Genomic DNA, 53,194 nt, shown 5'->3' on the forward strand with positions numbered 1-53,194 from the left:
AGCCTAGCCGCCGCTGAGCTGGTGTTTCCCTCATGGATGTCGGTCATCTGCGATCGCAGGTGCGATCGTACGAAACCCCGCCACGCATCCATAGGTGCGTTAGGGTGGGGTCACCGACTTATGAGACCCATTAGTTGTCAACTAATGGGCCCCATAAGTTACCGCGGTACCAACCGCCCGGCTTTGTCAGGGCATTGAGCGGCCGGACCGCATGGTTACCTGTTAGGGGAGATGGTCAGAGACCACGATCCCCAGCTGGATCAGCAGGGCCCCGAGCCTCACTAGCTCGGGGCCTCGCCCATCTTTCCAGGCTTTGTTCTTCGCCCGGTGCCTGCGCCTCGGGCGTTCCTTCTTGTGTCGAGCCATTCGGCCTCCCTATGGGACTGTTCCCGGTGGGACCTGACCCGTTGGGGCACAGGCCCACTGGAAGGCCGTTCAGCTCACGGCAGGAGGATATACAACGACCCTCAGGAACCGTGCCAACTCCCGTTTTCCGTGCGGCAGATCGGATAGCCACCGGCTTTCACAGCTGTGGAGTCAGCCGCGGCCGCGAGGCGTGAGGCCAGGCGGGAGCGGCGGGCTGACGGGAGCCTCGGGCGGGCGGAGGCGGACCCAGCCGCGGGCGTGCATGATCTCTTCTTCCCATGCCTCGAACAGCTGCTGCACGGCTTCGGGGTCGCGGTCGGGGTCTTGGTGCCAGGCGAGGAACGCGGCTGCGGCCGACCGGTCGGCGTCGCAGGCCGGGCAGAGCTCCAGCGGCACGCCAGGCCCGAACAGGCTGCGCCAGTACAGGGTGAGATCACCCTCGCAGCGCGAGCAGGTCCAGCGTTCCGTGCTGGGCGGGGGACTGGAGCAGTAGCGTGCGAGTTCTTCCTGGGTGTATCCGTCGTACCGGCCGTCCCAGTTGCTGAGCCGGTGGAACGAGCCGTCGGGATGCACGTGGTATCGCCAGATGGACAGGCAGGGGCCCCTCTTCCGCCGGGTGGATCATCGGCGCGGACAGCCACGATCTGCCCGATTCCTGCTCACCGTCAAGAGCCGCGAGCGCGGTGTTGGCCGTTCCGGCGTAGCAGATCTCAGTACGCAGAGCGCGGGCGCTGTGTGTCTCGGCAGGCGTGCATCCGGCTCTCGTCGGAGAGGGTGGGCGGTGGCCGTTCAGCGGGACGCCCGGGCGCGGCGGCAGTCGGGGCGAAACGGTGGTCCGTGCCGTGCTGGCGGGAGTGCCTGTTCCGTGCGGCCGGCGGGAGGACCCTGGAGGTATGGCCCGTAGGAAGGTCCGGCAGTGCAGTCAGTGCGGCGCCCCGTTGCCCGAGGACAGCAGGCGGTCGCGCCGGTACTGCTCGGCGGCCTGCCGCTCGGAGGCGTGGCGGTGGCGGCGCGAGCGTGACGCCTGGTGGGAGGGCAACGCCGAGTTCGTCGCCGCGTTGCGCGAGGGACGTCCCTATAAGCGGCCCAAGGTCCGCTGCCCCATGTGCAAGGGGTGGTGGTACGTCGGCGAGGCGCCTTCCTGGCTGCGCAAGCGAGTGGACGCGGTGTACTGCTCGCCGCGCTGCCGCACGCGGGCCTACCGGCAGAGACGTTCCCGTTCAGAAGGCGTCACCGAGTGACGCCTTCACGTGACGCTAGAGGACCGCGCCGCCCTCGCTGACATGAGGCGGTATCTGCTGTCCTGCTCACAGGTAAGTCCGGGTAGCGCGAGTCGATGACCTGTTGGTGCCCGGAGATCAGTGAGACGGTTCAGTGTGTGTCCGTCTCGGCTGAGTCCGAGCAACCCAACTTGGACATATGCCTCAGTTGTCTGGGATACCCAACTCTTCCTTGACCTGCTTGCGGAACTCGCCGCAGAGCATCCTGTAGTGGTGGACTTCGGCGCGCTGCAGATCCATCGCGGTGGCACTGCCACCCGCGACGGCTTCCTGCTCAGCTCTCTTGGCGAAGAGTTCGGGACCCGCGATCAGGATGTGCGCCGACTTGATGATCCTGAGCGCCGCGGCGGTGACATCCGGCGGGCCCTCCAAGTCGATGCGATCGAACGCCATCGTCAAGGCATGCAGGCGCTTAGGTGCCTCCATGGGCCAGTCGGTGCTGTACTCGGCGGGAAAGGGGGACCAGAGTGTGTCCGCCCAGGTAGTCACCTCTTCCAGTGTCTCGTTCTCCAGGTCGTCGGCGCCATTGGCTTGATGGGCGACGTAGTCGCGTTCCTCGGCGCGGAACAGTTCCTCAGTCAGGGGAGTGAACGCCCGCGCGGCGTCGATGAAAGCCAGGTAGGCGTCCTTGCGGCGGTCGTATGTCCAGTTGTCGCGCTGTACCTGCTGCTGCTTGCGCTGGTTGCTGATGGTCGCCCAGAGCGCGCCGGAGAGACCGATGAGTGCCGCTAAGAGTGCGCCTGACGCCGTGATCACGGAGTTCTGCATCCCCGCATTGTGTGATGTTCGGATCGATGGCGGGCGGCGGTTTCATGGTTCGGTCATCTGTGCCGCGATGACGTGAGGTGCCCGGAGTTGGAGGAGGCGCACTGGCGAGGCGCCTACAGATGCCCCGGAGATCTCCGAGGCTGCCCGGACATCAGAGATAGGACATCTGCTGCCGTCGCTGCTGTCACGAGGCGATACAACACCCCGAAAGAGTTAATAGGATGGGTTAAATCCAGGGTTAAGCACTGCTAGTGTGAGGCCTGGAGGTGAGCCACCTTGGCGAGTCAGGAAGAGCTGTTCGCGTCGGTCGACGCCCTGCTGGCGGAGGAACCGCAGCTGCCGACCCCGGCGGAGCGGGCGCGGCTGCGGGAGGCGGCGGGGATCACTCAGGCCCGTCTGGCGCAGGCCTTGAAGACCACCCAGCAGACGGTGAAGAACTGGGAGAACGGGCGCAGCGAGCCGCGGCCGCCCCGGCTGGAGGCGTACCAGCGGCTGCTGGAGGCGTGGGCGGCGCGGCACCCGAAGGACCCGGCGCCGGCCCCGGTTGCGGCTGCTCCCTCCCCGGCCGTCCCGGCGCCGGCGGCCGCCAGTGAGGCGGAGGCGCGGGGTGCCGCTTCCTCTTTTCCGGCCCCGGATGAGGCGGCGGCCGTGTCCGAGCGCCATACTCCCGTCCGCACGTCACCGGCGGCGCGTCCGGCCCGCGCGGCCACCCCGGCCGTCGACGGGCGGTTCCCCAACGGGCCGCTGGTGGTGCTGGACGGCGAGGGCAACGCGTACGGCACGGGCGGGATCGTGCTGGACTGCCCGGCCCGCTCGATCGCGGAACTGGTGGAATGGACGCTGCGGGACGCGGGGCTGGGGGCGTCGCGGCTGCACCGCCACGGCAAGGACTCCGACCCGCTGGTCGCCCTGACCCGCGAGGCCGCCGTCAGGTTCGGCCTCCCGGAGCGCCTGGAGGACCGCCGCGGGCTGCGCTTGGAGGAGGGCCACCCTGTCCTCAAGCAGCTGGCTAAGGCCAAGTGGCAGCTGACCCGGCGCGGTTTCGGGCCGTGGGCGCGGATCTACCGGCCCGCGCAGGGCGGCCAGCGGCAGTGCGTGCAGTTGGCCGTGCTGCCGTGGGACGCGCTGGACATCCGGGCCTGGCCCGGCACCGACGCCATGGAGCCGGCCGACCTCGCCCGCGTCCTGGGCACGTATGCCCGGCGGGTCATCACCCCCCGGGGGTCGACGGCCGTGTCGGGGCTGGAGCTGATGACCGCGCTGCGGCCGCCGACCCGTGCCGTGCGCGACACGGCGACCGGCGCGTGGGTCTCCGGGCACAACCCCGGATCCCTGGGCACCACGCCGCTCGACCCGGCCCCGCCCGAGGCTAGGCCCGAACACCCCGTCGCGCAGGGCTGGACGGGCGGCTTCCTGGACGAAGAGGCCTACCAGTGGGTGCGCGACATCGACCTGCTCACCGGCGCCGAGGCCGCGCTGCCCTACGCGGTCGGCCTGGACATCAACACCGCGTTCCTCGCGGCCGCCGCCCGCCTGACCGTGGGCCTGTCCGCCCCCGAACACGTCACCGCCCCGACGTTCGACGCGAAGGTGCCGGGGTGCTGGCTGGTCGACCTCTCCCACATCGAGGTGGATCCGCGGCTTCCCTCGCCGTTCACCCCGTCCGGCGTACGGCCGGACGGTCCGGCCTGGTACGAGACGCGCACCGTCGCCTACGCGCAGGAACTCGGCTACAACGTTGCGCCCTTGGAAGCGTACCTGCGCTACGAGACCGGCGCGTTCCTGGACCCCTGGCACGACCGTTTGAAGAGCGCGTACGTCGACACGATGGCCGACCTCGGGGTCACCGCCGACCTGGACGCGCCCGCATTCCTCGCGGCGATGGAGCAACACAAGGACGCCGACCCGGCGCTGGCGGCCGTCCTCGCGGCCGTCAAGGCGACCGTGAAGGGCGGGGTGGGCAAGCTGCGCGAGGGCCCCCAGGGCAAGGGCTACCGCGACGGCGGGCGGTGGCCGGCACTGGAACGCCCGACCTGGAGGCCTGACATCCGCGCGGCCGTCATCAGCAAGGCCCGCGTGAACATGCACCGCAAGATGGCCAACATGGTCAAGGCGACCGGCATGTACCCGCTCGCCGTCCTGTCCGACTGCGTCGTCTACCCCTCGAAGGGGCCGTCGCCGCTGGACTTCCTGCCCTACAGCACCAGCGGCAAGCCCCTGCCCGGCGTCTTCCGTCTCGGCCCCACCCCCGGCGCCGCCAAACTCGAAGGCGTGCAGAACATGACGTGGGCCGTCGACCTCATGGAACGCGGCTACAACCCCGCCCGCCGCATCAAGGGCGGCGACGCCGTCCTCGACGACGGCGAATAACCCGCCCTGGGCCAGCGGATTTGACTTGAGTCCCTGAGCGAGCCAGGTTCAGGCAGCTTGGAACTTATGCCGCAAGGACCGCCCTCAACGGGCGGTCCTTGCGGCATGCTCGGGTGCCTGCTGCATGCCAGAGCATGAGAACCGGCCAACCCGCGCAACCGCAGGCTAGCGGTAACTAGCGGGAACTAGCTGTAACTCACCTGGACTCGACCGCAGGCATGCGTGCGCAGCTGTTGGCCTGCGGAAACGCTCAGTTGGCTAAGACCATAGACGGCTTTGCGCGATGGCAGATCTGGTCCCCTACCGTGTACGTCATTCCGGAGTCGGCGGTCGACGCGCACGAATGTGACGGGATGCACATACCGCTAAGGAGGGCGATGTTCCGCTGAGATTGAGTGCTATCGAGCGCTCTTGAGTGAGACCGAGTGGGATCAGACGAACGGCGCCCCGTGACGGTCGGTCACATAGCGTGCGTGCAGAGCGAAGTTGTGTTTCCGGGCCCCACTGACATCGGTCGTGCATCGTAGACTTCGGGACAGCAGAAGGAGCCCAACCCCGACGCGAAGTTTCTCAGGCCCAGTGTCGGGAGGGCTCCCTGCGCGACGCCCAATCACCTGGATGGAACTGAAAGGAACTGAAACGTCGTGGACGAGCGTAACAAGTACTCCCTCGATAGGGAACGTGGACTACTCCGAATGGCACGAAGCCTGCGGCAAAAGCTGCCGCGACAGGGGCGCATCGTCTATCGACAGGTGATGCGCGGTGCCGCATACAGCCTGGGCAGTGGCGCGGTGAGCCTGGTCATCGTGTGGTTTGAGGCCCGGCACTGACCTTGAGTCCAACGCAACAGGGATGGCCCCCACCAAGATGATCGGTGGGGGCCGTCCCCGTCAGTTCTTCGCAAGACGGAGCCGGTCAGCAGCAGGACCGCGACGGTCACGGCGAGGGCCTGGTCCCGGTCGTGACAGCCTGCTTGGGACCGAGCAGCCTGTAAATCCGGGTGCTGGCGCATGACGAACTGCCAGGCTGGCCCCATGGCGTCAATCCTCAGTGAGCTCGTCTGGTTCACCATGCGCAGCGTGCTTCCCTACCCGGATCCGGTCCGGCGGCATAGGGTACGGCGAGCTGCCAAGAATTTGATCACGTGCCAGTCATGGCCGGAGGACGACGAGACGACAGGATTCCATGTCGCACAGCTTGCGATGCTCCGGGCCCTCTGGCTACAACGGGAGACTCGGCGACTCACGCGTGGGCGCCACCGTGAAGCAGCCGTACTCATGTCACGCTCCGCCCTGGAGACATGCATTCTCGGCGTCTACTGCCTCTACTCCGAAGACCCTGTGAGCCACCTGCGGGCGGACAGCCTCCGAACCGGCCTTGCAGCAGCCACAGCGCTTTTCGACGGGATCGTTCCGCCCGATCTTCTGAAAGACGCCGTCACCAAGCTCGGTAACCCCGGCCGGCCGGTCGGCGTCCGGGACATGGCCAAGCACATCGATCGGACACTCGGGAATGACGGGGTATCCAAGCTGTACGACCTGGTCTACGCCCCGACCTCGAACTACTTCACGCACGCCAACGCCGGATCACTCATCCGTCATGTGCGGCCGGACGACAGGCTGAGCAGCAAGCCCAGCGCTCCCTGGATGCGCCGGTCTCCGGTCCGCCTGGCGGATGCGAGCGTGGGCGTCCTGGCCGCGCACCTCGCCCTTCACGAATCGGTCCCAGCCGACCTCTTCGCCCGCTATGCAGAGGCCCACAGCCGCCGGATTCTCCCGCCACTGGCGAGCCTCCTCGGCAAGCGCATGGGCAAGACGACAGGCCCGATGCCGCTCGTACGCACGTTCATCCGCGCGCAACGGCTGCGCCCAGTCCTGAGCAGCCCGGACCTGAGCGATCGAGACAGGGAGACGCTTGTGCGTGAGCTGTACCAGGACGTGTGGTCGCTGCCGGAAAACGCACCGGATGAAGCTGCCGCACCGGTAATCGAGCACTTCGTCCAACAGATCATCCGGGAATATGCGGGTGAGGCCCGGGCCTGAACTGTCGCGCATGAAGGGCCGCCCCTGCCGGGCGGCCCTTCGTCATGTTCGGGGTGTGCGAAGCCAGGCTCTCAGGGACGGGCGCTGACATACCGCACGGACCGCCCCCAGCGCTCCAGCACCGGTGCCATGCACCACTGGCACAGCGGGCTCCCGCCGCCGCCGTACCGGTGTGTCTTGCGCTGGCACCCGGCGCAGAGACCGACCCGGTCACCGGGGCAGACCAGCGCGGAAGGATCGGGCTCTGAGATCGGGGGCGGGGCAGCGGTCATTGCAGTTCCTGGCCAGGGGTGGCGCTTTCCGGCCACATCAACCACATGATATCGGCCCCGATGGCACGAAGGTTCGAGGAGTAGGAGCTACGGGCGCTTACAGCGTGCGTAGCAGCTGGCGGCCTGCACGGCGGACCGCGATGCGTTGGGCGAGTCCGGGTGCGGCGTAGGCGGTAACGACAAGGGCGGCCACGGTGGTGAACGTGGCGCCCGGGCCGATCCAGCAGGAGACGAGCAGGACGGAGCCGGTCAGCAGCAGGACGGCGACGGTCACGGCGAGCGCCTGGCCCCGGCCGTGGCAGACCGAGGCCTGCCCCTTCGGCACGGTCGCGGGTGAGCCGGCCGCCGCGCTCACGCCCGCTCCACAAAGCGCGCCGGCACCTGCCCGCCGGGGATCACCCGCCACAGACTCCCGCCGCCGCACTCGCCGTAGTGCGACCAGCCACCCCGGCCGACCGCGACCACGCACGACGTCACCCGCTCCCCCTTGCGCAAGTAGCGCACGACCGGCGAACGTGTCGTCGCCACCGGTCCCTCGTTCCATACGGGCCGGCGCACGGCGACCTTCCGGACCGTCTTCCACGTCGACGTGCACGCCGCGGACCCGGCGGCGGTGGTGGGCGGTGCAGCGGTCCAGGCAGTCGCGAGGACAGCGGCGACGGCGGCCGCCGTGGTGAGCAGGCGTCGGGAGTGCACACGCACTCAACTCCCACCCTGGGCAAGTCCGTCACGGCCGCACACTCAAGATCACCCACCGAGGCCTGCCGGGCAGCTTGTCGGCCCGGCCCGCGCGCGGCCCCGCCGCCGCGCGGAACCAAGGCACCGCCGCCCGGTCCCCCGCAGCGCACCTGCAGGCCCCGTCTCTTCCCGGCCCTTCCTTCTTTCTTCTGCCGTGGCGGTCGCGGGGTGCTCTGTGGGGGATGTCCGCTGCCGTCGGCGCGCGAACCACGGTGGTGACCTGCGCAATCACGACACGAGCGCTTCGGCGTGCGCAACCCCTAGCGCAACTCCTACCGCAACACCTTGCGCAACCTCACGCGCACCCCTCAGCGCAACACCGCCTCCCCGGCCGGCCAGGGGCCGCGCGGCATACGCCCCGCGGTTGCGGGGCTAGACGGGGCACGGTGTGGCAGTGATCACACCAAGTCGTGCATAACATTTGCGGCGCTGCGCCCCATAACCCAGGTGTGAGATCCAGTCACCGGCTCCCTTGCCGGTGATCGAGCAGACCGAGGCCCGGCCCCCGTCCGGGCCTTATTCATGCTTTGTCCAGCTTCCGGCCGCTGCTCGCCGGGCGCCTGGCCTGGAAACGCTTGCGCTCCAGTTCCTTTGGCACTGACCGCGCCGCACGTGCGGTCAGCAAGACCGGGCTTGCGTGGCTAACCCTCGCGCCGGTCACTGTGCCGCCAACATCTTCCGCCGCCCTTGTCACTGTCCCGCCGTCGCCCCGCGCACCAAGGGGTGAAAGAGCCGCGCCTACCTGATTTTGGAGTTGCCATGACTGTCCGGTCCGTCGCCGCATCCGTGTCCGCACTGCTGGGCATTGCCGGGACCGTCGCGGGCTTGCTGTCCCGCACATCGGGCATGGTCCTGCTCGCCGTCGCGGCCATCACGGCCATCCTCGGCTTCTTCGGCGTACTCGGTGTGGCCGTATGGCGGGCCCTTCCCAGCGGACTTGCCCCTGTCATTGACGCCCGGCGGCGAGCCCGCTCTGCCGAACGCCGCTGGAACGTGATCGACCGTGCCGACCCGGACATCGCCGTCGCCCATATGGCCGACTGGCCCGGACCTGGACTGGACGCAGGCCTCGCCACGGCCGCTCTGGACACACCACTGGACCCCCGGGCGGCCCCCTCGGCGTCAGCCCCCATACGCCGAGGCCCTGCGCCCGCAGTCATGGCCGGCGCCGCCTCCCGAGGAAACGCCCGGCCCCCTGGACATCGTCGGCAGCCGCGGCGGCCTCCGCTGCAGCGCGCCGACGATCGTTAAGGCAGGGGCGGCGGCCTGTCGGCCCGAACCCCAGGTAAAGAGCTGCAAAGCTCACGCGAGGAAGCAGGTGAGAGCGCTTAGGCTCCCGCTGCACTTGCTCAGCTTCAAAGGGGGATTCCTTTGCGTACTCGTCTTGCTGCCTGCACCGTTGCTGTCGCCGTAGCCGGCGTCTTCTTCAGCGCACCGGCCGCGTCCGCGGCGACACTGCCGTCCACGAACACCGCTCACCACTGCGTCCAGCACACCACTGGAGTGTGCGGCTGGACGCACCACAAGACGCCTGCGGACAAGTACGAGACCGCGAAATGCAAGGACGCTTCCCTGTCCTACTCCGGGCATTCGCAGGGCACTTGCTCCCACCACCACGGCGTCCGCTACTGGTTCAAGTAGCGCACTGAGCGGTAAACAGGTTGGCGTTTCGTCGCGCGACAGGCGTTCAACCAGCGCGTGCAGCAGCCCCGCAGAAATTAGGAGGCGCAGAGTTCCACTGCTGCTTCTGCGGGGCCGATGCATCACCCACGTACCCTCTGATGCGCCCGGTACGCCCGATCTATCCGCTCCGCCTGAGCGGGTATGCACTTATTGCAGACGTGGGCCCGGCCTTCCCAGCCGGGCCCACGTCATATTCCGCTACAGGCAGTGCTCCTCACGCTGAGGATCTGGGTCTACCAGCGGTACCAGCGACCCTTGCGGCCTGCACCGTCCGCGGACCGGACGACGAAGCCCAGCGCCCACACGATCAGCACGATCACCGCGATCCACCACAGCGCCTTCAACGCGAAGCCCGCACCGAAGAGGATCAGAGCGAGCAGAAGAACCAGAAGCAGGGGAACCATCGTTATCAACCTCCTGGCCACCGAATGCCCTTACTCCGCCCCTACAAGCACACAAATCGTGAGTTTCTTCAGTGGGATGAAGGGAATATGCGCACGCCATGCCCGATTCCCCCTCTCCGGCAGCTGATGCACCGCGGTGCCAGCCCGAGGTCGACCGGCCGCCTCGTCCGGCCGCGACGGTGCACGACGGCGCCAACTTGTTTGCCGTGCGGGTGAACCTGGGACCGATCGCCCCACGCGGCGCCGTCGATGGGACTACGAAGATCACGACCTGCTCGTGATCTTCTGAAACGGAGACCCGGCCGTGCGCCTCACTCGTACCCGACGCACCCTGCTCGCCGTCCTGTTCGCGCCGCTCGCCCTGCTCACCCCCACCACTGCCCACGCCACTCCCGCGCCCGCCGGACATCTGCCCGTACGGCACGCACCCGGCGAGACGATCACCCTGCCGGTCCGCGACGCGCTCGCCGCGCTCACCGTGGCCAACGAGAGCCGCGCTGGCTACTCCCGGGACAAGTTCAAGCACTGGACCGACGCAGACAAGGACGGCTGCAACACCCGCGCAGAGGTCCTACTGGAGGAAGCCGTCACCGCGCCCGAGGTCGGACCGCGTTGCGCGCTGACCGGGGGCAGCTGGTACTCACCGTACGACGACCGGTACCTCGACAGCGCGAGCAAGCTGGACGTCGACCATTTGGTCCCGCTTGCCGAAAGCTGGGACTCCGGCGCCTCTGCCTGGACGGCAAAGGAGCGCGAGGCCTACGCCAACGACCTCGACGACCCGCGCGCGCTGATCGCTGTCTCGTCGGCCTCGAACCGGTCCAAGGCCGACAAGGACCCGACCGAGTGGCTGCCCCCGTACACCCCGTACTGGTGCGAGTACGTCACCAACTGGATCGCCGACAAGACCCGCTACCAGCTGAGCGTCGACCCCGCTGAGCACAACGCGCTCGCCGAGCGCCTCGCCGCATGCCCCGACCGCCCTATCACCGTCACCTTCGCCCGTTGAGCAGCCGTCCGGCCCGTCACCACGGCGGAAGTGGGTGACGGGCCGGACAGAGAGACGGTACGCGGCGGCGACCGGCGGTACACCCCGGACGAGTGCACCGCCGGCAGCTGGGTGCCGATGACCGGGCCGGAGCTCTGTTCGCGACCTTGCGGAGTCGCTCGTCGGCGGCGTGCTTTGCGGACTACCCCAGCGCCGCCTTCAGGCTGGCCAACTGCGCCAGCAGCTCGGCCGGGTCGAGTGAGCGGGCGTCGGCGAATGCATGGTCCGGGAGCATGGTTCGCGGGCCCGGGTCGTCCAGGTAGCGCGGCAGCACGTGGGTGTGCACGTGCGCCACGGAGTTGTTCATGCACTGGTAGTTGATCTGCGCGGGCGCGTAAACGCGATGAATCGCGGCGCCGACGGTCCGGACCGCCGACCAGTAGCCGGTGACCTCCGCGTCGGTGAAAAGAGCGGGATCGGGCACGTGCCGACCCCGGAAGACCACCACGCTGTACCCCGGGCTCGCTGGCCGTTTCAGCAAGTACGCGTCGGCGAACTCACCGGCGTACCAGCGGACGCCCCACTCGTCCTCGTCCGGGCGGCCCTGCGCGCACTTGGCGCACCCGTCGCCCGCCCATTCCGCTTCCCACGAATCCGCCCAGGTCCTGGCCACGGACAGAGGCTACGACACCGCGGCAGTTAGGACCGGGCGCGGGACTTCGTGCGGACGACACCGGTCGCGCCACCGGATCTGGTGCCCCGATCAAGCAACGTTCGCCCTGTTCACGATCTCGCATAGGCGCTGACAGCAGTTGGGCCGCCTCGGGCTCGAGACGGCCCAACTAGTTCTCCCTGTCCGCCGCCGATGAACTGGCGCTGTGGCACCTGCGGTAGAGCGCGGGGCCCCGCGGATGACGATCAGCCTCCGGGCTCCTCGCCGGACGGGGACGGCCCGATAGTCAGCGGCGGGTGAGCGTGAGCCCAACGGCCGTCAGCAGTGCCGCGGCAACGCCTACGGCGACAGTCAATGGCTGTGCGAGGGCGGGGTGCTGGTAGACCACGTACATCGCGATACCGCTGATCATCAGGATGACCAGGATGGCGACTAGCCCCAGCAGGGCAAGCACGTTCAGATCGCGGTTCGGGCGAGAGGGCACCGGTTTGTTGTCCTTCACGGATCAGGGCGCGCAGACTGAGCCGCGCGCAGCGGCGGGACGTGCTTGACGACCGCACGCCAATGTACCCCACATAGCCTCTGACCTGCACAAACGTACCGTTTTGAGCATTGCGCCGCCATGCTCAAAACGGTACGTTGGCGCCGCACCTGCGAACCTCTCACTGCAGAGTGCGGCTATCACCCCTGCTCCGCCGGGTAGTCGAGTGATCACCCTTGGACGTCTGACACGCGCTCGCCGAGCGCCTAGCCGCCTGCCCCGACCGTCCCTCCGGCGCCTCTGCATGGACGGCGAAGGAGCGCGAGGCCTACGCCAACGACCTCGACGACCCGCGCGCTGATCGCCGTCTCAGCGGCCTCGAACCGGTCCAAGGCCGACAAGGACCCGACCGAGTGGCTGCCGCCGTACACCCCGTACTGGTGCGAGTACGTCACCAACTGGGTCGCCGACAAGACTCGTTACCGGCTGAGCGTCGACCCCGCTGAGCACAACGCGCTCGCCGAGCGCCTCGCCGCCTGTCCCGACCGCCCTATCACCGTCACCTTCGCCCGCTGAGCAGCCGTCCGGCCCGTCACCACGGCGGAAGTGGGTGACGGGCCGGACAGGGAGACGGTACGCGGCGGCGACCGGCGGTACACCCCGGACGAGTGCACCGCCGGTAGCTGGGTGCCGATGACCGGGCCGGGGCTCCCGGCCACCGGCACCCGCTCGGTCAGCGGCGGCGGTCACCGCCGTCGCGGTGCTCACTGTCGAACCGGCGGTCGTCATCACCACGGTGCTCACCACGGCGGTCGTCACCACCAATCCGGTGGTCGCCGCCCTCGCGGTGCTCACCGTCGAACCGGTGGCCGCCACGACCGTCGAATCGGTGGTCGCCACGATCGCGGTGCTCACCACCGATCCAGCGATCACCGTCACCGCGGTGGTCGTCGTCGCCGATCCGGTGGCCGCCACCACGGTGGTAGCCCCAGGAGAACTCGTCGATGAAGCGGCCGTGGTCGTTGCGCAGGGTCGCCGTATCGGAGTCGTTGTTCCAGACGTAGGTGCGGCGGTCCTGGTATACGTCGGTGGCACGGTCGCGGCCGATGCCGGTGTGGACGCGGACCGTGGAGCGGCCGTCCAGGCGGAAGCGGTCGAAGGTGTAGGTGTGGCCGGCCTCGTCCGAGAGCGTCCAGCCGTCCAGGTTCACCGCCCGCTGGGAGGTGTTGGTGACGTCCACCCACTCCTTGTTCAGCGACCAGTTGGTGCCATCGTCGCGGCCCGGTGAGTCGTACTGCACGGCACTGATCACCACCGCCCCATCGTGCGGGCGGGCAGCGGTCTGGCCGGCGGCCGCGGCGGGCAGCGCGAGCGCCCCCACGCAGGCGGCGGCCACGGCAGTAGCGGCGGTCAGGCGGCGGGCGGTCACAGAAACGGACACGAGGTCCCCCTCTCGGGGCCGGACACCCCGAGCGAAGCGCGAAAGCCGCAGGCCAGGGGGGTGTGTTGTGTGGTTTGGCGACCGGTCGGCCGCGCACCCACACCCTGCCCGGCCGCCGACACGACCCAATGGAAACGCGATGCATGTGACGAATTGCGGATATTCCTGTGACCCTCGATTGGAAACAGCATGTATGCGAAGAACATGACGATTTGATGGTCTGTCATCAGCTGGTTCCGCCGGACCGGCGGGCCTGACGCCGCGAGCGGGCGGCACGGGACGCCTTCAGCTGGCGGGCCGCGGCCGGGAAGTACGTAACAGCCGCCATAGCCCGAACGGGTACCACGTCCGCGGCAGACGGCGGCCGAGCTCACACTCCGGACAGGCTGCGCAGCAGCTGGCGAACCGCGCGGCGGATCACCAGACGGCGGACCAGGCCGGGCGCGGCGTAGGCGGTGACGACCAGGGCGGCCGTGGTGGTGAACGTGGCGAGCGGGCCGATCCAGCAGGAGATGAGCAGAACCGTGCCGGTCAGCAGCAGGACGGCGACGGTCACAGAGAGGGCCTGGTCCCGGTCGTGACAGACGGGGCGCTTCCCCTTCGGCGCGGTCGCGGGCGAGCCGTCCGCGGTGCTCACGCCCGCTCCAGGCAGCGCGCCGGCACCTGCCCGCCGGGGATCACTCGCCACAGGCTCCCACCGCCGCACTCGCGGTAGTGCGACCAGCCGCCCCGGCCCACCGCGACCACGCACGACGTCACCCGCTCCCCCTTGCGCAGGTAGCGCACGACCGGTGAGCGAGTCGTCGCGACCAGGCCGTCGTTCCACGCGGGCCGGCGCACGGCGACCTTCCGGACCGCCTTCCACTCCGAGGTACACGACGCGGAGGTGGCGGCGGTGGCCGGCGGGACGATGGACAGCCCGGTCGTGAGGACGGCGGCGACGGCGGCCGCCGTGATGAGCAGACGTCCTGTCAGATGCATACGCGATCAACCCCCGTCCCGGCCGGACCGGTCACGGCCGCTGCCCCAAGATCACCCACCGGGGGGGGCGGCGGCCAGCTTGTCTGCCCGGCCCGTGCACGGCCCCGCCGTCGCGCCGAACGGACACCGGGAGACCGCTCCCCTCGCCCGCCGCGACCGCGGGTTAAGTCGACGATGTGCAGTTCGGTGTCCGGGCGGCAGACGGGGCAGGCGGGCACACCGTCGGTGGTCAGAAGGCGGCGGGCGTCGTCCTGGCCGACCGGCCGTTTCCGCTGGCCGGCCATGCCGCAGTCGCCGACGTGCACAGCCACCGGCTGCCCCGTGGCGCGGTTGAGTTCAAGGGTCCAGTCCGGCGTCGGCGGACGGCGCGCCCGGCCACGGGCCTGTTCGGACTGTCGCCGCCGCAGTTCTTCGGCCCTGCGGTCGATGCGCTCCAGCCACATGGCGTGCCAGATCCGCAGTGTCTGGAGCCGTTCCAGATCGTCCGGAAGATCCCGGGAGTTATCGAACACATTTTCCATTCTAGGCGTGCGATCATGCCTTCGCGCTCGCCTGTTCGATTTTCTGTTCGATAACGTGGTGGGGGAGGTGGGCGACGGATGAGTGCGGAGTCGGCGGAGCGTGGGCCGGGTGTGGTGATGCATGTGCGCTGCCCGGACCGGCTGCCCGAGGAGACCTACCGGCAGGTCCTGGAGCAGCTGCACGAGCTGTCGGCGGTGGTGCAGGCTCTGCCGCCCACGGCGGCCCTGGTCAACCTGCGCGGTGCGCTGCGCTACCACCGGGCGGCCGCTGTCCACCTCGGGGAGATCCTGCGGCTGCGGACGGTCTCCCGCTACGGCGTGGACGTCCGGGTCGGTATCGGTCCGACCGTCACCGTTGCCGCGACCGCCTCTGCACAGGTGGAGGGTCTGGGCGGCGTGCTGGCCATCGAGGCCGCCGACGCCGCCGGCTGGCTCGCCCTGCTGCCGGTTCAGGACCTGCACGGCATCGGCCCCCGCCAGGCCGCCGTCCTCAAGCGCTACGGCATCGACCGTGTCGGCCTGCTCGCCGCGCTGCCGGCCGCGACCGTGCAGCGCCTGCTGGGCAAGGCCGGCCGTGTCACGGCCGAGCGAGCCCGGGGCATCGATCCCCGTACCGTCACCCCCCACCGTCTGCCCGCCTCCGCCAGCGTCCGGCACCGCTTCCCCCACGACGTCCTCGACGGCGCCCCGGCGAGGTCGGCCCTGCTCGCACTGGTCGTGCAACTCGGCGCCGAACTGCGCCGCCGCGGTCAGGCCGCGCGCGCCCTGACCCTCACGCTCACGTTCGCCGACGGGGCGGCATGGGAGAAGACCCGCCGCCTGGCCGAACCCTCCGGGCACGAGGACGACCTGCGCCAACTCACCTACCAGCTCATGGACGCCGCAGGCCTCCAGCGAGCCCGGCTCACCGCTCTCGCCCTGCGCGCGGAGGACCTGGTGGACGGTGGCCAGGTCGCCGAACAGCTCAGCCTCGACGCCGCCCGGCACGCACGCCTCACCGCCGAGGAGACGGCCGACCGGATCCGGGAAAAGTTTGGGCCCGGCGCGATCGGCCCGGCCGCCACCTACCGGCCCGCCTCCTGACCCCACACACGCATGGGCGCCGAGGAAGTGCCGGCGCCTACGCGCTGCGGCGGGGCTTGCGGGCGGCCGTCTTCTTCACCGCAGTCTTCTTCGAGGCCGTCTTCTTGGGCGCGGTCTTCTTCATGGGCATCTCGTGGACCTGCGCGTCGGCACCGATGTCCTCGCCGCGTGAGGCCTTCGCCTTGTCCACGGACTCCTGCAGCGCGGCCATCAGATCGAGCACTTTGCCCGCCGGCTGCTCCGGCTCCGGCGCCTCAGGCAGCTCGCGGTCCTGGATCATCTCGTGGACGGCGAGCTGAATTCCTCTGTAGCCAGCCAGCCCGAGCAGGGCAAGGTGGGTCAGTGGGATCAAGGTCCCTCCGGGCGGAATGTGTACTTCCGGTTTCGGTCGGCGGGGCATCATAGGCCACGCGATGGAGTGCCCCTGTGGGCGTGAACGTGCAGGGCCCGGAGTTCGATCACACGGCCGCTGGTAGCGTTCCGAGGGGGGACAGGCGGGCGCCGGCGGAAGTGCCGACACAGTGCCCGGGCGGCGCAGGCGTACACGCCCTGCCCGTCGGTGCCGTCCCTCCCCTATCCGGTACGCCAAAGCCCTCCACCCGCACTGGACATCACCGGTACGCTCGAAATTCCGTTGATGCCGCGACCTAGGGGGTGAGGACGGTGCATCTCTGGAGCAGGCTGCGCGGGTTGGCGCTCCGAAGCCACAGAGATCCTAGGCAACGCCCGTCGCCGAACAGGGACGGGAAGCAACTCCGTTCGCTGCTCAGCGGCGCCAAGAGTCGCGTGTGGACGGACAAGCTTGAAAGAGAGATGCGCCGCTCCTCCGCCGGAGTCCCTGGGCTGTACAGGTACACCGACATTGCCAGGGGCCTCTCCCATGAACCCGGTTTCAGCGGCTTCCCCTTCGGGGTCATCGTGACCGCGCTGAAGCTTTACGCCGCCAGGGAGGGGGGCGCCCTCCTTGCAGACGACCAGCTCTTCTACGCGCCTGAGATGCCCCCAGGAACCCTCAGGGCTGAGGTGCGTGCCCTCATCGCTGAAGTCAACGAATCCGCAAGGGGGACGGTAGAGGGGGAGGTAGAACGTCCCTCGCTCAACGACCTCACGGAGCTCCTTCGTGAGCGGGAAGCGCTGGATACCCAAGCATCGATCACCCTCTATCGCCAGCATCTTGCGGAGGTACTCAAGCGGGCACTGGACCCCGACCCGTCCGGTGAGCAAGCCGCTGCAGCGGAAGACCTCCAACTGCCCGCGGATGACCCGATCAGCAGACTGAACTCCGGCGACCTGGTCACTGGTACTGATCTTCTTGCCGCCATGCTTGCGGCCTATGACCGTGCCGCTGCGGATCCGCCGGAGCTCGGGGTCCAAGGAGCCCGGAGGACAGGCCATACCGAGGACGGCGGCGAGCACGGGGAGTCAGGGCCTCTGCCCACCGAAGAAGCACAGCTTGTTGCGGGCGCGGCGGCAAACACGATCAACCACACCTTGGCGCGGCTCTTCTTGCGACTCGGGCCTCCCCCGGAGAGTGCCAACGGAGACTTCATGCCGGTGTCCAGTGGGGGCGGAGGAGCGCAGCAGTGAACAGGGGAGGCCAACTGCCTGCCAACTGGACACCGGACGAGGACCCCATCCTCTCTGCCGGTATGCAGATCGCTATGCAATGGCGCGAGCTGGGCGCGGAGCAGTTGAGGGCCGCCCTGGAGGCGATGGAGCCAGAGTTGCGCCGTGAACACCGCGTATTGATGATGCGCTTGGACATGCAGCGTGAAGCGGAGCAACGGCGCTACCAGGAGCGCCAAGCGGAGCGGGCTCACAAGCGGCAGATGACCGAGGTGATCGTCGGGGCAGTGCTGGCCCTGGCCATGCTCGGCGCAGGGGTCTACGTCGCCCCTCATTCGCCATGGCTGGCAACCCTCCTGTGCGGTCCCAGCCTGCTCGCGCTTATCAAGGTGTTCGTACTACGGCGCAGCGACCCGAACGACATGAAGTACGTGGCCGGGGCCGCCCAGACATCGACGAATGCCGCCGCACAGGGACAGCAGCCCCAGTCGCCCCCCGCTGTCTGACGGCGGCGCAGGTTGCACTCCCCGCCCGTCAGCACCCGCCCCGCGCCCTGTCAGCGCCTCCCGCAAACGCCTGCCATTTCCCTGCACGCGCTTCCACCGTGGGCATATGTCCGGTAACGGTGAGATAGTCCGGGAGGCTCCGCGCGCTCGCCTGGAGGGGCCGCCGCTGCTCCAGGTGGAGCTGCCCGCCGTAGACGGCGGGCTGGACCTACTGATCTACGACGAGCACGGCGCCCTGGTCGATGTCTCGTTCGTCCCGCCGGAACTGGTGCTCCCAAGTTGATCAGATACGGCTGACGAGGTGACGCGCAGCCTGGGAGGCTTGCCCACGCCTGTTGATACCGGACGGGGACGGAGCCGCCTGCCTTGATCATCCTGGACACAAACATGCTGTGGGGTGTCACTCCCGACAATGCCAGCGTCGACCTACTCAAGACCATCCGGGCGTCGGGCGTTCAAGGCGTTGCCGTCCCCTGGATAGTGATGGAGGAGCTAGCCGCGCAGAGGGCGCTGAGGCACCAGGAGAAGTACGACGCCGCATACGAGGCCGTCAACGAGCTGCGCAAGCAGACACCTTGGCACATAACGACGCGTCTACCGGACTACGAGCCGGAGAGGGTGCGCCAGCACTGGCGGGATGCTCTCGGCGCCGTCGTGGACGTGCTGCCGCCGAGCGCGTGGGCGCTACAAGAGGCTGCATTCCGGGAGGCGAACGTGCTCGCGCCCTGCAAGCGGGTCGCAGTAAAGGACGTTAAGCACCCGGTGAAGATCGGTTCCCGTGACGCAGCGATCTGGCTGACCGCTGTCGAGTACGCACGTCAGCACCCCGATGAGACCGTGTACTTCGTCAGCAAGAACACAAACGACTTCGGGGACGGCACCAGATACAAGGCGCCGATGAGCACCGACCTTCAGGGACTGGAGGACCGGTTCAAGCACTACACCTCCCTCGACCCGGTCGTCGCCCAGTTCACTCAGCCCACCGAGTTGGATGAGGATGCGGTACTGAAGCGCCTGGGAAGCCCTGAGGCGGCGGCCGCCATCGCCGCGGAGGCGGGAGCCAAGTGGACGTTCGACGCAGCCCGATTCTGGGAACCCGGCGTTCCCCGCTTCGCTTGCTCGCTCTGGCCGTCAGCCGACACGGACGTTAGCGAGGCCCCCAGCGAGCGCATGCTCACAACTGGCTGGTTGCACGGGCCTAAGGCCAAGCTGGGGCAAGTCAGCGACGTGAGCGCCTACCGCATCGGTGAACATGTGTGGTGCACGGCTACGGCGCGTTGGCTCCTCACCGGGTTGATTCTGCGTGAGGGGCAGATACGGGTCGTCCTCGCGGGCTGCGCCTGGGAGACCCGCGTCCTGCTGAGCCCGACCAACCCCGAGTCACAGCTCACGATCCTGCGCAGTTCCCCTCCGCGCCCCCTCGCCGTGGAGGAGTTCCAGGGGCTTGAGGACCCTGCGGCACTGTCCGTTCCCCTTGACACTGACGGGCCGATGGCTGGCCTGTGGAGGCGGCTCGCGAAGATGACAAAGGAGCAGTCGCCGACTGTTCTGGAATCCGCTGCTGTGGCAACGGTCCTGTGGGCCACTGCCACGAACAGGGAGTAGGCACTCTGGGGACCGGCCATCGTCGACAACGACGATGGTGACCGCGGCCTGGGCGGCAGCGCCCTGCCGAGAGGTGAGCGGGAGTGGGTCCGTTTCCTGGTGTGGTCGGGCCGACCGCGACCCCGACCACGCCAGGGGGGTCTCAGATGGTGGTCTGCCGGTCGCGGTGTTTGTTGAGCATGTCCAGCATCGTGTTGAACTCCTGGGGCGGCATCTTGTTGATGAGGAAGTACGCCGCCTGCGGCCCGTCGTCGTAGGGGAACGGCTTCGGCTGCCGTTCCGCGGACTGGTCGTCCCTGACCGGTGCTTCGTCGGCACGTGGTTCAGGGAGCGTGGGGGTTCGGTCCGGCTGTGGCCGCTCGTCGTGCGCTGGCAGCGGCGTACCGGGATTATCACGGCGTGATACTTGCCCCGTCCCCGTGCTGTTGTCGGCTGCGTCGGTCGGCTGCGGGAGCTCGGGTGACTTCTGGACGGCTTTGCGGCGGTCTACGGCGGCGCGCTCGTCTGCCTTCTTCTTCTGCTCTGCGGGAGAGAGCTTGCCCAGATTGCGTACGTGCTCTACTTTCCGCTCGCCTGTGACGAGGTCTTTCTGGAGCTCCGGTGACAGCTTCAGCAGGGACAGCTTGCTGGAGATGGTGTTCTGGGGGATGCCCAGCCGCCGGGCGGCCTTGGTCTGGCTCCCGTAGTAGGTCACCAGTTGCTGGAGCGCGTGTGCCTCTTCCAGATCGGTCATGTCGTCGCGGTGGTAGTTCGCGATGAACGCGGCCTCGAGGAGGGATTCGTCGGTGCTGACGCGGGCGTTGTCGACGCGGACGGGGATGGTGGCGAGGCCTACGCGGCGGGCGGCTTCGAGGCGCCGGTGGCCGTCGACGACGACGTAGTGTGCGCCGGTGTCGAGGTCGTCGGTGCGTTCGGGCCGGTCGTGGAGGTAGGCCTCGGTCGTCGCGACGACGATGGGCAGGATGACGCCGACTTCCCGTACGGAGGCCACGGTTTCGTCGAGGTTGCGCAGGTGGTTGCGCGGGTTGTCGGGGTTGTCGCTGATCTGTGTGACGGGCAGATCGGTGGCCGCTGCCATCGCGGTACTGGTCTCGCCGATGGCATGGCCGAAGACATCGCGTCGGGAGCTGCGGGCGCCGGCCGCTGCGCCGAATGCGGTTCCGCTGCCGAGTCGGTCGGCCTTGCTCACGGGGTTGCCTCCATTGCGATCATCCGCATGGTGTTGGCCTGCTTCGAGTGTGGTGCGTACGAGAGCAAGGGCTGTTTGACGCGGACCGCTTCGCGCTGTTCCTTGAGGTCGTCCAGGACGGCCAGGACGCGCTGGTCTTCCAGGCTCGCCCACTGGTCGAGGGATGACGTGGCCACGAAGCCGCGTCGTGCGTCGTACTGGTTGACCACCAGGCCGAGGTAGTCGATGTCCAGACCGAGGTCCTTACGCAGGTCTTCGATCTGGTCGACGAGCATGCGGTATGCGGTCGCCGAGCTGTCTTCGGCCTGGACCGGGATCAGCACGCCGGAGCGGGCGGGTCGTTCGTTGCGCCGTCGGCGCGCGTAGTAGAGGGCGGCGTCCATGGCGAGACCGAGGCTGGGTGGGCAGTCGATGATGATGACGTCGTAGTCGTTCTCGATCGGCTTCAGTGCCCGCTCAAGGGCCACTTCCTTCTGGAAGCCGCGGGATTGGGCGGCGGTGAGAGCGAGCCGGGAGTCGAGCACGAAACCGTCGAAGGCGCCGGGCAGCACGTCCAGGCGGCGCCCGAACCGAGGGTCTTCGACGGTGACGATCAGGTCGCGCAGGTCGCCCTCTGCCTCACCGATCATGTGGGAGACGAGGCTGTCCCGGCCGGGCTCGATCTGCTGGATGCCGAGTTGGTCGGACAGGTGGCTTTGCGGGTCGTAGTCGACGACCAGGACCCGCCGGCCGCCGAGCGTCGACCGGTCGAGAAGGTCTTGGACGCCCGCCTTCGTTTTCCCTATGCGCTTGAGGTCGCCGTAGGCGAGGGAGTCGAGGAACCTGGTGAGCGCGGTGCGGGCGGCTTCGGGGTCTTCGGCGTAGGCCTCGCCCATGCCGAGGGACACCGTGGTCTTGCCGACGCCGCCCTTCTGGTTGGCGTTGACGATGCGCACCGGGTCAGCGGGCTGAGCGTGCTGCGGGGAGGGGTGTTCGTCCAGCCAGAGTCTGACGCTCTGTGCGAGGCCTTGTGTGTAGGAGACGGACCGGTCGGCGCAGGTGGCCTTGAGGTCGTCGTACAAGCCCGGCGGGAGCCATGGCGAGAACGACTTGGCGCCCGCCGTGTCGATCTCGGGCAGCGGGCGGGTGCTCGCCCGCCAGGAGGTGATGCCGGCTTCGACGGCATCTTGGATGTCCAGGCCGAGTTCGGCACACCGGATCTTCAGTTCGCGTTGGAGCGCCGGGGGGAGCTTGGACGCCACCTTTTCCCGGTCTCCCTCAGGGTATGGAGAGGCCACGACGTCACCTTACTGACTCCTGCGACTCCTACGGGACCCGGTTCGGGTGTTCTGACGCGGTTTCACTCTCTAGAGCGCCACGGATTATCACGGCGTGATAATCCGTGGCAGTTCTCGATCGAAGCTCTCGGCGAGCGGCCTGCCTGCGTCGTGCGCCGTCTGTAGGTCGAATGCGCACGGCGGACACGGGAGTTGTCGTTCCAGCCGTCGTCGCGCTGCATGTAGCCGAGCATCGATCGGCATTGAGGGGCCCAGCTGCCCTGGTCGGCGATGACGATGCCGTCCTAGGCCCTGTCTGACAATCGCGCCGGATCAGGCTGGGCGGGCCGGACCCGACGGGAAGGGGTAGACAGGCCCCAGGACGGTCCCTACGGCCGGGCCGTCCCGTCCGGCACCGGCGTGGCCTGGTGGTAGTAGAGCCGGAACTCCCCGGCGGCGTCGCGGCGCCAGATCGACGAACGGCGTGCGTGCCGGTCCTCGATGCGGGTCTCGTAGGTGAGGTGGACGATCCCGGAGGCGAGGACCGTGACCTCGAAGTGCTCTGCGGTGATGGGGGTGCTGTTCTCGGCGCCGCCGTGGAGTGTGGGCAGGGCGGCGACCATCTCCGCGTGCGTCCACCGCCGCCCGGAGGCGCCGACCTCGATGAAATCGGGGTCGAAGAGGAGCCGTCCGGTGAATCCGACCCGATGGCGCCGGAATCCGGTGCCGATCCGGCGCCGGAAACCGGACCCGGACTCGCCGGATTCGGTGCTGACCAGGCTGGAATCCGGTTTCGTGCCGGACGGAAATCCGTGCTGCACGCTCACCTCATGAGCGAAGAGCAGAGCAGGGACGGGGCGACCACGGACGCGGCTCAGCCCATCAACGCCCCTGAGAACATAGCGGCTTCAGATCGGCATGAACTAGTGAAGAAGGGTTGCCTGGCGGCGGCCTGCGGCGCGGTGGCGGGGGCCTGCCGGGCGCTCGCGGCCTGGGCGGTCAACATCTGGCTGGAGGGTGGGGGGCACTGATGGGTGACGAAGAGGACTACAGCTTCGAGGGCATGAATCGGGCGGGGTTCTTCGCGTACGTTCGCACGACGCACGAGAAGTTCGACAAGCCGAAGTACAAGGTGGTTGTCGAGCAGGCGAAGGAGCAGGACCCACAGTCCACGCTGAGCACGTCGACCGTCAGTGACGTACTCCGGGGCAAGAGCTTCCCGCGGATTGAGACCGCGAAGTGGCTCGGCCTCGGCATCGGCGGCGAGCAGGTCGGTAGAGACTTCGAAATCGCATGGCGAGCGGCCAGGACGAACCATTACAACGAGGCACGCGATGACGCCCTGCACGCCGCCGATCGGGCCCAGCGGCGCTCGGCCGACTCCTCCGAGAGCTGGTGGCGCGACATCTGGTCCAGGCGGGGGCAGGTGACCGCGGCGCTGTCCACCGCGGTCCTTTCAGTGGTGGTGGCGCTGCTGATCCAGTTCTACTGGCGCTGATCCGTACGGCGTGGGTCCTGCCGCAGGAGGGGCGGCAGGACCCACAGGGGTCAGGCAGCGTCGGCGTCGACTTGCCTCGCCATCCCTTTCAGGAGATCTACTACGGCGCGGCAGTCCGACAGTGCTCGATGGTCTCCGCCGTACAGGGGCTGCCACGCGTAGTTGCCCCAGTAGTCGGACCAGTCGCCGAACCACTCGGAGTACGGCAGCATCACGTCCTCGAACTTCACGGCGGCGAGCCAGGCCGCCGCCTGCTTCACGGCTTCAGCGACCGCCCGCTCCCGGACGTCCACCGGCACGGCGCCCACGCGCACCGTCTCCTCGGCCGCCTCTCGCGCCGCGCGGTCGAGGTAGTGGAGGGTTAGCTCGTGGCGTAGCCGACCGACGTCGAAGGACTTGTTGTAGATCAGGCAGCGTCGTCCCTCCAGAACCTCCGTCAGGCGCGGAAGGACCTCGGTGAACGAGGGGGCGCCCGTCGTCATCTGGTTGGTGATCCCGTGAATGTCGGTCGACTCGGCGGGGATAGGCACGCCCGGGTCGATGAGCGTGTCCAGCAGCACGTCCCTGCCCATGCTGTACACGGCCAGGTCCACGATCCTGGCGTCGTCCTCCAGGCCGGTGGTCTCCGAGTCCAGGATGACGACTGTCGGATCGGCAACCAGGGTCTGCGCCCAGTCGACCAGTTCGGCGATCCGCCGGCGCCGGTGTTCTTCGGCCTGCCGCTGGGCTTCCTCGTGCTCCCGTTGCCGCTCAGCGCGTTCCCGCGCGTCGCGCTCGGCGCAGGGCGGGCACCATCGCGGCACCCAGCCCACCCGGTGGGTGGGGTCCGCCCGGACGGCGGCGATCTCCTCGTCGGTGGCCGTCACCACGTTGCAATCCCGGCCCGGGCAGGTACGCCGCCACACGGCCAGCCGCTCAGCCTCGAACTGCCTCTGCAACCGCCACAGCACCCAGCACGGCGTGCAGCGGTGCTGCTCCTGCTGCCCAATCCGGAACGGGGCCAGCGAGACACGGTGGCATTTCCAGCAGGTCCGGGCTTGCAGGGCCTGCCGTTCCTGCTGCTCCTGCACCTGGCACGGCCCGCACTTCCCGTACACGACGTGGTCGCGGACGTTGCCGCACTGGGGGCACGTCCGGCGGGCGGTCTTCGCGGCCTGCTGCTTCGCCGACAGAGGCCGCATCTTCGCGGCGGCCGCCGGATCGTACAGCGGGAAATTCCCCCACCCATGGCCACGCCGGTACACACGCACGAACGCCACCGGTTCCTGGCCGGGAACTGGCTTCAATCGCAGGCTCTTGAGCTCCGTCATCGTCCGCAGGTGCTGCTGATCCACTGGAATGCCCCTGCGCTCGTACACGGGCAGGGACTCCGGCTTTGCAGGTACAGACGTGGTCACGAGAACCTACAGACGATCGACGGTCATAGGCACAGCACAGCGCACGGCACTGACAAGCGGGCTGAGGCGGGTGGTCGCTGGGGGTTATCCGAGGTGATAGCCCCCCGTCCGGCGAACGCCGGAATCCGTCAGGGTGAACCTGACGCTGGCCACAGGCAGGAGGAATCTGACGGAAGGCGGCCGTCAGGTTTTGCCGTACGGCCGCGGTGCGTCAGGAACGGTCTGCCACGTCCGCAGCGATCGGGCATACCTGACGCATGCCGAACGACAGGACAGGCCTGACGGTGCGGTGAGGCAGGGCCGCCCGACGGTTGAAGGGGCGTCAGCTATAGCCTGACGGGCATGACCGACACCGCACCGGACCGGCCCGAGCTGCTCTCCCCCCGGGACGAGGCCCACGTCGCCTACGGCCTGCGCGCCCGGGCGGTCGGCGATCTCGCCTACGACCTGCTCGCCCACCCTGGCGACGACGGCACCACCGCCGTGCCGCCCGGCGAACGGGTCCGCCGCGCCCTCGCCCTGCGCGCCCGCCTGGACGCGCTGATCGCCCAGGCCGGGGTCGCCGACCGCGAGGACGGCGCCACCTGGACCGAGATCGGCGCGGCCGCCGGGATCACCCGGCAGGCCGCCCAGGAACGGTGGGGCCCGCACGTCGCCGCCTGGGCCGCCGCCGGCCGCCGCGCCGTGCACAGCCAGCACGGCCTGAACGCCCTCGGCGCCGCGCGCGGCCTCGACGTCGCCTATGCCCGGTTCGCTGCCGACCGGCCCGCCGACGCGTTCAGCCGCGCCCTGGACGCGGTCCGCTTCCCCGGCGCCGAGGCCGCCGAACGCGCCCGCCGTGAACGAGCCGTCACCGTGCGGGCCAGCCTCGCCGCTCTGGCCGATGCCGAGACCCGCCGCCAAGACCACCTGCACCGCCTGGCCCGCGACGGCGCCGAGCCCGGCGAACGCGCCGCGGCCCTGCGCAGCCTGGCCGACCTGCGCGAGGAGAGCGCCGAACGGTACGACGAACTCGCCGCACTCGAACCGGATCACGCCGACAGCCACCGCACCGCCGCCGCGCAGGCCCGCGACCGCGCCGCCCACGACCGCGAGTTCGCCCGCCTCCTCGCCCCGCAGAACACCCCCACCCCGGCACCATGACCCAGATCACACACGGCGGGGCGAGATTTATTGCCGGTCCAGGCCTGCCCCGCGACTGAGAGGTGAGTTCGCCCTCGACACAAGGAGCACCGCATCATGCAAGGCGACAGCCGTCACCTGGTCCCCCGTCCCGAATCTCAACTCCCTTATGCCGATCTTTGGGTCCTCGCAAATCAGCACGGCGACGTGCGGCTGGGAGAACCTTGGGATGGCGCATCTGTGTCCCGGGACGCCACTCCCGATGTGGTGAGGGCCCTCATGACTCGCGGTTTCGTCACCGGAGCTATGTCGGACACTGTCAGCCAATTCGCCATCGAGCTCATATCCGAGGACTCGGCCGACCCAGTGCAGTACTTCGGTGGACATAGCCTGGTGCTGCCACGCAGTCCGCGGTGGACGGAAGCCACGTCCACAGCTCTGCTCGGCGGTTGGTGCGATGAGCTGCTGGACACCGGTTACCTGCCGGCCACGGCGCTGAGTGCTCTGAAGGCAGAGGCCCGCGCTCTGCACCGGCAGCTGGTGCCGCTGCATATGCGGGGGACCCGGCACGGCCGGATGCTGTCCCTGGACGCCGACGTCGGCGGGGTGCCGCTGTACGACCTGGTCGCCACAGAGGTCGACTACCTGGCGCACACCGCGGGCGGGGTGTTCGAGGACGAACGCCTCAACCGTGTACTGCGCGGCCTCGACCCGGCCGAACGCGCGGTGGTCTTCGCGTACGCCGCGCGCGAGGGGACTACCTGGACCGAGGCCGCCACCATCGCCGGCGCGGCCAAGCCGGAGGCCTTCGGCGATCGGGTCCGGCGCAAGGTCAACCGCCTCGCCGCCGAACAGCGCCGCCGCGCAGCTCAGCGTCGCCCTGCTCCCCCGGCCGCCTGACACAGGCTCATCTCCCTCTCGCCGGACGGGATCCCCCATGCCGTGCCCGTGACTCTCGTCACGTGGACGTGGGTTGCACGGCTAGCCCACCACCGGCTCCGAGGTCCGGCGCCTGCTGCCTGAACACACTGAACGCGCAGCTCAGGGCCGCCCGGGCTACCGGCCAGAGGCCTCGTCGACAACTTCGCGCTGGAGACTTGCGCGGCTTACCTCCGGGTCCCGCACACTCCGGGCGCTGTCGGAGTCTCACCCCGCAACACACGGGGTGAGACCTGCCCACGCTCCACTCCGCATGCGAGACGCGCATGCCCGAACCCACGGGAGAGATCCGCCATGTCCACGCTCGCCCTGCTCGTCGCCGTCCTGCTCGGCCTGGCCTTCGTCCTCGTCCCCGGCGGCCTCGCCTACCTGGCGTACCGCCACCCCGCCGCCCGCGGTCCGATCGGCATCGGCCTCGCCGCCGTCGCCGCCATGGCCGCGATCGTCGTCCCGATCGCCCTCCGCTGAGCCCGCACCGATCGCCTCCCCGGCCTGGCACCCCATGGGGCCGTGCCGCCACGTCACCTGAACGTGTCTAGATTTCTGGCTCATTTCTCCCCGACCTAAACGAGAAGGGGTCCGGAGGAGCACACTGCCCGTGGAGACCCGGGAGAACCGGGTAAGAATCCGTCGGAAGGTTCTCGTGAAGATCACCATTGAGGGCGCGAGTGAGGAATTCGCCCGGGAGGTGCTCGCGCTCGCCGCGCAGCAGGGCGCGGACCTGACCGTCGCCACCGTACAGACCGGCTGGACCGTCGACCGCGCCGAACGCTATCTCCGCTCCCTCCCCGCCGGCGCCCGCCGGTTCGCCGAAATGGTCATTGTGGACGGTGACGGCTACCTTGAAGCCGACCAACTACGGTCCGTACTCGGCCGGTTGAACGGGCCGACAGTCGCTCTCTCCCGCGCCGTCCCGCGCGGGGTGAAGAAGGGGTGGTGGCCGGAGGGGACCCCGGCGCCGATCAACCCGGTATCCGACCCGGACAACCCGAGCTGGCACCAGAACATCGCCTACCGGATGGACACGGAGAACGTGCCCGTCTTCCGCGAGGCGCTCGCCCGCCTCGCGTTCACCCAGCGCGCCGCCTCCGAGACCACAACGGAGGGACAGGCATGAGCCTCCGCGTGATCCTGCTCGCGGTGCTGCCGGCCGGAGTGCTCGGCATCGCCGCGGCGGTCGCCGTGTGGCTGCCCGACGGCGGTGACCTGTCCTGGACGCGCTTCCTGCTCGGGTGCGCGCTCTGGCTGGCCATCCAGATCGGCGGCAGCGCCGCCCTGGGCTACCTCGTCGGGCGCCGCTGGGGGCTGAGCCGACTCAACACTGGGCGGCCCGCGGAAGCGTGAGGCATGGAGCCAAGGACACGCTGCTGCCCCCAACAGTCCCGTGCTGGTTCCGGGGGCGCAACGGCGACGCCGTTGTCAGTGGCTCCCAGCAGAATGTCGCGGACAGAGATGGCGATGCAGGAGTGACGTATGGGTACCTGGGATGTCGGTCCCTTTGACAACGACACCGCAGCGGATTTCTGCCGGGACCTTGATGAGGCGGCCGTAGGCGAACGCGAGGGCATTGTCCGCAGCACTCTCATACGCGTGATCGACACCGCGGGTTACCTCGAAGCCCCCGAGTCCGAGGAAGCCGTAGCTGCGGCCGCTCTTGTCGCCGCGCAGTGCCCTGGGGGTGAGCCTGCCGATCCCCTTTACGGGACGGAAGAGCCTCTTCCTGATCTAACCGGCCTGCGCGATCTTGCTCTCCAGGCCGTCGACCGTGTCATGACCGAGCCTTCGGAGCTGATGGACCTGTGGGCCGAGTCGGATGGCGGCCCCTGGCGCGCGAACATCCGGCGCCTGCAGAACGTGCTCCTGCCACAACCGCCCACAGAACAGCTCAGCCTGATCTGAGTGACCGTAACCGCTCCTCAACTCTTACCAGGAAGGCCGCCATGAGCTGGGACGTACTCCTCCTCCGCCTGCCCGACGACCTCACCTCCGTGCAGGAGATCCCCGCCGACCACACCCCGGACTCGCTCGGCCGACGACGCGACGTGCTCGCCGCTGTTACCCAGGCCTGTCCCGAAGCCGATCTCTCGGACCCCACCTGGGGCGAAGTTTCCGGCCCCACTTGGTCCATCGAGCTCAACATCGGCTCAGAAGACCCCGTGGAATCGATCATGCTCCATATCCGGGGCTCCGGTGACGACGTGCTGCCGCCCGTCTTCCGTCTTGCCGAGGCTCTGCAGTGCAAGGTGCTCGACTGCGCGGAAGGAGACCTGATCGCTCCGGGACAAACGTCAGGCTGGCGCACTTTCCAGCAGTTCCGCGATCGAGTGGTCGGACCCTCTCAGTGATGCCTCACGGTCGCAGCACTAGCATCCGTCCCATGCACCCTGAAGCCTGTTTGAGCCTCGAGGGCCTCCTGCCGCCCGGCCGGATGGTCACGTCCGACGAAGGCGACGGAGACGCACAGCCTCTGTGGCTCAGTGACGGGCCGGCCACGGCCGAGCTGTGGACGCGGATGCACGCTGAACACACACGCTCCGGTCTGTGGCCGCTACTGCTCGACTCGCTGGATCCGAACGACGGCGAATTCCGCCCATGGGGATCCGGAGAGGTCTTCCCCGAGCAGATGTCCTCCCCGGCAAGCCACGACCCTGCCGGCCTCCTCGCACAGTGGTGGGCGACCTACACAGCCGTCGACGAAGACGACGACATGCTCGACGCCGACAGGCGCCTCGCCGTCACGGCCCCCTTCGGACAGACCTGGCCCGGCCTCGCGCCCAGCCGGAAAACGGCAACGAACCCCGATCAACTGGCTGCCGAGTTCGCGCAGGCGTTCCTCGCCGACCGCCCACAGACACGTCTGGGGCTGGTCGCCGCAGCGTCCGGTGCGGAGGCGCTGACGGCCGGGGGCTGGGGTGGACCCTGCAACTACGACAACGACACCGCGAAATTCTCCGCCGTCGTCAGCGACTGGGAGCACCGGTTCGGCGTCCGTGTCATCGCGGTCGGCTTTTCCACGCTGCACCTCAGCGTCGCCGTGCCACCGGCGAATGAGCATGAGGCTCTCCTGGTCGCGGCCGAGCACTTCGCCTTCTGCCCGGACAACATCTGGCAGGGCAGCAGGCCCTACACATTGGCCGCGTATGCCGAGCGGATCACCAGTGCCCATCGCTGGAACTTCTGGTGGGACTGATCCGCTTCCCGGGAAACGCTCTCCCATCCCGAGCGAAGCGACCTTCGGGCGGTCCGTGCGCCCCGGCCGGCGCCCGGAAACAGCCGAGGCCATCTGGGCGCCGGGGAGGTCGATAACCTGTTCAGCCTCGTAGGCGGCTGAGTGATCAAGGTGAGGCGGTGCGGAAGGTGGGTGTCTGGGCGGTTGTCGACGAGGCTGACCGAGTTCAGTGGAAGATGCATCCTGGTGAGGGCGTTGGCCCGCTGCGGTTCGGTATGTCGCATGACGAAGCGGCCGCAGCAGTCGCAGACGTATTGAGCCCTCTCTGCACTCGTGGGGCTTCCACCTCAAGTTCATCGATCATCAATGAGTGAACATACAGCCACTTACAGTCACCGAGGTTGACTTATGCGGGGGTCCAGCTGGTGCAGACCTGGTCGTGCCCGCGTTCCCAGCACGCGCGTACACGCTGGGTCTCGGTGCGTGGAACCATGGCCGTGTGCTGGTCATGCCCGTACTTGACCTTCATGGACTCCGACGCGCCCCCCTCGACGGATACCGTCACTTTGTCACCGGACTTCACGTAGTCCCCCCACGCTTTTGCCCAGGCAGCCTCGCATTTGCTGTTCCAGCGGACCTGTACCGTGATGGGCCCTGGAGACGGCCGATCCTGTTCCCCGACGGTCTGCACGCCCACCTTGCAGTAGTCGTTGGGCTCCTTGCCCCGGCAAGAGGTGAGCGTGCATGAAGAGGACGGATGCTTACCCGGGGACATGGTCAGGACCACTGCCACCGCAAGGAGGACAGTACCGAGCGCAGAGGGGATAAGGAATTTCGGGTTCCGGAAACGCTTGCCGCGGGATTGATCTTCGGCTGCTGTCACCGCTGGACCTTCTTGCTGGAAGCGGTTCTCCCAGGCCGACCGCCACTCTTCCCACTCGCTATCAGGGGCGGACCCGATGGCCCTGGCATACGCTCTGGCGAAAGCCTCTGTCGGTGCGGTCTTGGCTGTGAAAATGTTGCTGACGGTTGCCTCAGAGCAGGCCGCTTGCTTCGCAAGTGTCTTCTGTTTCGTAGGAGTGCTCCTGAGCGCTTCCTTCTTCTGCTGTGCGAACTTGCGATAGCCGGGAAGTGCTTCCTGCGACCCCATCCGGGATCCCCCCCTCGCCTGCCCTGGGTGCCGGTTCTCCCAGGTCAGATCCCCCGTGAACATTCATGAACTCTTTACGCCAGGCTGAGCCTTGACCCAATAGTGCCACTAACGGAGCGTCATGGTGTACGAACCGGCGGTTACTTCGCACGGGGCGGAGTGACGCCGACAATCCTCTGGGGGAAACGTGGCACTGATCTTCCGAAGCGGGACGGCGGCGCGGGGGCTGAGGGCAGCCAGTTGCGGGGTCCTGGCTGCTCTGGTCCTGGCCGGGGCGACGGCCTGCGGATCCGGGACCAAGTCCGATTCCGGCGCGAAGCACATCGCGGCGGTGGCGGAGGCCTCCTCCGCCCTTCCGCCGGCGGGACCGCTGGAGAACTGTGGTGACCTGCACACCGGCTCGCGGGGCGCCTGCGTGCGCGTGCTGCAGCGCTACCTCAACGATCCGCACGCGCACTACCAGTGGGACGGCGCCGGTCTCGCCGTGGACGGCGTCTACGGGTCCAAGACGGCAGCGGCGGTTCAGGCGTTCCAGACCTATCTGTCGCTGCCCGCGACCGGGATAGCCGACGCGCAGACGCGCTCGTACCTGGCCAACGGCTCTCCGGCTGCGTGCATGGACACGCTGGTCGGCATGGGGTCGGCCGGGCCGTGCGTGGTCACTCTGCAGAACTACCTGTCGCGGTCCGGGCACCCGCTGACGGTGGACGGGATCTTCGGGGCCCGTACCCGGGATGCCCTCAAGGCGTTCCAGAAGGACATGGGCCAGGATCCTGACGGCATCGCCGGTCCCCTGTTCTGGGGCCCGATCTCCGGCGACTGAGATTCCCTCCTTCGTCGGGTGCAGGCCGAAGTCCGTCTGCACCCGACGAAGGAGAAGGGGACGTCCTCTGTCCCCCAGGAGGTTTCGGTTTCTGTAGTGACGCCTGGTCGTCTTTTGTGATGCCTGGACGTCTGAGGTAAGGAAAAAGCCGGTTCCCGTTTCCGGGATACCGGCTTCCCGCGGTCCTGTGCGCCAACACGAGTCCGCTTGTTTCCCCTTGTGCCGTGGATTGGAGCCAGTAGCAATCGGGGTGCCTACGATCCTACCTCTCGGCAGGCCGCAGCTTTCTGACCACAGTGACGGGCCCGTGCGGCCAGGTCAAGCAGTCAATTGGGACAGCCCCGCACCAACGAGCTGCTCTTGAGGGGGCAATCGACTGCCGCACACGCCTTGAGCTGCGGGAACTCCGCTTCATGAAGCGTTCAGGAAGTTTCATGAACGGCGCTGATCTCTGCACATCAGGGATACCGCTGCACCAATCGCCTCTGACGCGGAGACGTATTCAACTCGACTACCCATAAGGGGACTTGTCTGCAATCCTCGAATCCGTACGGATTGTCACCCCCACAGTGGCGCCAACCGCTTTGGCAGTCCGTCGATCACCTGGAGCCAGTAGCGCGCCGGGTGCCCCCGTGGAAAGGGGTCCCGGCAGGAGGGGCTTTTCATGAGCAACAAGAACCGTGCGCCGGAAGCATCCGGAGCGGCGCAGGAAAAGGAAATCGGTTCCGGCCGTGGACGCCTGGGCGGTGCCGAGGCGGCCGTGGTCATCGTGGTCATCGTGGTCGCGGCGTTCCTGGTGGTGCTGGGCCTGCCGCTGGGCGCCGTCCTGAAGCTGATCCTGGGTGCGGGCCTGGCCGCGGCTGCCGTCGTCGCAACCATCACCACCGGAAGCTCCAGCCGCCTGCGGGCGGTGCTGCGTGCCCTGTTCAGCCCGTCCGACCCGACGAGCTGACGGGCCTCTGGCCATGGGGCGGCAGGAGAAGCCGATCAACAGCGCTGTTCCTGCCGTCGTTGTTCTCGCGGAGTTCCTGCGAGAACAACGACGGCAGGCCGGCGAGCCGGCCTACAGCCGGCTCGCCGGGTTCAGCAGCTACGACAAGACCACCCTGAGCCGGGCCGCTTCGGGCAGGACGACTCCCGGCGAGGACACCGTTCTCGACTTCGTCCGCGCCTGCGCTGCCGTGCAGGGCCACAACCCCGACGAAGCCCTCGCCGAAGCCCGACGGCTGTGGCGCGTGGCCCGGTACGAAGAACGAAAGGCCGCCAGCGGCGCTCGGCGGCCCAAGGCTCCCCCGGTCGAAGTCATCACCGACCGAGCCGAGATGAGCGCGGCCCTGTGCGAACTGTACGAGCAGGCCGGAGCCCCCTCGTTCCAGCGGATGGAGGTACTGGCCGGCGGCTACGGAAGACTGCCGCACAGCACCGCACACCGCATCGTCCGGCAGGGAAGGCTGCCCGGCAGCGTGCGCCAGCTCACGGGGTTCCTTGACGCCTGTGGCGTCAAGGGAGCCGAGCAGCAGCCGTGGATCGACAACTGGCACAAGATCCTCCAGGACAGCACCGCCGCGACTCCTCGATCCCCGCACTCGGCCGCTGCGGCCGAGCTGTACGGGCCGGCCCTGCTGGGCAAGACCTCCCGTGCCGACCGTGCACTGTTGCGGAGGAAGCCCTCGCCTTGGAAATCAGGACAGACTGCGATCAGTCAATACACCAGGCGCATCATCAGGCACTGAACTTCCAGCAACAGTTACTTGTGGCTAGAGACCGCCGGCACATCCGACCGCGATGCGGCGGGGCCCGGCGGGGCCGGTGGCGTAGTCGGTGAGGTTGTCGAGGAGTTCGCGGGCGCCGGGGGTGGCGAGGACGACGTCTTGGACGTGGGGGTGGTGGCCGTCCAGGTCCAGGATGGTGCGGGCGGCGGCGGGGTCGCGCAGCCGGTCGCGTACGTCCTCGATGCGGTCGGCACGGGGCAGGACCGGGCGGCCCTGAGAGTCGGTGTCCAGGTGCAGGAAGCCGAACGACACCAGCTCGATACGCGGGGCAGTGACGGGGGCCGGGGGGCGGGCCGTCGTGTCAGTCACGGTCGCTCCCGTCGACGGGGTGGGTGTAGCGGATCGGCTTGCCGAGGCTGCGGGCGTAGGCGATCTCTCGGCGGGTGCTGTCGCCGATGTAGCCGCCGGGGTTGACGACCAGGACCTCATCGGCGAGGTCGATTTTCCGCAGGTGCAGGGTGTCGAGCATCCGCTTGACGCGGTCGGCCTGCTCGGGGGTCGCCCACAGTGGATGCGGCTCCCTGAGGTTGCAGCCGGGGGCGAGGACGATCCGGTCGGCGATCGTCTCGTACAGGGTCGCCTCGGCGAACTGCTCCCAGAAGCGGGTGGATCCGCACAGGACGACGATCGGCGGGCGGGAGGTGCTGCTGGTGTCGTGCATGGGGTCCCTTCGGGTCGGGGTGCTGTGATCTGGGAGGGGCGGCCCGCCGTACGTCGGCGGGCCGCCCTGGTGGTCAGGAGGTGAGCCGGTACAGGGCCGAGGCGGGGCGGATGCTGTGGCAGTCGACGGCGGCGTCGGCGATGTGCGGCGAGCGGCCGTGGGTGGGGGCCAGTTCGGTGAGGATCTCGATCAGGGCGTCCTCGGTGTCGAGGAGGATGTCGACGTAGCCGCGTCCGCAGGTGCAGGGCACGACCAGGGTCAGGGCGTCGAGGGCTCCGTCGTCCACGGTGATGCGCAGGGTGTGGTGCAGCCATGCCCCGCCGTCCAGCCAGGCAACGGCGGCCGGTTCGAGGCGGCGGTCGCCGTCGAGGGTGACGGAGGGGTAGCCCTGCCAGTCGCACGCGTCGACCACCGCGGCGAGGGTGTGCGCGTAGGCGGTGTAGACGTGGTGCGCGGCGGCGGTCTCGGCGTCCTCGCGCTGCTCGGTCTCGTCAGGGCCGACGGTGTCGGTGGCAAGGGCGAGCAGGACCGCGAGCGGGCTGTCCGACGGGTACGGGCGGGTGCTGGTCATCGTGTCTCCGATCGAGTGGTGGGGACGGTGCTGACGAGGAATGTGGCCAGGGCGCCGGGGTGGGCGGAGGCCTCCAGCGCCCACAGCCGGACCGGGAGGCCTTCGGCTGTGGTGTCGATGTACTCCACTCGCCACCACAGCCAGTCCGGTGAACCGGCCTCGCAGGGGCGGGTGGTGCCGTAGCCGCTGCCGCCCGTCCAGTGGGCGGGGGCGCCGAGGGCGCGTGCCCAGTCGTGCAGGGCGCGGGTGTCCGGGACCTGGATCAGGGCGGTCAGTCCGAGGCCGGGCACGTCGATGGCGTCGACGGAGTCGGCGGGGAGGTGGGGGTGCGCGGCGAGCAGGACGGCCGCGGCGCTGCTGGGTGCCGGGTGGGTGCTGTCGGGGGCGGTGGTCGTCTGGTCGGTCACGAGTCGGCTCCCACGGTCAGGTGGTGTGCGGTGCGCGGGGAGCGGGGCCGGGGAGTGCGCAGGGCGAGGGCGAGGGCCTCGCGGTTGTGCCGCTGCTGCTCGGGGGTGAGCGGCGTGGGCTTCGGCCCGCTGCGGTGCCAGCACGGGGAGGCCGGCGGTTCGGGGTAGGCGAGGGCGCGGTCACGGTTTCGCGGGGTGCTGCTCATGGGTGAGCTCTCCTTGCGTCAGGCGTGGGCGCCCAGGTCGGTGGTCTTCTTGGGCTGGGGCCCGGCGTCGGAGGTGAACCGGCCCAGCCGTGCTTCCACGGGGTGGGCTGCGATCCACGCTTCCGCGCAGGCCTTGTGCACGGGCTCTTCGGCGTGGGACCGCATCGGCGTAGGCGCGTCGCACAGCACGCACGGCTTGTCCCGCTGGTGGTCGAAGTGCCGGCCGTCGCCCCAGTCGAGGAGGGCGCCGGGCGGCGGCACCAGACCCGGCGCGCACGGCTTCTTCTCCTTGCCTCGGGGGCCGGTCATGGCCGTAGGTGGGGCAGCTGCTGGAGCACCTGCTCCACCAGATCGGGTGTCGGTTTCCAGGGCCCCAGCTGACCGCTGGCGGGAATGGGCAGGGGCAGTTCCTGGGCGTCCGTGAGGACCAGGTGCCATGAGCCGGGCTCCGCCCACTGGGTGCACGGCCTGCCGTCAGGGTCCTGGTGGCAGTCGGTGAGGCGGGCGACGCCGATCACAGCACCGGTCACCAGCTCGCGGCCCCGGATGGTCCGGCCGATGAGTGGAATCCGCAGCGCGGGCAAGTCGGTGGTCTTGCCCGCGTGCAGGAGCATCCAGCCGCGCCAGGACCACGCCTTGGGCCGGTTCTCGATCGTCTTGGCCCCGATGAGCACGCATGTGGCGTACGGCTGCTTGATGGTGATCCCCCGGATCCAGTCACCTTCGGGAGGCGTGCCAGTGCTCATGAGGCCTGCCTCCACATGGCGGTGCTCGGGCGGGCGGCGCGGTTCTGGTGGGCGAGGACGTTGATCCAGTCGGGTCCGAGCCGGGCCGCCAGCCGGTCGCGTAGCTTCGTGCGCTGCCGAGGGGTGGTGCCCGCGAAAATGCCGACCGGGGTGAGGGTCTTGTTCACCAGCGCCCACAGCAGGCAGTCGGGGGCCAGCGGGCAGCGGGAGCAGGCGCGGCGGGCCCGCATCAGCTCCGGCATCTTGCGGTTGCAGTCGCCGTACTCGAAGTCGAACAGCTGCGGGGTGAGCTGGCACTGCGTGGGCGTCTGGCTCTGGGGCTGGGGGAACTGGGGGTGTTCTGTGCCGTGGCGGTAGATGGTCACGCGGCCCTCCCGGCGGTCGTGGTCACCAGGAGGGCGCGATGCCCGGGGCGGGCATGAACGCGTAAGGCGAGGGTCATACTGGGGTCTCCGTCTCGTCTAGTACGGGATGGGTGGACCCCGGGGCAGGCGATGGTTTGGACGCCTTGACGTCTGCCCCGGGGCGTCTCTACAGGGCGAGGCCGGCGGCGGCGAACGCGAGCAGGAGCAGCGCGCCGAGGATCAGGTCGACCGCGCGGCGCAACATGACGAACTTCCTGACGGCGATGCGGGACAGGACGCGGATGCGGGCGGCGCGGGTGTCGCCGGTCATGCTCGCGAGGATCAGCTGGTCGTCCAGCAGGCGTGCCCAGTACGGGAATGAGGCGCGGTCGGCGCCGCTGAGGCGGGGCCGGACGACCAGGAGCAGCAGGACGGCCGCGAGCGCAAGGGCGAGGACGGCGAGGCCGCCGGCCACGGCGGTCAGGACCGGCAGGTGGTCGTCCACGAGGGAGCCGAGGCCGGCGAGGACGGCGCCGACGAACGCCAGTAAGAGGCTGGCCTTGCTGTCGGTTCGGGTGATCTTCGCGTCGGTGTCGCGGACGGCGTCGTCCAGGGCCTGGTCCAGGCTGTACGACGTCACGGTGCCGGTGTCGGGCAGAGTCGTCACGGCGGTGTGTCCTCTCAGGTCAGGCGGCGAGCCGGTGGGCGGCGGCCGCGGGCAGGGTGTAGGTGGTCGGGTCGGCGGGGGTGCCGTCGTGGCACTCCAGGCAGCTGCCGATCGTCTTGAGCGGGAGGCAGAAGTCGTACCGGCGGCGGCACTGGGGGCAGGTCTGCCGGGCGGCCATCGCGCGGTCCAGTGCCCACTCCTGCGCGAGGGTCGGCATGCGCTTGGGCACGGCAAGGCGCAGGTCGTAGAGGTAGGCGCGCTGCGGGTGGGTGCACGAGTACTGCGGGGTGTAGCGGCATTTGGCGCAGCGCAGGATCCCGGCCAGCTGCTGGCCGCCCTTGCTCAGGTTCCGGGCGCGCAGCTGGCGGCGGGTGAGGAGGTGGTCGGGGCAGGCGCCCCGGTCGTACTCCGGCAGGCCCTGCGCGTCGCGCGGTAACCGCATGGTCTCGGCGCGGCGGCGGCGCTTGGCGGTGTGGGGCATCACCGGCTCCAGGCTGCGGGCAGGGTCAGCGGGCGGTGTGGGTAGCGGGGGCCGGGGCGTTGGGGGCGAGGCCGGCCGATCCGGCGGCGCGGGCGGGGAATGAGCACGGTCGAGTTCCTCCGGGCGTCGGTGAACAGGCGCGCCCCCGCCGGCCTCGGTGGCTGGCGGGGGTGCGGGGCGGTAGCCGGGTCAGGGGTGGGCGGGGGCCGTGTGCGTGCGCTGCGGGCCGGGCGTGGTCGGCGCGGGGGTGCTGTGAGCCGGGCCTGGATGCTGCGGCTGGCTGGGGGAGCCGTGCAGGTGGCTGCCGATCCAGTAGCCGATCAGCAGTCCGGCGACGCCGTAGACCTTGTGCCGGTTCGCTTTCCACCAGGTCGGCGGGGTGGGCTCCGAAATCGGTTGCGGCGGGAACGGTGAGTTCGGTGAGGATGCGTCCATGGACGGTGCAAAAGACGACGTGAACCAGGCGATCGCGGCCGAGTTGCAGCTCATGGATCCGCGTGTCCGCGCTTCTCGGGAACGTGCCGCACAGCTTCTCGACCCGGAGTTCGTGGAGGTCGGCGGGTCGGGGCGGCGATGGACGTACGAGGCAATGCTCGCCGAACTGCCTGACCATCCGGGCAGCTCGGCGGACGGCCTCCGCTATGAGCCCTCGCAGATCTCGGGAGTACTGCTCGCGCCGGGCCTGGTGCATCTGACCTTCGAGACCCTGCTCGGAGAACGCAGGACCAGGCACAGTTCGATCTGGCGTAAGAGGGACCACGCCATAGGCTGGCGGATGTATTACCACCAGGCCACGCGCGTGCCACCCGGAGTGGATTAGGACCACCGGCACCTCGCCGACGAAAGTGACACCTTGCCGACGACCGCCCCGCGGGAACACCCACGACGCTGTTGGCCAAATCAGTTCGATCTTGTGGTGAGCCCGCGCTCGCCACAAGATCGGACTGACTCAGTGCCGTGGGGCTGCGAGGATGCGCTGTGTGGTTACGGATGCGGAGTGGGAGCGGATTCGAGGGAATCTGCGCTTCGGGCAGGTCTTGCGGGGCACTGTCGTGAAGGTGCCCAGACCTGGGGCGATCGGGATCTTCGTAGACATCGGCTTGAGCGTCGGAGGCTTCGTCGACGTCCTGCTGTTGCCGGAACAGGCAGAACAATGGCCCACCGAAGGCACCATCACTGACCTCGAGGTTTGGTGGGCAGACAGCCGTCAGCAGCTCCGGCTGAAGCCGTCCGATCCGGAGTACTTGCGGAAGGACTTCGCGGACTTCACTGCCCGTGTCAGACCGGGTTGGCCAGCCGACATCGGCCAACCCGTTCGCGACAGCGGGTCGGTCACTGCGCATGAGCTTGCTTCGCTACTTGATCGGCAGGAGCGCCGCGAAGTGTGAGACGCGGGTGCGGGCGCAGGGCGTTTGAATGATGTGGGCGTTGATACGGGCGAGGTTGATCGCGGCGCCCGTAAGTTGGTGCTGAAGGCTGCCTCACGACCCCAACCAGGTCGTGAAGGCCGACGTCACGCGGCGCCTTGAATTCGCCAACAGCGTCGAACACTCACCGGCGGGGCGTCGCCGTCACAACTCGTCAGCACCGTGAACACCGCCCTCGTCGGCGTTTTCAACGCCGGGCAACACCTTTCCGGTCCTCGCCCGCCCGCCGGGGCCAGGGCCGGGCGGGGTGCCCGGATGTCAGGCGTGGGTGTCGTGTCGGCGCAGGCTGCTGGCGAGGTCCAGCAGAACCGGCCACAGTCGTTCTCCGGCGTGTCCGTATTCGGGCGCCACGACGGAGACGTATGTGCTGTGTGCGACCTGGTCGTAGAGGCAGGGGGTGAGGCCGGGCCACTGGCGGGCCATGTCCTGCGGGCCGATTCGGCGGCCCGTCCACGCCGTGGCGTGGCCGGCGCAGGTCGTCACGGCCATGAGGGGTTCCGGGCTGCCCTCGCAGCCGTAGTCGATGACCCTGACGAGCATCCCGGCCTCGGCGACGGCATCACGGAGGCGGGCCAACGCGACGGCATCGGTGACGACCAGGTCGACCATGGCGCGCTGCTGCCACCACTGCCCGTCCACGCCGGTGCCGGCCAGGCCGGGCTGCGACTGGGTGGTGATGTACCCGGCGCGGCACAGCGCGGCGAGGGTGGGCACCAGGTGCTCGGTCTCCTCATCCGGGCCGTGGCGCAGGGTGTAGCCGGGGCGGGAGGAAATACGCCGCTCCAGCCACTGGGCCATCAGCTCGCCGAGGTCGGCGACGGTGCGGGCGGAGCGCCAGCGACGGCGGTCACTCCAGCTCATCCATGGAATCGGCATCGCGTACGTCTCCAGACAGTCGAGGGCGGGAGGCCCGGATCAGCGGCCGTCGTGGCGGGGCCGGTTGACGGCGATCACGCCCTTGGCGGTGTTCGTGGTCGTGGTGCTGAGGTCCTGGTGGACGGGGCCGGAGTAGTGGTGGTGGTGCTCGGTGTGGACGCCCTTGAGACGGCTCAGCAGGGCGCCGGCGGAGAGCAGGACCGCGACCGGAGCGGACGCGCCGATGGCGAGGTTGACCGGGTTGACGGCATCGAGGGTCCACAGGAGCAGGCAGGTGATCCCGCCGACGGGGACGGAGGCGACGCTCCCGGCCAGCATCACGGTGCTGACGTCGACGGCGCGCTGGCTCATGGGCGGCCGGCCCGGCTGCGGGACGGGCGGGGTGGTGCCGTAGGCGGGGAGCGGGGTGGTGTCCCGGTGGAACGTCGCGGCCGGTGCCGGGGTGGGCGGGGTGAGGTCGGGGCGGTAGGCCTCGGTGATGAGCCGTTCGGCTTCGGCGGCCGCGGCGGTGGGGGACAGGGGGCGGGTGGTGGGGTCGTACGTCATGGCGGGTCTCCATCCGGGGCCGGGAACGGGTGCGCCCTCCCCGGCCGGGGAGGGCGGGGAGGGCGCAGGGGGAGGGGGCGGCTGGTCAGCTGGTGAGGTGCTTGATCTTCTCCAGGGCCTGGCGGGCGGTGGTGACGCTGTCGCGGCGGGCCGCGGGCTGCCGGCTGCTGCGGCGGCGCGGGGTGGTGTCGTCGTCTTCGTCGCCGGGCTCGGGGCCGAACTCGCCGGGCCGGGGTGGTTGGGTCCAGTCGAACCACAGGTCCCTGGCTTCGAGTTCGCGGATCTCGTGGTGGGTGAGTCCGTGGACGGTGTCGGAGAAGAGGTGATCGATCGGGGCGCCGAAGTCCATGTACAGGGTGCGCAGGACCTCGGGGTGCTTGCTCTCGATGATCCATCCGGCGCCGCCCGTGTTGGAGTTGGACGGCGGTTCTGGCTGCCCGGCCATGATCCGCTCGATGCGGCCGGCCTCGGCCGGGGTGAAGCTGCGGGGCAGCGGTTCGGGGATGTCCTCCGGGGCGACTCCCAGGGACTTGAACATGTCCATGATTTTCTTGGGGGCGACCTTGAGGACGATGGGGATGCAGTTCTCGCGCAGGTTCTCGCACAGCAGCTGCGTGAACCCGTCCTGCACGTAGACAGACTGGCCGGCGACCGTCTCGCCGATGCCGTACTTGCGGCCCTTGACCGACACGGTCTCCGTGTTGGTCATCAGCTCTGTCCCATACGTTTCGTCGCGGGCGGCGGACAGGAATTCGTCCAGGTAGGCGGAGAGCGGCCGGTAGGGGCAGCCGGGCCGGTTGGGGTCCCAGTCGTGGCGCTCTCCGTCTTCCCACACCATCTCGCCGCGGATCTCCATGAGGGCGACCAGGGCGCGGGACATGCGGACCATGTAGAGGGCGCCGACGCCGTAGCGGTCGCAGTGCTCGCCGAGCGCGGCGGTCTTCTCGTCGGGTGCCTCGGTGGCCAGCCACACCACCTTCCCGAACAGTGAGTCGGCGGCGACGAACAGGCCCATCAGCTGGGTCTTGCCGCCGCCGGAGGGGGCGGTGATCAGGCCGTGGGCGGCGCCCCGGTCGGTGTAGACGCGTTGGCGGGCGGGTTGCCCGTTGGTGAGGAATCCGCACACCCAGCGGCCGTCGGCGTCGGGGGTGAGCAGGTCGCGGGTGGCCGGGTAGACGGCGGCGAGCGGCGAGCTGTCCCAGACGGCGACCAGGATGTCGGCGCCGTCGACGGTGGCGAACACGCGGCCGTCGTCGTAGGCGGCGCCCATCGCGGTGGCCAGCGTGGGCAGGTCGATGCTCGGCTCGTGGTGCGGGTCGTCCATGCGGGCGAGGACGAACGTCACGCCCCGCGCGTCGTCGCGGACGCGGTCGACGTAGACGGATCCGGGGATCGCACCGCGCTGGTGGCCGATCGTGTCGGCCCACTTCTGTGCGCGGGTCGGTGCGGTGCGGCGGCGCAGGGCGGCGTCGGGGGTGATGTGAACCTCCAGCCAGCCCGGACCGCCCTGGCGGCCCGGCAGCTGCTCGACGGCCGCGAGACGGATCGTGCCGGGGGCGTCATCGATGCCGAACGCCGCGGCGACGGCTGCGGTGGTCAGTGTGCCGATGGGGCGGCCGTCCTCGGCGGCACGGAGCAGCATCGTCAGGTCGTGGGGCTCGCCGTCGTGGGGGATGGCCTTGACCACGATGGTCTTGCCGGGGTTCCCGGCGCGCTCCCACAGCTGGCGGACTGCGCGGGTGAAGGTGCTGGCGCCGTCGTCTTCGACGGCCGCGGGCTGCGGGGCGGGGGCGGCTTCGGCCAGCTGCGGGGTGGGGGTGGCGAGGGCGGGGCGGTGCCGGCGGCGGGTGAGCCGGGAGAAGGGGAGTACGGTCCATCCGGCGGCCAGCCACCCGGCGGCCAGCCAGGCGTCCAGCCCCATCGGTCCCCAGCCGGTGGTGTGGTGGGCGGCGACGTCGACGGCGGCCGCGAGGACCAGCGGGGACCAGCGCAGCAGTTTGCGGCCGGTGCCGGGCTCGTCGCTCTTGGCGGCCAGGAAGGTCCCGGCGGCGCCGACGGCGCCGGCGAGCAGGATCGAGGTGTTCACGGCGCCGTCGGGGGCGACGTTGGGGGCCACGGCCAGAGCCGGGGCGGCCAGGGTGTAGGCGAGGCGTTCCAGCACGACGGGTCGCGGCGAGGACACGGCGGGATCTCCTGAGAGGTCGGGGAAAGACGGCGGGTGGCCCCGCTGCTGCGGGACCGCCCGAAAACGGGGAAGGGGGTGCAGGGGGTGGGGTCAGTCGTCGAAGAACGCCGGTTTGGGGGTCCGGTAGCGGCGGCCGGAGCGGACGCGGTCCAGCCCCTCGTAGAGGCGGGCGTGGGTGGTCCTGGTCTCGTGGGCCTTGGCGGCGGCGTCGCGGGCCCGCGCCACCAGGTTGCGGACGGCGATCTCAGCGCCTCCGAGGGCCACGGACACGGCGTTCTGCATTTCCACGAACACCGGGTCGAGTTCGGCATGCGCGATGTGGCCGGCCAGAACCTCGGACTCCCTCGCGTTCAGCTTCATGCGGAGCTGAAGTTGCTCCAGTTCCGAGTCGGCGCTGTCCAGTGCCTGCCCGAGCGCGAAGAGTTTGGCCTGCACGGCCTTGTAGCTGTTGTCGCCGTCCTGGGGTGGCGGCACCTGGGCGCTGTAGGGGGCGGGAGTGCCCATCTCGGGGGTCCTTTCTACTCGTGGTGGACGGCTGCGGAAGCGTGGGCGAGGCCGGCGTTCTGCTTGGCCTCCCTGTCCTCGCCGTAGACCTTGCCGACGGCGCCCGCGACTTCGACGGCGGCCTCGGCTGCCGCCTTGCACTCCGCAGCGGCGTTCGTGGCGTCGCTCTTGAGCTCCTTGGCCGCGTCGGCGAGGTCCTCGAGGAGCGCCGTGACCAGCGAGTCGATCGCGTGGTCGTCGGCGAGGTCGGCGGCCATGTCCCGCAGCGCGTCGGCGACTTTCTCCAGGGCCGTGGCGAGGTCGTGGGCGGCTTCCTTGTCCAGGTCCACCAGAACCGCGAGGTTCACGATCCGGACCAGGTACTCCGTGAACGTGATGTTGGTGGCGTGCTTGGCGGGCAGGGGGCCCGCGGCGGGCGCGGTACGGGCGGGGCGGGTGTCGGGCACTGTCGTGTCCTTCTGGGGTGTGGGGCTGGGCCGGGTAGTGCCGGGCCGCTTGATGTCCTGCTGCGGGATGGACGGTTCGCGCCGCTTCCTCGGGGCGCGCGGGAGGCCGGCGCGGCGGGCCCGCCACGTTCCGAAGGGGTCGCCGGGGTCGTCGACGATGACCGCGTCGGCCACGTCGTCCTCGCCGGGCGGGGCGGTGTCGGCGGGCTGGGGCGGGCGGCCGGGCCATTCCGCCGTCGGCGGGGTACGGTCCCGGCCGAACGGGCTGTCCGTGCCACCGCTGTCGTTGCCGTCCTCGCCGGGGCCGGAACCCTCAGAGGGCCCGTTCCCGGGCTCTCCAGCCATGCCCGGGCCAGGGTCACCCGCCCCGTCTCCGGGGCCGTCTGACGGGCTTCCAGGCGGCTTCTCCTGGGGGTTCGACGGGGTCTCTCCCGCGTCCTTGTCCTGGGTCTTGTCCCCGCCGCTGTCCTTCGGTTTGCGGGCTGTGCCGGTGTCGGCGCGGCGCTTGTTCCAGCGCTGCTGTGCCTCATCGGCGATGGCTTCGCCGAAGGTCGTACGGTGCGCGCGGTCCGCTGCCCGCGCAGCGTCCTGCTCGCGCCGGCGTTTCTTCTCCTGGCGGCGGGCGGCCTTCTCCTTCCGGAGCTGCGCCCGCTCCCGCACGCCCCGCTCGAAGTCGCGGTCCTTGGCGCGGTCGGCGAGGCCAGCGGCCTGCCGGTCAGCACGCCCCTGATCGCGGGCGGCCTGACGGGCGGTGCGGCGGTCCTGCCGGCCGCGGGCCCGTTCCGCGCGCGGGCTGACCGCCATGTCCCGGCCCGAGCCGCGCCCGTCCCTGGAACCGGCGCCGGGCCCCCGGCCGCCGGAGCCGTTCGCCCCGCCGAAGCCGGAGCCCTTGCCGCCGTTCCTCGAACCGCCGCCAGCTCCACCGCCGGAACCCCGGCCGCCCGTACCGCTGTTACCGCCCGAACCCTTGCCGCCCCCGGGGCCCTTGCCGCCCGAGCCGCTGGAGTTGGGACCGGACGTGCCGCGCCCTGCTCCACCGCCACCGGAACCGCGGCCGCCACCGGGCTTGCCGCCGCCAGGTCCCGACGATCCGCCGGAGCCGCGCCCCGAACCGGAGCCGCCGCCCCGGCCGGACCCGCCACCGCGGCCCTTGTCCATGCCCAGTCCGGATCCTGCCCCGCCCGCTCGGGAAGCCTGTGCTTTCAGGTGGGCGGCACGGAGTTTGTTGTGCGCTTCGGCGAGGCTGGTTTCACGGGCTGTCCGCGCTTCCAGGAGTGCGACCTTCCGCGCTATTTCCGCCTCACGGAATGCGGCTTCACTGTCGTGCCGCTCGCGCGCAATGTGCAGCCGGAGTTCCAGCCAGTCCCCGAGACGGTCGGCGAGAGAACGAGGCTGCTCATATTCCCCTTCCTCGTATTCTCCTTCGTCTCCGTCGGGCGGATCGGGGGCCGGGATTCCGTCCGATCGGAGCGAATTCATCGGATCCGGAGCCGCTGGAATACGAGGGATTTCCAGCGTGGTCTCTTCCTCGGATTCCGGGGGAATGTCCGGAGCAGGGAAAAGACGGCCGGGATCCGCGAGGTCCGGCGGCCGGTTCAGCACCGTGTCCGGAGCGGGGAAATTGATCAGCTGTCCAGCGCTCTCGTCGTCCTCCGACACGGCTCACCTCCAATCTCGATCAAGCCTTGACAGCGGGTCACCGCCTCGCGTACGCGTGTGCGCGCCTACGCGTCTGCGTGTCTGCGCGCCTGCGCGTTAGAACCGCCGAAGGGGGCCGCCGCGGACTGCGGCGGCCCCCTTCACGGGTGCGGCTGGTTACTGGGTGTGCTTGGTGTAGACGGCGTTCAGATCGTGGGCGATGGCCCGCAGTTTCTGAACGTCTCCCTTTTTCAGCGCCTTTTTCCCGAGCGTCTGAATCAGCATCAACAGGAAGTAGAAGGCCCCGAGATCCTCGCCGTGTGTCCGGACGAATCGGTCTCGCTGGCCGACCAAGTGCTGATGGGAGCGATGCGCCGTGATTTCGGACCGGAGAAGCGGACGGCCGCTCACGCGGATTCCCGGTTCCGCCCGAGGTCATAAATGGACGCAGGACTACTGTAACCATAGCCGGGGGCCTGCTGTCCACCCTGCGGAGAAGAATTCTGCGCCGCCCGAATCTGCGGATTCTTTTTCCGCGCCTTTTCCAGCGCCTTTTGCTGCCGCTCGCCGGGCAATTTCTTAACCTTGTCGGCGAATTCGTTGCGCTTGTAGGCGGTGGTCTCCAGTCCCTGCGTCAGGCCGTCCAAGTTCTTCTGCACGGCTTTCAAGGCCTTTTCCACCGGCTGCGCGCGCAGCCGGGCGTGATACCAGCGGTCGCCGTCCACGTGGGTGGCGCGCAGGTGGATGCGGGTCTCGCGGGCCAGCAGCTCCAGGTTGTCGCCGATCTCCAGCAGAACCCGCTGAACATCGGCCAGGTAACGGGCGGTTGCCTCGGGACTCTGCGCCACATCGCGCAGGGGGGACGGGCGGTTCATCGGGTCGTTGCTGTTCACGGTGGGACTTCCTCCTGGTGTACTGGGGGCTCTGTGACTGCTTCCGGCAGTCGCAGCGAGGGCCAGCCCAATTGCCGTGGGCTGGCCCTCACTGGTGTGTGCCGGACGGTGCTGCGGGTGGGTCACTGCTCGGGGCGGTAGCCGCTGGCGAGCAGTTCGGCGGCCTCCTGGCGGTACTCGGAGGCGGTGCCGGCCGACGTGACGCCCAGCTCGCGCTGGATCTGTGCGAGCGGCAGCTGCTCGGCGATGCCGTCGGCGGCGAGGATCATCCGGGCGACCCTGCGGACCGCGCGCTGGCGCGGGCTGAGCCGGGCGGCGTCCTCGGCTTCGACCGCACGCCGCTCGATTTCGGCGGCGGCGAGCCGCTTTTCGGCGGCACGCAGTTCGGTTTCGGCTTCGCGCTCCCGAGCGTCCTGCGCGTTGGCCCGGGCAAGGGCTGCGCGCTCCTCTTCATCCGCCGTCTGCCGGTCGGCTTCGGCGGCACGGCGGCGGATTTCGGCGGCAGCCTTCTCGGCTTCGGCGGCGGCCTTGTCGGCTTCGGCAGCGCGCTTGCTGGCCTCGGCGATCTCGGCTGTCTCGATCGCCTGAGTCTGCGCCGCGGCGGCCCGGTCGGCCTCCGCTGCCTGCTTCCGCTTCTCGGCTGCCTGGCGCTCCAGGTCGGCCGCGCGGAGGTCGGCGGCGGCAGCGGCCTCGCGTTCGTCGGCCGTCTTACGGTCGGCGGCGGCCTGGCGGGCGCGGGCCTCGGCGAGCAACGCAGTCTCCATAGCGGCCTCTTCCTGCTCGGCGGCCCGTTCCGCGGCGTTGACCTGCGCACGGGCGTGGGCGCGGGCCTGGCCGGTCTCGGCGTCTACGCGGGCGCGGACGGCCTCCAGGCGGCCCGCCGACTCCAGCCGGGCGGCCTCGGCCCGTGCCTGTGCTTCTTCCTGGCGGATCTGTGCCTCCAGGCGCCGGCGCTCGGCTTCCTCGGCGCGTTCCCTCGCCTCCCGTTCCTGCCGTTCGGGCAGGGCCAGGGCCTCGGCGACGGTGTAGCCGTAGGCGGCCATCGTCATGGGCAGCCGCTCATCCTCGCTCGCCTTGTCCAGGTCGCCGTTGTACTTGCGGCGCAGCCACTGCTCGTAGCCCTTGAGGTCCTGCTCTCGGCGGGTCATCTCCGGGTAGGAGGTGACCCCGTACAGGCGCATCCGGCGGTAGATCCGCGGAGTGCCGAGCGGGCTGAGGATCCAGCGGTGCAGCGGGATCCGGTCGGTGGCCGTACCGGCTTCGAGCTGCGCCTTTGCGATGAACAGGCGGCGGGCGGCCTCGACACCGATCACGAACAGCAGCGGCATGACGCCGTGGCTGGCGGCCCGGACCGGGTCAGCTCCGATCTCGCCCTGACTGGAGGCGTTGAACCAGATCGTGGCGCCGGTCATGGCGTGCGCGGCCATCCGCAGCAGCGGCCACGGGGTGCTCTTGCGGATCAGGTAGAGATCCAGCGCCAGGAACGCGATGATCGACGCGTCCACACCGACCGGGAACCACGGCGCGAGCCGGTGACTGAATCCCCAGCTCAGCGCCACTTCGGAGAGCGTGCTGTAGGACATCGCGAAACCGATGACGCCGACCAGCGTGCCGCCGAGCGCGGCGGCCACCGACAGGGCGGTCATCAGCCGGTCCCGGCGGGGCGGGTCCGGGTTCCGGTTGTCCGTCTGCGAAACGAACTCCGGCGCTCCCGAAACGCGGCCGGGTGCGCCCGAAACGGGGGTCGGTGGAGCCGAAACGGGGGTGTCGGGTACCGCCTGGTGCGGCAGGTCAGTGATCGTCATGGGGACCTCCAGAAGGGGGGTGTTCAGGGCGCGCCCGAAACGAATCCACCCGCTCCCGAAACGGCGGCCGGTGGAGCCGAAACGGCTCGGTTGCGGGCGGTGTCAGACCGGGCGGTGCGGGGCGACGATGCGGCCGTCGGGCAGCAGGTCGCCGGTGTCCTCGAAAACGATCAGGCCGTTGCACAGCAGGCTCCTTCTCTGCACTTCACTCGCATGGGAGTTGGGAGGAGCGCAGGCCAGGGAAACCTCGTTGCTGCTTGAGGGCGTCACCTGGATCATGTCGCCATGGGGAGGCGACCGAGCACACAGACCGACAGCGCGCCTGTAGCTGCGGGTGTGCGTGTGGACTGGTGGGCTGTTCCCCACGCTGTGCGAAGCCGAGTTGAGGAACGTCTTGGGGCGCCTGTGCAAAGCGCCGTTACCCAGGCCGGTGGCTTCTCGCCTGGGGTTGCTGCTCGCATGCGTCTTGTCGATGGTCGGCGGGTGTTCGTGAAGGCGGTGGGCACGGAACCAAACCCCGACACCCCTGACCTCCACCGATCCGAGGCACGGATCACCGCGGCCTTGCCGATCGCAGCGCCTGTGCCGCAGCTGCTCATGACCTTGGATCTCGAAGGCTGGGTCGTTTTGGTCTTCGAAGACGTCGACGGGAGAATGCCGGCCCAGCCGTGGCGGCTGGACGAGCTCCACCGTGTTCTTGCAGCGGCTGACGAGCTGTCCGGGCTGCTCGATCCTTCGCCGGTCGCGGCGCCACCGATTGCTGACCGGTTCGGCGAGAAGTTCCAAGGCTGGCGTCGGCTTTCCGCTGCTTCCGCGGATGGGACAGACGACCTGGCCTGGCTCGATCCCTGGGCACGACGCAATCTAGGACGCCTCGTCGACCGAGAAGCCGCCTGGATCACAGCTGCAGCCGGCAGTGCCTTGATCCATGGCGATCTGCGGGCGGACAACGTTCTGCTGACCGACGACCGCGTCATGGTCGTCGACTGGCCGTGGGCCGCAGTCGGAGCTTCGTGGTTTGACGTCGTCGCGATGGGCCCGAGTGTGATCATGCAGGGCGCCCCGGATGCCGTGAGTCTTCTTGATCAGCACCTGTTCGCTCGTGGTGCCGACCCAGAAGATGTGACCACCGTGCTCATCGCTGCGGCTGGATACTTCCTTCGTCAGTCCGTCCAGGCCCCGCCGCCGGGGCTGCCGACGGTGCGGGGCTTTCAGCGTGCTCAGGGTCAAGCTGCACTCCATTGGGTGCGTGAGCGGACGCATTGGCGATAGAGCCTCGGGAAAGCCCGAGGTCAAGTTCCTGGTGAATCGGGGCGTGGGCGTGGGATGCCGAGGTCGGTCGTCGGGCGTGCGGCTGCGCGGCTCCCCTGGACCGCGCCCGGACCGGCCCACCGGGGGAGGGTGGGGGCCGGGCCGGGCGGGTCAGGCAGTCGGCAGAGGTGGCGGTGCCGGACTGGCGGATCCGTCCGCGCCGGAGTCGGCGGGGACGGCGGTGGTCGTGCGGTGGTGAAGGTCGGCGACGCGGTGGCCCGCGTCCCACGCGGCGCCAGCTGCGCGAGCGGCAGCGGCGATGAGCCGGCGGGCGAGCGGGTGCGCGGGGCCGAGCCGGGCGACGGTCCGGGCCGCACGCTGTTGCGCGGCCCGGGCTGCCTGTATGAGGTGGGTCATCCGCGCGGGCGGTTCTGGGACTGCTTGTTGGCCTCGGCGACCTTGCGGGACAGTTCGGCGCGCTCTTCGTCGGTGAGGCTGAGGACGGCGGCGGTCATACCGTCACCTCCGTTGCGGCCGGGACGGCCGTGGCCCGCTGCAGCGAATCGCCGCAGGGCCCGCACGGGGTCCAGCGCCCGCACAGGCCGCATGCGCCCTGCTCGACGTCGTCGAGGGCGACGGCGGCGAGGCGGGCGCGCATCTCGGCGACGGTGCGCGGGGCGCGCCGTTCGGCGGGGATCCGGGCGTCCTGCTCGCGGACGACGGCCAGGAGGTGCTGACCGAGTCGGCGGTTGGCGTCCGGGGCTGCCGGAGCGGGGCGGGTGCGTGACATGCTGTCGATCACAGGGACTCCCTTCGTGAGTTCCTGTACTGGCGGCCCGGAGCTCCACCTCCGGGCCGCCGCCTGCGACTGGCCGGACGGCCAGCCACGGTCCGCCTCCCACCCACCCGCCGTGGGGCGGGAGGCGGGAGGCGGACCGTGGCGGATCGTCAGGCGGCCGGCGCGAACGAGGCCGGGGTCCGGCCCTCACGGACCAGGTGGTCCGACGTCGTCCAGGTGTCGCCGACCGCGTACGGCTCGGCGTCCGCGCGCATGATGTCGCGGACGATGACCGCCCACAGCGCCGTGCGCTTGAGCAGGGCGCTCGCGCGCTCGGGATCGCGGATGACCGCCAGGACCTCATACGCGCTGATGCTGGTCTGGTAGATCGCGCCGACCGCGCGGGGGCCGATCTCGGCGTCGACCCGCGCGTCACGCTGCGGGTGCGGACGCGCCCCAGACGTCCCCGGTCGGTCCGGCGTCTTCTCGTGCGGGAGCGGCCGCTTCGGCAGCGGGGGGCGGGAGTTCAGGGCAGGAGTGACTGTCATGCTGTGCATGTGGTGGGTCGTCCTCTCACGAAGGGTTGACCTGCGACAGGACCCCCGGGTGGCCGCCCGGGGGTCCATCGCGTGAGTGCGTCCTGCGCACTCCGTCGCCGACCGCGCCCCGGGAAGGGGCGCGGTCGGCGACGGGCAGCGCAGGTGCTGCGTCAGGTGCTCTGTGTGCAGCGCCGATCGTCCAGGTCATCGAGAACCTGGTTGATCTCGCTGTGCGTCTGGTCCCTTCCTGCGCGCTCGGGAGCCGGCTGTCGTACGAGCAACCGCGGCCCCGCCTCCCCGATCTCTCGGGATGGCCGGGGCCGCGGTCGTTCGTCCGGGTGTCAGCTCGCGGAGCGCTTCGGGTGAAGCGTGGTGAGCGGGACGGCGGGTGCCTCCGCCGGGACGTCACCGACGGGCAGCCGGGTGCGCAGGGTGTCAGCGTCCGCGACCTTCGGGAGGACGGCCTCCCACTGTGCGGCCCGCGTGGGAGCGGCGGCCGCGTACTGGCGGTCGAACCGGCGCCGCTCCTGGGCGAAGAAGTCGCGGACAGCGCGGCGGCGGGGTTCCTGGCGGAGCAGGCGGAGGAAGGTGACGGCGAGGCGTTCGCCGTCACGGCAGGGCAGCGGCATTCCGTCGCGGCCCGTGATCTCGCCCTCGCAGGCCCGGCAATGCTGCTGGTGCTGCCGGAAGGCACGGCGGACCGTCTCGGCGCTGAGCGGGGCGGGCTTGAGCTGGCTCGCGGCCGGGGCCGGAATCGTCTTGGGCTTGGGCAGCACCTTGGTGGCGCGGCGGGAGGCGGTGGTGGGACGGGCCTCGATCAGCGTCGTGTGCCAATCGTCGACGGCGATGTCGATGGTGACGCGGCGGTCGCTGCCAGCCGTGCAGCGGCGGGGGTTCGGGGTGCCGGCGCGGTCGGTGTGGTGGGGCACGAGCTTCGGAGTGCCGTTCATGCCGGTGATCGGGCACCAGGTACGGCAGCCGGGGCAGACCAGGTGTTCCCGGCCTGGAGCAAGGTCGATCTCGTTGGCCGCAAGAGCGGAGGCGACGATCGGCGGGCGGGGGTTGACCTTCTTGGTGCGGGTCTTGCGACACCGCTTACGAGCCGTCGGGGTGGCGGTCGTGGTCAAGACGACTCCTCATGTCGGAGGGGTGGGGGTGCGTCGCGATGCCTTCTCCGCCCGCCAGGCCGCACAGGCCGTAGCCCGGCGTCCTGATGGACGGACAGCACATCTGCGCTGCTACGTGCACCACAGGAGCCATCTCCCGGGGGATTTGGTGGTGCTATCACCCCGGCCCTCCCCAACTAGGGGAAGGGGCTTCCTGCGGCCTTGCAGTGGGGAGCCAACGTTCCGGCTCCCTCGTCCGGCGCCGCTCCAGAAGCGGTTCCGGATGGGGGAGCCGGGTCCGTAGCGGACCCGGCGGCGACATCGTTAACGAGGTTGCGGGGTCCAGTAGAGACCACCATCGCTACCAATGTCAATGACCTCGTTATCGAGGTTGGAATTTTTCGGTATCCTGTAGCCGCCCCGACCCGCCAAGGCGCCCCGCAGGGCACCTCGGTAGCAATCACCCATAGGATCGTTACCGAGGTAGGGAGACAGATGGCAGCAGACGAGACCGGCGCACAACCCACCAAGGCTCAGCAGATCGCTGACGACCTGAAGGCGGCGATCGAGCGGGGCGACTACGGGCCTGGTGATCGCTTGCCGGGAGAGAAAGCGCTGGCCGAGCAGCACGAAGTTGCCGGTCTCACGGCCCGTACGGCACTGAAGATCTTGCGCACAGAAGGCCTCATCGAAATGAGGAAAGGAGCCAGCCCTCGTGTCATGTCGTTCGAGCTCATTCGACGTCACGGCATCAAGCGACTGGCCCGTGACCAGTGGGGAAGCGGAAAGACGATCTGGTCCGCAGACGAACGACTGCCGGATGTCGATCAGATCGCTGTCTCGGAGAGCGTCCTTCCTCCGTCCCACATCAGGGACGTGCTTGAGCTGGCTCCAGGAGAGACGGTTTGCGTACGAAGCCGTCGGTACCTGGTGGACGGGCGCCCCGTGATGGTCGCTGAGTCGTATCTGCCCCAGTCGCTGGTTGAGGGATCTCCCATCACGCAAGCAGACACCGGACCCGGCGGGATCTACGC

Annotated in this window: 66 protein-coding genes and 3 pseudogenes (1 of these 69 cut by a window edge); 29 read left to right on the forward strand and 40 right to left on the reverse strand. The window is 69.5% G+C overall.

Features of this window, described 5'->3' with window-relative positions; genetic code table 11:
- Positions 1-537: 537 nt before the first annotated feature.
- Positions 538-939 carry a DUF6300 family protein gene (locus AB0G52_RS36950; protein WP_361342994.1) on the reverse strand — a complete coding sequence of 134 codons (402 nt, stop codon included), beginning with the start codon at positions 937-939 and terminating at the stop codon, positions 538-540.
- Between the two features lie 320 nt (positions 940-1,259).
- Between AB0G52_RS36950 and AB0G52_RS36955 the strand changes: the two genes are divergently transcribed.
- The gene (locus AB0G52_RS36955; RefSeq protein ID WP_361342997.1) at positions 1,260-1,607 is read left to right on the forward strand and encodes a hypothetical protein; all 348 of its coding nucleotides are present in this window, start codon (positions 1,260-1,262) and stop codon (positions 1,605-1,607) included.
- 183 nt (positions 1,608-1,790) lie between these two features.
- On the opposite strand, the gene AB0G52_RS36960 is transcribed toward AB0G52_RS36955, so the two are convergent.
- Positions 1,791-2,414 (reverse strand): hypothetical protein, encoded by a 624-nt coding sequence (locus tag AB0G52_RS36960; RefSeq protein ID WP_361343000.1) that lies wholly within the window; start codon positions 2,412-2,414, stop codon positions 1,791-1,793.
- 276 nt (positions 2,415-2,690) lie between these two features.
- On the opposite strand from AB0G52_RS36960, the gene AB0G52_RS36965 reads away from it, so the two are divergent.
- From AB0G52_RS36965 to AB0G52_RS36975, 3 genes are all read left to right on the forward strand, one after another.
- The gene (locus AB0G52_RS36965; protein WP_361343003.1) at positions 2,691-4,784 is read left to right on the forward strand and encodes a helix-turn-helix transcriptional regulator; all 2,094 of its coding nucleotides are present in this window, start codon (positions 2,691-2,693) and stop codon (positions 4,782-4,784) included.
- A gap of 644 nt (positions 4,785-5,428) precedes the next feature.
- Positions 5,429-5,614: a hypothetical protein gene (locus tag AB0G52_RS36970; RefSeq protein WP_361343006.1), complete on the forward strand. Its 186-nt coding sequence runs from the start codon at positions 5,429-5,431 to the stop codon at positions 5,612-5,614.
- A gap of 447 nt (positions 5,615-6,061) precedes the next feature.
- A complete protein-coding gene (locus AB0G52_RS36975) occupies positions 6,062-6,826 on the forward strand; it encodes a hypothetical protein (RefSeq protein WP_361343009.1) in 765 nt (254 codons plus the stop codon).
- Positions 6,827-7,195: 369 nt separating this feature from the next.
- Here AB0G52_RS36975 and AB0G52_RS36980 read toward each other — a convergent pair whose 3' ends face one another.
- Together AB0G52_RS36980 and AB0G52_RS36985 are read right to left on the reverse strand one after the other, a co-directional pair.
- Positions 7,196-7,453 carry a hypothetical protein gene (locus AB0G52_RS36980; protein WP_361343012.1) on the reverse strand — a complete coding sequence of 86 codons (258 nt, stop codon included), beginning with the start codon at positions 7,451-7,453 and terminating at the stop codon, positions 7,196-7,198.
- The gene (locus tag AB0G52_RS36985; protein ID WP_361343015.1) at positions 7,450-7,794 is read right to left on the reverse strand and encodes a hypothetical protein; all 345 of its coding nucleotides are present in this window, start codon (positions 7,792-7,794) and stop codon (positions 7,450-7,452) included. The genes AB0G52_RS36980 and AB0G52_RS36985 overlap by 4 nt, the downstream gene beginning before the upstream one ends.
- A gap of 1,413 nt (positions 7,795-9,207) precedes the next feature.
- Here AB0G52_RS36985 and AB0G52_RS36990 point away from each other — a divergent pair.
- On the forward strand, positions 9,208-9,477 hold the full coding sequence (locus AB0G52_RS36990; protein WP_361343017.1) for a DUF3761 domain-containing protein: 270 nt from the start codon (positions 9,208-9,210) through the stop codon (positions 9,475-9,477).
- A gap of 275 nt (positions 9,478-9,752) precedes the next feature.
- On the opposite strand, the gene AB0G52_RS36995 is transcribed toward AB0G52_RS36990, so the two are convergent.
- Entirely contained in the window at positions 9,753-9,923 is a 171-nt protein-coding gene (locus tag AB0G52_RS36995) for a hydrophobic protein (RefSeq protein ID WP_133028738.1), read from the reverse strand.
- 304 nt (positions 9,924-10,227) lie between these two features.
- Here AB0G52_RS36995 and AB0G52_RS37000 point away from each other — a divergent pair, with 304 nt between their 5' ends.
- Positions 10,228-10,932 (forward strand): HNH endonuclease family protein, encoded by a 705-nt coding sequence (locus tag AB0G52_RS37000; protein WP_361343020.1) that lies wholly within the window; start codon positions 10,228-10,230, stop codon positions 10,930-10,932.
- Between the two features lie 181 nt (positions 10,933-11,113).
- Here AB0G52_RS37000 and AB0G52_RS37005 read toward each other — a convergent pair whose 3' ends face one another.
- Positions 11,114-11,584 (reverse strand): HIT domain-containing protein, encoded by a 471-nt coding sequence (locus AB0G52_RS37005; RefSeq protein ID WP_361343023.1) that lies wholly within the window; start codon positions 11,582-11,584, stop codon positions 11,114-11,116.
- 286 nt (positions 11,585-11,870) lie between these two features.
- On the reverse strand, positions 11,871-12,086 hold the full coding sequence (locus tag AB0G52_RS37010; RefSeq protein ID WP_361343025.1) for a hypothetical protein: 216 nt from the start codon (positions 12,084-12,086) through the stop codon (positions 11,871-11,873).
- A gap of 269 nt (positions 12,087-12,355) precedes the next feature.
- On the opposite strand from AB0G52_RS37010, the pseudogene AB0G52_RS37015 reads away from it, so the two are divergent.
- Positions 12,356-12,641 (forward strand): annotated as a pseudogene (locus AB0G52_RS37015) (HNH endonuclease); the annotation flags it as partial.
- A 388-nt stretch (positions 12,642-13,029) separates the two neighbouring features.
- Here AB0G52_RS37015 and AB0G52_RS37020 read toward each other — a convergent pair.
- The 4 genes and pseudogenes from AB0G52_RS37020 to AB0G52_RS37035 all read right to left on the reverse strand — a co-directional run.
- Positions 13,030-13,461, reverse strand: a pseudogene (locus tag AB0G52_RS37020) (lamin tail domain-containing protein); the annotation flags it as partial.
- 415 nt (positions 13,462-13,876) lie between these two features.
- Positions 13,877-14,143 (reverse strand): hypothetical protein, encoded by a 267-nt coding sequence (locus AB0G52_RS37025; RefSeq protein WP_361343027.1) that lies wholly within the window; start codon positions 14,141-14,143, stop codon positions 13,877-13,879.
- A complete protein-coding gene (locus AB0G52_RS37030; protein WP_361343030.1) occupies positions 14,140-14,487 on the reverse strand; it encodes a hypothetical protein in 348 nt (115 codons plus the stop codon). The genes AB0G52_RS37025 and AB0G52_RS37030 overlap by 4 nt, the downstream gene beginning before the upstream one ends.
- Positions 14,478-15,008, reverse strand: a complete 531-nt coding sequence (locus AB0G52_RS37035; RefSeq protein ID WP_361343033.1) for a DUF6233 domain-containing protein — start codon at positions 15,006-15,008, stop codon at positions 14,478-14,480. Before AB0G52_RS37035 ends, AB0G52_RS37030 begins: the two co-directional genes overlap by 10 nt.
- 78 nt (positions 15,009-15,086) lie before the next feature.
- On the opposite strand from AB0G52_RS37035, the gene AB0G52_RS37040 reads away from it, so the two are divergent.
- The gene (locus AB0G52_RS37040) at positions 15,087-16,091 is read left to right on the forward strand and encodes a hypothetical protein (RefSeq protein ID WP_361343036.1); all 1,005 of its coding nucleotides are present in this window, start codon (positions 15,087-15,089) and stop codon (positions 16,089-16,091) included.
- Between the two features lie 37 nt (positions 16,092-16,128).
- On the opposite strand, the pseudogene AB0G52_RS37045 reads toward AB0G52_RS37040, so the two are convergent.
- Positions 16,129-16,365 (reverse strand): annotated as a pseudogene (locus AB0G52_RS37045) (Ku protein); the annotation flags it as partial.
- A 512-nt stretch (positions 16,366-16,877) separates the two neighbouring features.
- On the opposite strand from AB0G52_RS37045, the gene AB0G52_RS37050 reads away from it, so the two are divergent.
- From AB0G52_RS37050 to AB0G52_RS37065, 4 genes are all read left to right on the forward strand, one after another.
- The gene (locus AB0G52_RS37050; protein ID WP_361343039.1) at positions 16,878-17,678 is read left to right on the forward strand and encodes a hypothetical protein; all 801 of its coding nucleotides are present in this window, start codon (positions 16,878-16,880) and stop codon (positions 17,676-17,678) included.
- Positions 17,675-18,163, forward strand: a complete 489-nt coding sequence (locus AB0G52_RS37055) for a hypothetical protein (protein WP_361343042.1) — start codon at positions 17,675-17,677, stop codon at positions 18,161-18,163. The genes AB0G52_RS37050 and AB0G52_RS37055 overlap by 4 nt, the downstream gene beginning before the upstream one ends.
- Positions 18,164-18,269: 106 nt before the next feature.
- Positions 18,270-18,446, forward strand: a complete 177-nt coding sequence (locus AB0G52_RS37060; RefSeq protein WP_361343045.1) for a hypothetical protein — start codon at positions 18,270-18,272, stop codon at positions 18,444-18,446.
- A gap of 83 nt (positions 18,447-18,529) precedes the next feature.
- Positions 18,530-19,768, forward strand: a complete 1,239-nt coding sequence (locus tag AB0G52_RS37065; protein ID WP_361343048.1) for a PIN domain-containing protein — start codon at positions 18,530-18,532, stop codon at positions 19,766-19,768.
- A 142-nt stretch (positions 19,769-19,910) separates the two neighbouring features.
- On the opposite strand, the gene AB0G52_RS37070 is transcribed toward AB0G52_RS37065, so the two are convergent.
- From AB0G52_RS37070 to AB0G52_RS37080, 3 genes are all read right to left on the reverse strand, one after another.
- A complete protein-coding gene (locus tag AB0G52_RS37070; protein ID WP_361343050.1) occupies positions 19,911-20,957 on the reverse strand; it encodes a ParB/RepB/Spo0J family partition protein in 1,047 nt (348 codons plus the stop codon).
- Complete coding sequence (locus AB0G52_RS37075; protein ID WP_361343053.1) at positions 20,954-22,234, reverse strand: ParA family protein; 1,281 nt, start codon at positions 22,232-22,234, stop codon at positions 20,954-20,956. Before AB0G52_RS37075 ends, AB0G52_RS37070 begins: the two co-directional genes overlap by 4 nt.
- A gap of 368 nt (positions 22,235-22,602) precedes the next feature.
- Positions 22,603-23,040, reverse strand: a complete 438-nt coding sequence (locus AB0G52_RS37080; protein WP_361343056.1) for a DUF4440 domain-containing protein — start codon at positions 23,038-23,040, stop codon at positions 22,603-22,605.
- Positions 23,041-23,043: 3 nt separating this feature from the next.
- Here AB0G52_RS37080 and AB0G52_RS37085 point away from each other — a divergent pair, with 3 nt between their 5' ends.
- Together AB0G52_RS37085 and AB0G52_RS37090 are read left to right on the forward strand one after the other, a co-directional pair.
- Positions 23,044-23,244 carry a hypothetical protein gene (locus AB0G52_RS37085; protein ID WP_361343059.1) on the forward strand — a complete coding sequence of 67 codons (201 nt, stop codon included), beginning with the start codon at positions 23,044-23,046 and terminating at the stop codon, positions 23,242-23,244.
- Positions 23,244-23,711: a hypothetical protein gene (locus AB0G52_RS37090; RefSeq protein ID WP_361343062.1), complete on the forward strand. Its 468-nt coding sequence runs from the start codon at positions 23,244-23,246 to the stop codon at positions 23,709-23,711. Before AB0G52_RS37085 ends, AB0G52_RS37090 begins: the two co-directional genes overlap by 1 nt.
- Before the next feature lie 50 nt (positions 23,712-23,761).
- Here AB0G52_RS37090 and AB0G52_RS37095 read toward each other — a convergent pair whose 3' ends face one another.
- The gene (locus tag AB0G52_RS37095) at positions 23,762-25,045 is read right to left on the reverse strand and encodes a 3'-5' exonuclease (RefSeq protein WP_361343065.1); all 1,284 of its coding nucleotides are present in this window, start codon (positions 25,043-25,045) and stop codon (positions 23,762-23,764) included.
- A 405-nt stretch (positions 25,046-25,450) separates the two neighbouring features.
- Between AB0G52_RS37095 and AB0G52_RS37100 the strand changes: the two genes are divergently transcribed.
- The 8 genes from AB0G52_RS37100 (at position 25,451) to AB0G52_RS37135 (ending at position 30,359) form a co-directional block, all read left to right on the forward strand.
- Complete coding sequence (locus tag AB0G52_RS37100) at positions 25,451-26,251, forward strand: hypothetical protein (protein ID WP_361343068.1); 801 nt, start codon at positions 25,451-25,453, stop codon at positions 26,249-26,251.
- Positions 26,252-26,536: 285 nt separating this feature from the next.
- A complete protein-coding gene (locus AB0G52_RS37105) occupies positions 26,537-27,130 on the forward strand; it encodes a hypothetical protein (protein ID WP_361343070.1) in 594 nt (197 codons plus the stop codon).
- A 333-nt stretch (positions 27,131-27,463) separates the two neighbouring features.
- Positions 27,464-27,637, forward strand: a complete 174-nt coding sequence (locus tag AB0G52_RS37110; RefSeq protein WP_361343073.1) for a hypothetical protein — start codon at positions 27,464-27,466, stop codon at positions 27,635-27,637.
- A 175-nt stretch (positions 27,638-27,812) separates the two neighbouring features.
- The gene (locus AB0G52_RS37115) at positions 27,813-28,286 is read left to right on the forward strand and encodes a hypothetical protein (protein WP_361343076.1); all 474 of its coding nucleotides are present in this window, start codon (positions 27,813-27,815) and stop codon (positions 28,284-28,286) included.
- Entirely contained in the window at positions 28,283-28,513 is a 231-nt protein-coding gene (locus AB0G52_RS37120) for a hypothetical protein (protein WP_361343079.1), read from the forward strand. The genes AB0G52_RS37115 and AB0G52_RS37120 overlap by 4 nt, the downstream gene beginning before the upstream one ends.
- A gap of 129 nt (positions 28,514-28,642) precedes the next feature.
- On the forward strand, positions 28,643-29,068 hold the full coding sequence (locus tag AB0G52_RS37125) for a DUF4259 domain-containing protein (RefSeq protein WP_361343081.1): 426 nt from the start codon (positions 28,643-28,645) through the stop codon (positions 29,066-29,068).
- Between the two features lie 41 nt (positions 29,069-29,109).
- On the forward strand, positions 29,110-29,514 hold the full coding sequence (locus tag AB0G52_RS37130) for a hypothetical protein (RefSeq protein ID WP_361343083.1): 405 nt from the start codon (positions 29,110-29,112) through the stop codon (positions 29,512-29,514).
- Between the two features lie 32 nt (positions 29,515-29,546).
- A complete protein-coding gene (locus AB0G52_RS37135; protein WP_361343085.1) occupies positions 29,547-30,359 on the forward strand; it encodes a DUF4253 domain-containing protein in 813 nt (270 codons plus the stop codon).
- Between the two features lie 385 nt (positions 30,360-30,744).
- Here the strand turns inward: AB0G52_RS37135 and AB0G52_RS37140 are convergent, their stop codons facing one another.
- Positions 30,745-31,488: a DUF2690 domain-containing protein gene (locus tag AB0G52_RS37140; RefSeq protein ID WP_361343088.1), complete on the reverse strand. Its 744-nt coding sequence runs from the start codon at positions 31,486-31,488 to the stop codon at positions 30,745-30,747.
- Between the two features lie 187 nt (positions 31,489-31,675).
- On the opposite strand from AB0G52_RS37140, the gene AB0G52_RS37145 reads away from it, so the two are divergent.
- The 3 genes from AB0G52_RS37145 to AB0G52_RS37155 all read left to right on the forward strand — a co-directional run bounded on the left by AB0G52_RS37145 (position 31,676) and on the right by AB0G52_RS37155 (position 34,044).
- Positions 31,676-32,311 (forward strand): peptidoglycan-binding protein, encoded by a 636-nt coding sequence (locus AB0G52_RS37145; RefSeq protein WP_361343091.1) that lies wholly within the window; start codon positions 31,676-31,678, stop codon positions 32,309-32,311.
- Between the two features lie 664 nt (positions 32,312-32,975).
- Positions 32,976-33,263 carry a hypothetical protein gene (locus AB0G52_RS37150; protein WP_361343094.1) on the forward strand — a complete coding sequence of 96 codons (288 nt, stop codon included), beginning with the start codon at positions 32,976-32,978 and terminating at the stop codon, positions 33,261-33,263.
- A 13-nt stretch (positions 33,264-33,276) separates the two neighbouring features.
- Entirely contained in the window at positions 33,277-34,044 is a 768-nt protein-coding gene (locus AB0G52_RS37155) for a hypothetical protein (protein WP_361343097.1), read from the forward strand.
- A gap of 24 nt (positions 34,045-34,068) precedes the next feature.
- On the opposite strand, the gene AB0G52_RS37160 is transcribed toward AB0G52_RS37155, so the two are convergent.
- From AB0G52_RS37160 to AB0G52_RS37210, 11 genes are all read right to left on the reverse strand, one after another.
- Positions 34,069-34,392: a hypothetical protein gene (locus AB0G52_RS37160; RefSeq protein WP_361343100.1), complete on the reverse strand. Its 324-nt coding sequence runs from the start codon at positions 34,390-34,392 to the stop codon at positions 34,069-34,071.
- Positions 34,385-34,744, reverse strand: coding sequence for a hypothetical protein (locus AB0G52_RS37165; RefSeq protein WP_361343103.1), 360 nt, complete (start codon positions 34,742-34,744; stop codon positions 34,385-34,387). The genes AB0G52_RS37160 and AB0G52_RS37165 overlap by 8 nt, the downstream gene beginning before the upstream one ends.
- A 73-nt stretch (positions 34,745-34,817) precedes the next feature.
- A complete protein-coding gene (locus AB0G52_RS37170; RefSeq protein ID WP_361343105.1) occupies positions 34,818-35,315 on the reverse strand; it encodes a hypothetical protein in 498 nt (165 codons plus the stop codon).
- Positions 35,312-35,722 (reverse strand): hypothetical protein, encoded by a 411-nt coding sequence (locus AB0G52_RS37175; protein ID WP_361343107.1) that lies wholly within the window; start codon positions 35,720-35,722, stop codon positions 35,312-35,314. The genes AB0G52_RS37170 and AB0G52_RS37175 overlap by 4 nt, the downstream gene beginning before the upstream one ends.
- Positions 35,719-35,928, reverse strand: a complete 210-nt coding sequence (locus AB0G52_RS37180; protein ID WP_361343109.1) for a hypothetical protein — start codon at positions 35,926-35,928, stop codon at positions 35,719-35,721. The genes AB0G52_RS37175 and AB0G52_RS37180 overlap by 4 nt, the downstream gene beginning before the upstream one ends.
- Positions 35,929-35,946: 18 nt before the next feature.
- Complete coding sequence (locus tag AB0G52_RS37185; RefSeq protein WP_361343112.1) at positions 35,947-36,237, reverse strand: hypothetical protein; 291 nt, start codon at positions 36,235-36,237, stop codon at positions 35,947-35,949.
- Positions 36,234-36,674, reverse strand: a complete 441-nt coding sequence (locus AB0G52_RS37190; protein WP_361343115.1) for a hypothetical protein — start codon at positions 36,672-36,674, stop codon at positions 36,234-36,236. Before AB0G52_RS37190 ends, AB0G52_RS37185 begins: the two co-directional genes overlap by 4 nt.
- The gene (locus AB0G52_RS37195) at positions 36,671-37,039 is read right to left on the reverse strand and encodes a WhiB family transcriptional regulator (protein ID WP_361343117.1); all 369 of its coding nucleotides are present in this window, start codon (positions 37,037-37,039) and stop codon (positions 36,671-36,673) included. The genes AB0G52_RS37190 and AB0G52_RS37195 overlap by 4 nt, the downstream gene beginning before the upstream one ends.
- A gap of 166 nt (positions 37,040-37,205) precedes the next feature.
- Positions 37,206-37,685: a Pycsar system effector family protein gene (locus AB0G52_RS37200; RefSeq protein ID WP_361343120.1), complete on the reverse strand. Its 480-nt coding sequence runs from the start codon at positions 37,683-37,685 to the stop codon at positions 37,206-37,208.
- Positions 37,686-37,704: 19 nt separating this feature from the next.
- The gene (locus AB0G52_RS37205; protein ID WP_361343123.1) at positions 37,705-38,166 is read right to left on the reverse strand and encodes an RRQRL motif-containing zinc-binding protein; all 462 of its coding nucleotides are present in this window, start codon (positions 38,164-38,166) and stop codon (positions 37,705-37,707) included.
- A gap of 189 nt (positions 38,167-38,355) precedes the next feature.
- Entirely contained in the window at positions 38,356-38,601 is a 246-nt protein-coding gene (locus tag AB0G52_RS37210) for a hypothetical protein (RefSeq protein ID WP_361343126.1), read from the reverse strand.
- On the opposite strand from AB0G52_RS37210, the gene AB0G52_RS37215 reads away from it, so the two are divergent.
- On the forward strand, positions 38,600-38,986 hold the full coding sequence (locus tag AB0G52_RS37215; protein ID WP_361343129.1) for a nuclear transport factor 2 family protein: 387 nt from the start codon (positions 38,600-38,602) through the stop codon (positions 38,984-38,986). The genes AB0G52_RS37210 and AB0G52_RS37215 overlap by 2 nt on opposite strands.
- 160 nt (positions 38,987-39,146) lie before the next feature.
- On the forward strand, positions 39,147-39,554 hold the full coding sequence (locus AB0G52_RS37220) for a hypothetical protein (protein WP_361343132.1): 408 nt from the start codon (positions 39,147-39,149) through the stop codon (positions 39,552-39,554).
- Between the two features lie 297 nt (positions 39,555-39,851).
- Here the strand turns inward: AB0G52_RS37220 and AB0G52_RS37225 are convergent, their stop codons facing one another.
- From AB0G52_RS37225 to AB0G52_RS37265, 9 genes are all read right to left on the reverse strand, one after another.
- Complete coding sequence (locus AB0G52_RS37225; RefSeq protein WP_361343135.1) at positions 39,852-40,454, reverse strand: hypothetical protein; 603 nt, start codon at positions 40,452-40,454, stop codon at positions 39,852-39,854.
- A gap of 54 nt (positions 40,455-40,508) precedes the next feature.
- Complete coding sequence (locus AB0G52_RS37230; protein ID WP_361343138.1) at positions 40,509-41,015, reverse strand: hypothetical protein; 507 nt, start codon at positions 41,013-41,015, stop codon at positions 40,509-40,511.
- A gap of 85 nt (positions 41,016-41,100) precedes the next feature.
- A complete protein-coding gene (locus tag AB0G52_RS37235; RefSeq protein WP_361343140.1) occupies positions 41,101-43,197 on the reverse strand; it encodes a chromosome segregation protein ParM in 2,097 nt (698 codons plus the stop codon).
- A gap of 93 nt (positions 43,198-43,290) precedes the next feature.
- A complete protein-coding gene (locus AB0G52_RS37240; protein WP_361343143.1) occupies positions 43,291-43,704 on the reverse strand; it encodes a conjugal transfer protein TraB in 414 nt (137 codons plus the stop codon).
- Between the two features lie 14 nt (positions 43,705-43,718).
- Complete coding sequence (locus AB0G52_RS37245; RefSeq protein WP_361343146.1) at positions 43,719-45,308, reverse strand: ATP/GTP-binding protein; 1,590 nt, start codon at positions 45,306-45,308, stop codon at positions 43,719-43,721.
- Positions 45,309-45,965: 657 nt separating this feature from the next.
- Positions 45,966-46,199: a carbohydrate ABC transporter gene (locus AB0G52_RS37250; protein WP_361343149.1), complete on the reverse strand. Its 234-nt coding sequence runs from the start codon at positions 46,197-46,199 to the stop codon at positions 45,966-45,968.
- Complete coding sequence (locus tag AB0G52_RS37255; RefSeq protein ID WP_361343152.1) at positions 46,196-46,681, reverse strand: hypothetical protein; 486 nt, start codon at positions 46,679-46,681, stop codon at positions 46,196-46,198. Before AB0G52_RS37255 ends, AB0G52_RS37250 begins: the two co-directional genes overlap by 4 nt.
- Before the next feature lie 122 nt (positions 46,682-46,803).
- The gene (locus tag AB0G52_RS37260; protein WP_361343154.1) at positions 46,804-48,486 is read right to left on the reverse strand and encodes a DUF2637 domain-containing protein; all 1,683 of its coding nucleotides are present in this window, start codon (positions 48,484-48,486) and stop codon (positions 46,804-46,806) included.
- A 102-nt stretch (positions 48,487-48,588) separates the two neighbouring features.
- A complete protein-coding gene (locus AB0G52_RS37265) occupies positions 48,589-48,765 on the reverse strand; it encodes a DUF5999 family protein (RefSeq protein ID WP_361343157.1) in 177 nt (58 codons plus the stop codon).
- A 180-nt stretch (positions 48,766-48,945) separates the two neighbouring features.
- Between AB0G52_RS37265 and AB0G52_RS37270 the strand changes: the two genes are divergently transcribed.
- A complete protein-coding gene (locus AB0G52_RS37270) occupies positions 48,946-49,758 on the forward strand; it encodes a phosphotransferase (protein WP_361343160.1) in 813 nt (270 codons plus the stop codon).
- Between the two features lie 490 nt (positions 49,759-50,248).
- On the opposite strand, the gene AB0G52_RS37275 is transcribed toward AB0G52_RS37270, so the two are convergent.
- The 3 genes from AB0G52_RS37275 to AB0G52_RS37285 form a co-directional block, all read right to left on the reverse strand.
- Positions 50,249-50,539 carry a hypothetical protein gene (locus tag AB0G52_RS37275; RefSeq protein ID WP_361343163.1) on the reverse strand — a complete coding sequence of 97 codons (291 nt, stop codon included), beginning with the start codon at positions 50,537-50,539 and terminating at the stop codon, positions 50,249-50,251.
- A gap of 146 nt (positions 50,540-50,685) precedes the next feature.
- A complete protein-coding gene (locus tag AB0G52_RS37280; protein WP_361343166.1) occupies positions 50,686-51,063 on the reverse strand; it encodes a hypothetical protein in 378 nt (125 codons plus the stop codon).
- Between the two features lie 332 nt (positions 51,064-51,395).
- The gene (locus AB0G52_RS37285) at positions 51,396-52,181 is read right to left on the reverse strand and encodes a hypothetical protein (RefSeq protein ID WP_361343168.1); all 786 of its coding nucleotides are present in this window, start codon (positions 52,179-52,181) and stop codon (positions 51,396-51,398) included.
- Positions 52,182-52,655: 474 nt separating this feature from the next.
- On the opposite strand from AB0G52_RS37285, the gene AB0G52_RS37290 reads away from it, so the two are divergent.
- On the forward strand, positions 52,656-53,194 hold the 5' portion of the coding sequence (locus AB0G52_RS37290) for a GntR family transcriptional regulator (protein WP_361343171.1). 220 nt of this gene lie beyond the right edge of the window; the window shows 539 of its 759 coding nt (coding positions 1-539); the start codon lies at positions 52,656-52,658; its stop codon lies off the right edge, out of view.

Source organism: Streptomyces sp. NPDC021562, assembly GCF_040640875.1.
In the GTDB taxonomy this organism is placed as follows: domain Bacteria; phylum Actinomycetota; class Actinomycetes; order Streptomycetales; family Streptomycetaceae; genus Streptomyces.

Excerpts from the sequence above, each read along its gene's own strand:
- AB0G52_RS36955 (WP_361342997.1), top strand. The coding sequence starts at position 1,260 with ATGGCCCGTAGGAAGGTCCGGCAGTGCAGTCAGTGCGGCGCCCCGTTG.
- AB0G52_RS36960 (WP_361343000.1), bottom strand. The coding sequence starts at position 2,414 with ATGCAGAACTCCGTGATCACGGCGTCAGGCGCACTCTTAGCGGCACTC.
- AB0G52_RS36975 (WP_361343009.1), top strand. The coding sequence starts at position 6,062 with ATGTCACGCTCCGCCCTGGAGACATGCATTCTCGGCGTCTACTGCCTC.
- AB0G52_RS36995 (WP_133028738.1), bottom strand. The coding sequence starts at position 9,923 with ATGGTTCCCCTGCTTCTGGTTCTTCTGCTCGCTCTGATCCTCTTCGGT.
- AB0G52_RS37030 (WP_361343030.1), bottom strand. The coding sequence starts at position 14,487 with ATGCATCTGACAGGACGTCTGCTCATCACGGCGGCCGCCGTCGCCGCC.
- AB0G52_RS37035 (WP_361343033.1), bottom strand. The coding sequence starts at position 15,008 with ATGGAAAATGTGTTCGATAACTCCCGGGATCTTCCGGACGATCTGGAA.
- AB0G52_RS37040 (WP_361343036.1), top strand. The coding sequence starts at position 15,087 with ATGAGTGCGGAGTCGGCGGAGCGTGGGCCGGGTGTGGTGATGCATGTG.
- AB0G52_RS37060 (WP_361343045.1), top strand. The coding sequence starts at position 18,270 with ATGTCCGGTAACGGTGAGATAGTCCGGGAGGCTCCGCGCGCTCGCCTG.
- AB0G52_RS37085 (WP_361343059.1), top strand. The coding sequence starts at position 23,044 with ATGAGCGAAGAGCAGAGCAGGGACGGGGCGACCACGGACGCGGCTCAG.
- AB0G52_RS37090 (WP_361343062.1), top strand. The coding sequence starts at position 23,244 with ATGGGTGACGAAGAGGACTACAGCTTCGAGGGCATGAATCGGGCGGGG.
- AB0G52_RS37100 (WP_361343068.1), top strand. The coding sequence starts at position 25,451 with ATGACCGACACCGCACCGGACCGGCCCGAGCTGCTCTCCCCCCGGGAC.
- AB0G52_RS37105 (WP_361343070.1), top strand. The coding sequence starts at position 26,537 with ATGTCGGACACTGTCAGCCAATTCGCCATCGAGCTCATATCCGAGGAC.
- AB0G52_RS37110 (WP_361343073.1), top strand. The coding sequence starts at position 27,464 with ATGTCCACGCTCGCCCTGCTCGTCGCCGTCCTGCTCGGCCTGGCCTTC.
- AB0G52_RS37120 (WP_361343079.1), top strand. The coding sequence starts at position 28,283 with ATGAGCCTCCGCGTGATCCTGCTCGCGGTGCTGCCGGCCGGAGTGCTC.
- AB0G52_RS37125 (WP_361343081.1), top strand. The coding sequence starts at position 28,643 with ATGGGTACCTGGGATGTCGGTCCCTTTGACAACGACACCGCAGCGGAT.
- AB0G52_RS37130 (WP_361343083.1), top strand. The coding sequence starts at position 29,110 with ATGAGCTGGGACGTACTCCTCCTCCGCCTGCCCGACGACCTCACCTCC.
- AB0G52_RS37135 (WP_361343085.1), top strand. The coding sequence starts at position 29,547 with ATGCACCCTGAAGCCTGTTTGAGCCTCGAGGGCCTCCTGCCGCCCGGC.
- AB0G52_RS37140 (WP_361343088.1), bottom strand. The coding sequence starts at position 31,488 with ATGGGGTCGCAGGAAGCACTTCCCGGCTATCGCAAGTTCGCACAGCAG.
- AB0G52_RS37150 (WP_361343094.1), top strand. The coding sequence starts at position 32,976 with ATGAGCAACAAGAACCGTGCGCCGGAAGCATCCGGAGCGGCGCAGGAA.
- AB0G52_RS37155 (WP_361343097.1), top strand. The coding sequence starts at position 33,277 with ATGGGGCGGCAGGAGAAGCCGATCAACAGCGCTGTTCCTGCCGTCGTT.
- AB0G52_RS37165 (WP_361343103.1), bottom strand. The coding sequence starts at position 34,744 with ATGCACGACACCAGCAGCACCTCCCGCCCGCCGATCGTCGTCCTGTGC.
- AB0G52_RS37170 (WP_361343105.1), bottom strand. The coding sequence starts at position 35,315 with ATGACCAGCACCCGCCCGTACCCGTCGGACAGCCCGCTCGCGGTCCTG.
- AB0G52_RS37180 (WP_361343109.1), bottom strand. The coding sequence starts at position 35,928 with ATGAGCAGCACCCCGCGAAACCGTGACCGCGCCCTCGCCTACCCCGAA.
- AB0G52_RS37185 (WP_361343112.1), bottom strand. The coding sequence starts at position 36,237 with ATGACCGGCCCCCGAGGCAAGGAGAAGAAGCCGTGCGCGCCGGGTCTG.
- AB0G52_RS37190 (WP_361343115.1), bottom strand. The coding sequence starts at position 36,674 with ATGAGCACTGGCACGCCTCCCGAAGGTGACTGGATCCGGGGGATCACC.
- AB0G52_RS37205 (WP_361343123.1), bottom strand. The coding sequence starts at position 38,166 with ATGCCCCACACCGCCAAGCGCCGCCGCCGCGCCGAGACCATGCGGTTA.
- AB0G52_RS37215 (WP_361343129.1), top strand. The coding sequence starts at position 38,600 with ATGGACGGTGCAAAAGACGACGTGAACCAGGCGATCGCGGCCGAGTTG.
- AB0G52_RS37210 (WP_361343126.1), bottom strand. The coding sequence starts at position 38,601 with ATGGACGCATCCTCACCGAACTCACCGTTCCCGCCGCAACCGATTTCG.
- AB0G52_RS37225 (WP_361343135.1), bottom strand. The coding sequence starts at position 40,454 with ATGAGCTGGAGTGACCGCCGTCGCTGGCGCTCCGCCCGCACCGTCGCC.
- AB0G52_RS37230 (WP_361343138.1), bottom strand. The coding sequence starts at position 41,015 with ATGACGTACGACCCCACCACCCGCCCCCTGTCCCCCACCGCCGCGGCC.
- AB0G52_RS37240 (WP_361343143.1), bottom strand. The coding sequence starts at position 43,704 with ATGGGCACTCCCGCCCCCTACAGCGCCCAGGTGCCGCCACCCCAGGAC.
- AB0G52_RS37245 (WP_361343146.1), bottom strand. The coding sequence starts at position 45,308 with ATGGACAAGGGCCGCGGTGGCGGGTCCGGCCGGGGCGGCGGCTCCGGT.
- AB0G52_RS37260 (WP_361343154.1), bottom strand. The coding sequence starts at position 48,486 with ATGACGATCACTGACCTGCCGCACCAGGCGGTACCCGACACCCCCGTT.
- AB0G52_RS37265 (WP_361343157.1), bottom strand. The coding sequence starts at position 48,765 with ATGATCCAGGTGACGCCCTCAAGCAGCAACGAGGTTTCCCTGGCCTGC.
- AB0G52_RS37270 (WP_361343160.1), top strand. The coding sequence starts at position 48,946 with ATGCGTCTTGTCGATGGTCGGCGGGTGTTCGTGAAGGCGGTGGGCACG.
- AB0G52_RS37280 (WP_361343166.1), bottom strand. The coding sequence starts at position 51,063 with ATGACAGTCACTCCTGCCCTGAACTCCCGCCCCCCGCTGCCGAAGCGG.